65 protein-coding genes, 4 pseudogenes and 2 riboswitches (2 of these 71 running past the window's edge) are annotated in these 55,090 nt (G+C 38.4%); of the genes and pseudogenes, 28 read left to right on the top strand and 41 right to left on the bottom strand.

Going from position 1 to position 55,090, the window contains the following annotated elements; translation table 11 throughout:
• The 3 genes from MKZ18_RS02575 to MKZ18_RS02565 all read left to right on the top strand — a co-directional run.
• On the top strand, positions 1-145 hold the 3' end of the coding sequence (locus tag MKZ18_RS02575) for an amidohydrolase (RefSeq protein WP_061786520.1). It extends 983 nt beyond the left edge of the window; the window shows 145 of its 1,128 coding nt (coding positions 984-1,128); the start codon falls outside the window, past its left edge; the stop codon is at positions 143-145.
• Between the two features lie 252 nt (positions 146-397).
• Positions 398-958 (top strand): GNAT family N-acetyltransferase, encoded by a 561-nt coding sequence (locus MKZ18_RS02570; RefSeq protein WP_340842943.1) that lies wholly within the window; start codon positions 398-400, stop codon positions 956-958.
• A gap of 111 nt (positions 959-1,069) precedes the next feature.
• Positions 1,070-1,198, top strand: a complete 129-nt coding sequence (locus MKZ18_RS02565; RefSeq protein WP_076512909.1) for a YfhE family protein — start codon at positions 1,070-1,072, stop codon at positions 1,196-1,198.
• 711 nt (positions 1,199-1,909) lie between these two features.
• On the opposite strand, the gene MKZ18_RS02560 is transcribed toward MKZ18_RS02565, so the two are convergent.
• The 3 genes from MKZ18_RS02560 to MKZ18_RS02550 form a co-directional block, all read right to left on the bottom strand.
• The gene (locus MKZ18_RS02560) at positions 1,910-4,699 is read right to left on the bottom strand and encodes a dynamin family protein (RefSeq protein ID WP_076512908.1); all 2,790 of its coding nucleotides are present in this window, start codon (positions 4,697-4,699) and stop codon (positions 1,910-1,912) included.
• 196 nt (positions 4,700-4,895) lie between these two features.
• Positions 4,896-6,410: a glycine betaine uptake BCCT transporter gene (locus MKZ18_RS02555; RefSeq protein ID WP_076512907.1), complete on the bottom strand. Its 1,515-nt coding sequence runs from the start codon at positions 6,408-6,410 to the stop codon at positions 4,896-4,898.
• Between the two features lie 429 nt (positions 6,411-6,839).
• Positions 6,840-7,448 (bottom strand): methyltransferase, encoded by a 609-nt coding sequence (locus tag MKZ18_RS02550; RefSeq protein ID WP_076512906.1) that lies wholly within the window; start codon positions 7,446-7,448, stop codon positions 6,840-6,842.
• Between the two features lie 160 nt (positions 7,449-7,608).
• On the opposite strand from MKZ18_RS02550, the gene MKZ18_RS02545 reads away from it, so the two are divergent.
• Positions 7,609-7,764, top strand: coding sequence for a hypothetical protein (locus tag MKZ18_RS02545; protein ID WP_186317483.1), 156 nt, complete (start codon positions 7,609-7,611; stop codon positions 7,762-7,764).
• Complete coding sequence (locus MKZ18_RS02540) at positions 7,716-8,009, top strand: methyl-accepting chemotaxis protein (RefSeq protein ID WP_144594207.1); 294 nt, start codon at positions 7,716-7,718, stop codon at positions 8,007-8,009. The genes MKZ18_RS02545 and MKZ18_RS02540 overlap by 49 nt, the downstream gene beginning before the upstream one ends.
• A 50-nt stretch (positions 8,010-8,059) precedes the next feature.
• Here MKZ18_RS02540 and MKZ18_RS02535 read toward each other — a convergent pair whose 3' ends face one another.
• Entirely contained in the window at positions 8,060-8,689 is a 630-nt protein-coding gene (locus MKZ18_RS02535; RefSeq protein WP_076512905.1) for a nitroreductase family protein, read from the bottom strand.
• Between the two features lie 241 nt (positions 8,690-8,930).
• Between MKZ18_RS02535 and MKZ18_RS02530 the strand changes: the two genes are divergently transcribed.
• The gene (locus MKZ18_RS02530; protein WP_025909887.1) at positions 8,931-9,362 is read left to right on the top strand and encodes a YfmQ family protein; all 432 of its coding nucleotides are present in this window, start codon (positions 8,931-8,933) and stop codon (positions 9,360-9,362) included.
• Between the two features lie 123 nt (positions 9,363-9,485).
• On the opposite strand, the gene MKZ18_RS02525 is transcribed toward MKZ18_RS02530, so the two are convergent.
• Together MKZ18_RS02525 and MKZ18_RS02520 are read right to left on the bottom strand one after the other, a co-directional pair.
• Positions 9,486-10,109, bottom strand: coding sequence for a LysE family translocator (locus MKZ18_RS02525; RefSeq protein ID WP_144594209.1), 624 nt, complete (start codon positions 10,107-10,109; stop codon positions 9,486-9,488).
• Between the two features lie 317 nt (positions 10,110-10,426).
• Positions 10,427-11,098, bottom strand: a complete 672-nt coding sequence (locus MKZ18_RS02520; protein ID WP_025909885.1) for an NAD(P)H-dependent oxidoreductase — start codon at positions 11,096-11,098, stop codon at positions 10,427-10,429.
• 155 nt (positions 11,099-11,253) lie between these two features.
• Here MKZ18_RS02520 and MKZ18_RS02515 point away from each other — a divergent pair, with 155 nt between their 5' ends.
• The 6 genes from MKZ18_RS02515 to MKZ18_RS02490 all read left to right on the top strand — a co-directional run bounded on the left by MKZ18_RS02515 (position 11,254) and on the right by MKZ18_RS02490 (position 17,325).
• Positions 11,254-11,685 carry a hypothetical protein gene (locus MKZ18_RS02515; RefSeq protein ID WP_076512903.1) on the top strand — a complete coding sequence of 144 codons (432 nt, stop codon included), beginning with the start codon at positions 11,254-11,256 and terminating at the stop codon, positions 11,683-11,685.
• Between the two features lie 189 nt (positions 11,686-11,874).
• Positions 11,875-12,552, top strand: a complete 678-nt coding sequence (locus tag MKZ18_RS02510) for a response regulator transcription factor (protein WP_341344488.1) — start codon at positions 11,875-11,877, stop codon at positions 12,550-12,552.
• Positions 12,549-13,928, top strand: a complete 1,380-nt coding sequence (locus tag MKZ18_RS02505; RefSeq protein ID WP_144594211.1) for a sensor histidine kinase — start codon at positions 12,549-12,551, stop codon at positions 13,926-13,928. The genes MKZ18_RS02510 and MKZ18_RS02505 overlap by 4 nt, the downstream gene beginning before the upstream one ends.
• A 109-nt stretch (positions 13,929-14,037) precedes the next feature.
• Complete coding sequence (locus MKZ18_RS02500) at positions 14,038-15,072, top strand: ABC transporter permease (RefSeq protein ID WP_025909881.1); 1,035 nt, start codon at positions 14,038-14,040, stop codon at positions 15,070-15,072.
• Position 15,073: 1 nt separating this feature from the next.
• Positions 15,074-15,754, top strand: a complete 681-nt coding sequence (locus MKZ18_RS02495; RefSeq protein ID WP_025909880.1) for an ABC transporter ATP-binding protein — start codon at positions 15,074-15,076, stop codon at positions 15,752-15,754.
• A gap of 209 nt (positions 15,755-15,963) precedes the next feature.
• Entirely contained in the window at positions 15,964-17,325 is a 1,362-nt protein-coding gene (locus MKZ18_RS02490) for an amino acid permease (RefSeq protein ID WP_144594213.1), read from the top strand.
• A gap of 72 nt (positions 17,326-17,397) precedes the next feature.
• Here the strand turns inward: MKZ18_RS02490 and MKZ18_RS02485 are convergent, their stop codons facing one another.
• Both MKZ18_RS02485 and MKZ18_RS02480 read right to left on the bottom strand, forming a co-directional pair.
• Positions 17,398-18,069: a zinc-ribbon domain-containing protein gene (locus MKZ18_RS02485; RefSeq protein ID WP_025909878.1), complete on the bottom strand. Its 672-nt coding sequence runs from the start codon at positions 18,067-18,069 to the stop codon at positions 17,398-17,400.
• 168 nt (positions 18,070-18,237) lie between these two features.
• Positions 18,238-18,414: a hypothetical protein gene (locus MKZ18_RS02480; RefSeq protein WP_156413464.1), complete on the bottom strand. Its 177-nt coding sequence runs from the start codon at positions 18,412-18,414 to the stop codon at positions 18,238-18,240.
• Positions 18,415-18,596: 182 nt separating this feature from the next.
• Between MKZ18_RS02480 and MKZ18_RS02475 the strand changes: the two genes are divergently transcribed.
• The 6 genes from MKZ18_RS02475 (at position 18,597) to MKZ18_RS02450 (ending at position 21,016) form a co-directional block, all read left to right on the top strand.
• Positions 18,597-18,860, top strand: a complete 264-nt coding sequence (locus tag MKZ18_RS02475) for a YesK family protein (RefSeq protein ID WP_144594215.1) — start codon at positions 18,597-18,599, stop codon at positions 18,858-18,860.
• A 49-nt stretch (positions 18,861-18,909) separates the two neighbouring features.
• Positions 18,910-19,200 carry a hypothetical protein gene (locus MKZ18_RS02470; RefSeq protein WP_144594217.1) on the top strand — a complete coding sequence of 97 codons (291 nt, stop codon included), beginning with the start codon at positions 18,910-18,912 and terminating at the stop codon, positions 19,198-19,200.
• Positions 19,201-19,203: 3 nt separating this feature from the next.
• Positions 19,204-19,512, top strand: a complete 309-nt coding sequence (locus MKZ18_RS02465; protein ID WP_144594219.1) for a hypothetical protein — start codon at positions 19,204-19,206, stop codon at positions 19,510-19,512.
• A gap of 205 nt (positions 19,513-19,717) precedes the next feature.
• Positions 19,718-20,023 carry an ArsR/SmtB family transcription factor gene (locus MKZ18_RS02460; protein ID WP_341344487.1) on the top strand — a complete coding sequence of 102 codons (306 nt, stop codon included), beginning with the start codon at positions 19,718-19,720 and terminating at the stop codon, positions 20,021-20,023.
• A gap of 69 nt (positions 20,024-20,092) precedes the next feature.
• Positions 20,093-20,521 (top strand): DMT family transporter, encoded by a 429-nt coding sequence (locus MKZ18_RS02455; protein WP_025909874.1) that lies wholly within the window; start codon positions 20,093-20,095, stop codon positions 20,519-20,521.
• A gap of 21 nt (positions 20,522-20,542) precedes the next feature.
• A complete protein-coding gene (locus MKZ18_RS02450) occupies positions 20,543-21,016 on the top strand; it encodes a DMT family transporter (protein ID WP_144594221.1) in 474 nt (157 codons plus the stop codon).
• Between the two features lie 332 nt (positions 21,017-21,348).
• Here MKZ18_RS02450 and kynB read toward each other — a convergent pair.
• From kynB to MKZ18_RS02435, 3 pseudogenes are all read right to left on the bottom strand, one after another.
• Positions 21,349-21,972: pseudogene (kynB, locus tag MKZ18_RS02445) on the bottom strand (arylformamidase).
• Positions 21,973-21,997: 25 nt separating this feature from the next.
• Positions 21,998-22,243 (bottom strand): annotated as a pseudogene (locus MKZ18_RS02440) (tryptophan 2,3-dioxygenase family protein); the annotation flags it as partial.
• A gap of 53 nt (positions 22,244-22,296) precedes the next feature.
• Positions 22,297-22,707 (bottom strand): annotated as a pseudogene (locus MKZ18_RS02435) (kynureninase); the annotation flags it as partial.
• 175 nt (positions 22,708-22,882) lie between these two features.
• Between MKZ18_RS02435 and MKZ18_RS02430 the strand changes: the two are divergent.
• Entirely contained in the window at positions 22,883-23,497 is a 615-nt protein-coding gene (locus MKZ18_RS02430; protein WP_025909873.1) for a TetR/AcrR family transcriptional regulator, read from the top strand.
• Between the two features lie 24 nt (positions 23,498-23,521).
• On the opposite strand, the gene MKZ18_RS02425 is transcribed toward MKZ18_RS02430, so the two are convergent.
• The 10 genes from MKZ18_RS02425 to MKZ18_RS02380 form a co-directional block, all read right to left on the bottom strand.
• The gene (locus tag MKZ18_RS02425; RefSeq protein ID WP_025909872.1) at positions 23,522-24,262 is read right to left on the bottom strand and encodes an amino acid ABC transporter ATP-binding protein; all 741 of its coding nucleotides are present in this window, start codon (positions 24,260-24,262) and stop codon (positions 23,522-23,524) included.
• A 24-nt stretch (positions 24,263-24,286) separates the two neighbouring features.
• Complete coding sequence (locus MKZ18_RS02420) at positions 24,287-25,015, bottom strand: amino acid ABC transporter permease (RefSeq protein ID WP_144594149.1); 729 nt, start codon at positions 25,013-25,015, stop codon at positions 24,287-24,289.
• A 66-nt stretch (positions 25,016-25,081) separates the two neighbouring features.
• Entirely contained in the window at positions 25,082-25,918 is an 837-nt protein-coding gene (locus MKZ18_RS02415) for a transporter substrate-binding domain-containing protein (RefSeq protein ID WP_061786686.1), read from the bottom strand.
• A gap of 108 nt (positions 25,919-26,026) precedes the next feature.
• A riboswitch (Lysine riboswitch) is annotated at positions 26,027-26,211 on the bottom strand.
• A gap of 143 nt (positions 26,212-26,354) precedes the next feature.
• A complete protein-coding gene (locus tag MKZ18_RS02410; RefSeq protein WP_061786685.1) occupies positions 26,355-27,230 on the bottom strand; it encodes a YitT family protein in 876 nt (291 codons plus the stop codon).
• Between the two features lie 183 nt (positions 27,231-27,413).
• Positions 27,414-27,542, bottom strand: coding sequence for an AgrD family cyclic lactone autoinducer peptide (locus MKZ18_RS02405; RefSeq protein ID WP_139109175.1), 129 nt, complete (start codon positions 27,540-27,542; stop codon positions 27,414-27,416).
• 5 nt (positions 27,543-27,547) lie between these two features.
• A complete protein-coding gene (locus MKZ18_RS02400; protein WP_025909868.1) occupies positions 27,548-27,772 on the bottom strand; it encodes a hypothetical protein in 225 nt (74 codons plus the stop codon).
• 182 nt (positions 27,773-27,954) lie between these two features.
• On the bottom strand, positions 27,955-28,125 hold the full coding sequence (locus tag MKZ18_RS02395) for a hypothetical protein (RefSeq protein ID WP_153301208.1): 171 nt from the start codon (positions 28,123-28,125) through the stop codon (positions 27,955-27,957).
• Positions 28,118-28,423 (bottom strand): hypothetical protein, encoded by a 306-nt coding sequence (locus MKZ18_RS02390; RefSeq protein ID WP_062686688.1) that lies wholly within the window; start codon positions 28,421-28,423, stop codon positions 28,118-28,120. Before MKZ18_RS02390 ends, MKZ18_RS02395 begins: the two co-directional genes overlap by 8 nt.
• A 5-nt stretch (positions 28,424-28,428) precedes the next feature.
• A complete protein-coding gene (locus MKZ18_RS02385) occupies positions 28,429-28,842 on the bottom strand; it encodes an ATP-binding cassette domain-containing protein (RefSeq protein ID WP_341344486.1) in 414 nt (137 codons plus the stop codon).
• A gap of 14 nt (positions 28,843-28,856) precedes the next feature.
• Positions 28,857-30,644: a hypothetical protein gene (locus tag MKZ18_RS02380; RefSeq protein ID WP_061785740.1), complete on the bottom strand. Its 1,788-nt coding sequence runs from the start codon at positions 30,642-30,644 to the stop codon at positions 28,857-28,859.
• A gap of 286 nt (positions 30,645-30,930) precedes the next feature.
• On the opposite strand from MKZ18_RS02380, the gene MKZ18_RS02375 reads away from it, so the two are divergent.
• Together MKZ18_RS02375 and MKZ18_RS02370 are read left to right on the top strand one after the other, a co-directional pair.
• Entirely contained in the window at positions 30,931-32,268 is a 1,338-nt protein-coding gene (locus MKZ18_RS02375) for a sensor histidine kinase (RefSeq protein ID WP_061785739.1), read from the top strand.
• Between the two features lie 13 nt (positions 32,269-32,281).
• Positions 32,282-33,043 (top strand): LytR/AlgR family response regulator transcription factor, encoded by a 762-nt coding sequence (locus tag MKZ18_RS02370; RefSeq protein ID WP_061785738.1) that lies wholly within the window; start codon positions 32,282-32,284, stop codon positions 33,041-33,043.
• A gap of 75 nt (positions 33,044-33,118) precedes the next feature.
• Here the strand turns inward: MKZ18_RS02370 and lepB are convergent, their stop codons facing one another.
• From lepB to MKZ18_RS02345, 5 genes are all read right to left on the bottom strand, one after another.
• Positions 33,119-33,358: a signal peptidase I gene (lepB, locus tag MKZ18_RS02365; protein WP_373688702.1), complete on the bottom strand. Its 240-nt coding sequence runs from the start codon at positions 33,356-33,358 to the stop codon at positions 33,119-33,121.
• Positions 33,359-33,400: 42 nt separating this feature from the next.
• On the bottom strand, positions 33,401-34,315 hold the full coding sequence (prpB, locus tag MKZ18_RS02360; protein ID WP_061785737.1) for a methylisocitrate lyase: 915 nt from the start codon (positions 34,313-34,315) through the stop codon (positions 33,401-33,403).
• A gap of 16 nt (positions 34,316-34,331) precedes the next feature.
• Complete coding sequence (locus tag MKZ18_RS02355) at positions 34,332-35,768, bottom strand: bifunctional 2-methylcitrate dehydratase/aconitate hydratase (protein ID WP_025907301.1); 1,437 nt, start codon at positions 35,766-35,768, stop codon at positions 34,332-34,334.
• Between the two features lie 95 nt (positions 35,769-35,863).
• Entirely contained in the window at positions 35,864-36,973 is a 1,110-nt protein-coding gene (gene mmgD / locus MKZ18_RS02350) for a citrate synthase (protein WP_061785736.1), read from the bottom strand.
• On the bottom strand, positions 36,963-37,196 hold the full coding sequence (locus MKZ18_RS02345; RefSeq protein WP_061785735.1) for a hypothetical protein: 234 nt from the start codon (positions 37,194-37,196) through the stop codon (positions 36,963-36,965). The genes mmgD and MKZ18_RS02345 overlap by 11 nt, the downstream gene beginning before the upstream one ends.
• Before the next feature lie 164 nt (positions 37,197-37,360).
• A riboswitch (cobalamin riboswitch) is annotated at positions 37,361-37,559 on the bottom strand.
• A 252-nt stretch (positions 37,560-37,811) separates the two neighbouring features.
• Here MKZ18_RS02345 and MKZ18_RS02340 point away from each other — a divergent pair.
• Together MKZ18_RS02340 and MKZ18_RS02335 are read left to right on the top strand one after the other, a co-directional pair.
• A complete protein-coding gene (locus tag MKZ18_RS02340; RefSeq protein ID WP_061785734.1) occupies positions 37,812-38,033 on the top strand; it encodes a DUF3923 family protein in 222 nt (73 codons plus the stop codon).
• Positions 38,034-38,115: 82 nt separating this feature from the next.
• A complete protein-coding gene (locus MKZ18_RS02335) occupies positions 38,116-38,511 on the top strand; it encodes a (deoxy)nucleoside triphosphate pyrophosphohydrolase (protein ID WP_025907293.1) in 396 nt (131 codons plus the stop codon).
• 19 nt (positions 38,512-38,530) lie between these two features.
• Here MKZ18_RS02335 and MKZ18_RS02330 read toward each other — a convergent pair whose 3' ends face one another.
• The 3 genes and pseudogenes from MKZ18_RS02330 to MKZ18_RS02320 form a co-directional block, all read right to left on the bottom strand.
• Positions 38,531-41,335, bottom strand: a complete 2,805-nt coding sequence (locus MKZ18_RS02330; protein WP_340842945.1) for a DEAD/DEAH box helicase — start codon at positions 41,333-41,335, stop codon at positions 38,531-38,533.
• A gap of 213 nt (positions 41,336-41,548) precedes the next feature.
• Positions 41,549-41,806: pseudogene (locus MKZ18_RS02325) on the bottom strand (3'-5' exonuclease); the annotation flags it as partial.
• A 299-nt stretch (positions 41,807-42,105) separates the two neighbouring features.
• Positions 42,106-42,690, bottom strand: coding sequence for an SMI1/KNR4 family protein (locus MKZ18_RS02320; RefSeq protein ID WP_340842946.1), 585 nt, complete (start codon positions 42,688-42,690; stop codon positions 42,106-42,108).
• Between the two features lie 249 nt (positions 42,691-42,939).
• Here MKZ18_RS02320 and MKZ18_RS02315 point away from each other — a divergent pair, with 249 nt between their 5' ends.
• Positions 42,940-43,749, top strand: a complete 810-nt coding sequence (locus MKZ18_RS02315; protein ID WP_340842947.1) for a hypothetical protein — start codon at positions 42,940-42,942, stop codon at positions 43,747-43,749.
• Between the two features lie 218 nt (positions 43,750-43,967).
• A complete protein-coding gene (locus MKZ18_RS02310; RefSeq protein ID WP_025908309.1) occupies positions 43,968-44,966 on the top strand; it encodes a tRNA dihydrouridine synthase in 999 nt (332 codons plus the stop codon).
• A gap of 82 nt (positions 44,967-45,048) precedes the next feature.
• Here the strand turns inward: MKZ18_RS02310 and MKZ18_RS02305 are convergent, their stop codons facing one another.
• Positions 45,049-45,939 (bottom strand): hypothetical protein, encoded by an 891-nt coding sequence (locus MKZ18_RS02305; RefSeq protein ID WP_138117421.1) that lies wholly within the window; start codon positions 45,937-45,939, stop codon positions 45,049-45,051.
• Between the two features lie 216 nt (positions 45,940-46,155).
• Between MKZ18_RS02305 and MKZ18_RS02300 the strand changes: the two genes are divergently transcribed.
• Both MKZ18_RS02300 and MKZ18_RS02295 read left to right on the top strand, forming a co-directional pair.
• The gene (locus MKZ18_RS02300; RefSeq protein ID WP_225002133.1) at positions 46,156-46,365 is read left to right on the top strand and encodes a ferritin-like domain-containing protein; all 210 of its coding nucleotides are present in this window, start codon (positions 46,156-46,158) and stop codon (positions 46,363-46,365) included.
• Positions 46,325-46,795: a DUF2202 domain-containing protein gene (locus MKZ18_RS02295; RefSeq protein ID WP_340842948.1), complete on the top strand. Its 471-nt coding sequence runs from the start codon at positions 46,325-46,327 to the stop codon at positions 46,793-46,795. The genes MKZ18_RS02300 and MKZ18_RS02295 overlap by 41 nt, the downstream gene beginning before the upstream one ends.
• Before the next feature lie 88 nt (positions 46,796-46,883).
• On the opposite strand, the gene MKZ18_RS02290 is transcribed toward MKZ18_RS02295, so the two are convergent.
• The gene (locus MKZ18_RS02290; RefSeq protein ID WP_025908104.1) at positions 46,884-47,501 is read right to left on the bottom strand and encodes a TetR/AcrR family transcriptional regulator; all 618 of its coding nucleotides are present in this window, start codon (positions 47,499-47,501) and stop codon (positions 46,884-46,886) included.
• Between the two features lie 171 nt (positions 47,502-47,672).
• Here MKZ18_RS02290 and MKZ18_RS02285 point away from each other — a divergent pair, with 171 nt between their 5' ends.
• Positions 47,673-47,798 (top strand): hypothetical protein, encoded by a 126-nt coding sequence (locus MKZ18_RS02285; RefSeq protein ID WP_258954128.1) that lies wholly within the window; start codon positions 47,673-47,675, stop codon positions 47,796-47,798.
• 52 nt (positions 47,799-47,850) lie between these two features.
• On the opposite strand, the gene MKZ18_RS02280 is transcribed toward MKZ18_RS02285, so the two are convergent.
• The 10 genes from MKZ18_RS02280 to MKZ18_RS02235 form a co-directional block, all read right to left on the bottom strand.
• Positions 47,851-48,009 (bottom strand): tyrosine-protein phosphatase, encoded by a 159-nt coding sequence (locus MKZ18_RS02280; RefSeq protein ID WP_240046409.1) that lies wholly within the window; start codon positions 48,007-48,009, stop codon positions 47,851-47,853.
• A 191-nt stretch (positions 48,010-48,200) separates the two neighbouring features.
• The gene (locus tag MKZ18_RS02275; protein ID WP_340842949.1) at positions 48,201-48,326 is read right to left on the bottom strand and encodes a tyrosine-protein phosphatase; all 126 of its coding nucleotides are present in this window, start codon (positions 48,324-48,326) and stop codon (positions 48,201-48,203) included.
• Between the two features lie 157 nt (positions 48,327-48,483).
• Positions 48,484-48,732 carry a branched-chain amino acid transporter permease gene (locus tag MKZ18_RS02270; protein WP_260864998.1) on the bottom strand — a complete coding sequence of 83 codons (249 nt, stop codon included), beginning with the start codon at positions 48,730-48,732 and terminating at the stop codon, positions 48,484-48,486.
• Between the two features lie 289 nt (positions 48,733-49,021).
• On the bottom strand, positions 49,022-49,354 hold the full coding sequence (gene csaA / locus MKZ18_RS02265) for a chaperone CsaA (RefSeq protein WP_340842950.1): 333 nt from the start codon (positions 49,352-49,354) through the stop codon (positions 49,022-49,024).
• A 21-nt stretch (positions 49,355-49,375) separates the two neighbouring features.
• On the bottom strand, positions 49,376-50,266 hold the full coding sequence (locus MKZ18_RS02260; protein ID WP_061786040.1) for an EamA family transporter: 891 nt from the start codon (positions 50,264-50,266) through the stop codon (positions 49,376-49,378).
• A gap of 84 nt (positions 50,267-50,350) precedes the next feature.
• Positions 50,351-51,052 carry an AraC family transcriptional regulator gene (locus MKZ18_RS02255; protein WP_025908685.1) on the bottom strand — a complete coding sequence of 234 codons (702 nt, stop codon included), beginning with the start codon at positions 51,050-51,052 and terminating at the stop codon, positions 50,351-50,353.
• Positions 51,053-51,138: 86 nt separating this feature from the next.
• Positions 51,139-52,272, bottom strand: a complete 1,134-nt coding sequence (locus tag MKZ18_RS02250) for a glycerate kinase (RefSeq protein WP_061786039.1) — start codon at positions 52,270-52,272, stop codon at positions 51,139-51,141.
• Positions 52,273-52,297: 25 nt separating this feature from the next.
• Positions 52,298-53,476, bottom strand: coding sequence for a GntP family permease (locus tag MKZ18_RS02245; RefSeq protein WP_340843000.1), 1,179 nt, complete (start codon positions 53,474-53,476; stop codon positions 52,298-52,300).
• A gap of 29 nt (positions 53,477-53,505) precedes the next feature.
• Positions 53,506-54,069 carry a sugar diacid recognition domain-containing protein gene (locus MKZ18_RS02240; protein WP_340842951.1) on the bottom strand — a complete coding sequence of 188 codons (564 nt, stop codon included), beginning with the start codon at positions 54,067-54,069 and terminating at the stop codon, positions 53,506-53,508.
• Positions 54,070-54,187: 118 nt separating this feature from the next.
• Positions 54,188-55,090, bottom strand: the 3' end of a protein-coding gene (locus MKZ18_RS02235; RefSeq protein WP_340842952.1) for a glycoside hydrolase family 16 protein. It continues 1,038 nt past the right edge of the window; the window shows 903 of its 1,941 coding nt (coding positions 1,039-1,941); its start codon lies off the right edge, out of view; its stop codon occupies positions 54,188-54,190.

Genomic DNA, 55,090 nt, shown 5'->3' with positions numbered 1-55,090 from the left:
AAACCTGCGGGTTGATCACCGTGTTGGCAGCATTGAACGTAATAAAGACGCTGATTTAGTACTATGGAATTACCACCCTTTTCACTACCTGGCTAAACCTTTAGTAACAATGATTAATGGAAAGATATTATTTAAAAAAAATTAACAAAATAACTATTTTCAATTTCAAATTTTTTTAGTATGATACGTACAGAAACATATGAAAAAAACAAATCTATACACATCACTTGTTAACATTTGAAATCGTTGACTTGTAATGGGAAGGCAAATGGTGCGCCACCAGGTAACTGGTTCTAGTGGGTTCGATTCCCACCCCGAAATTTTTTTTACTACTAAAAAATTTCGAGGGTGGGGACTTGAAGGTCCTTTGTATGCCCTCATTCAGGAGGGAAAAGTTATGTTAAAAAAACGTGACCTACAAGACTGTCAATCTCTTTATGACCTAATGATGCATCCAGATGTCTTCCCTTTTGTTCGTCATAAAGCGTATTCTCAAGAAGAGTTTTTGTTCGTGACGAAGCAAACAATGGAAGCAGAAGAGCACGGGGAAGTCATCTCGCGTACAATTCTTGATGAATGGGGTAACCCAATCGGCACGATTAACTTATTTGATATTGAAGACCAAGCTGGCTTTTTGGGTACTTGGTTAGGCAAACCTTATCACGGCAAAGGATATAATCAGCTCGCGAAAGAAGCATTCTTTAACGAACTCTTTTTCGAACTAGAGATTGATCGCGTATTTATGCGAATCCGAAAAGTCAATATCCGTTCACTGAAAGCAGCTGAAAAGCTACCTTATGCAGTCCTTGCTAACGAAACGCGAAAAAGCTTATACGATGAAATCAATCGAAAAGAAGAAGTATACGATTTATATGAAATCCCCAAGGATTTATATACTCTTTACTACATGCGTCACGAGCAAGAAGTTCATGAAGACCACCAGTTAAAAGAAGCGTAGAGAGCAAATCCATCTCCATGGATAGCTCTTTTTTTATGTTTGCCTATTGGTTTAAAAAACGCCAAACTTGGTGAAACTTAGTACAGAAATGAACTACTTGGAGGGATTTTAATGGCTGATAAAAAGCGTCATGAAAAAACGAAAAGTACACTAAGAAGCGCACAAGAAGTAACGTATTCTCATGAATTTAAGTTAGCAGACCAAGCTGGCGGCTATACTAAAAAGCAATCTAGACATTAATCTCTTAGGAAATAGACTGAGACATAAGTAGTTCAGCCTCTACTGTACCTGAACGATTGAGAGTTCATAACTTTTAATCGTTCAGGTTTTTTTGGTTGATTGTGAAAACAATGTTGGAAACAGGGTGGAATGGAGCGTAGGACACTCGACTCCTGCGGGAAAGAGAGGGAAAACTGAGATCCCGCAGAGCGCAGCGAGGAAGCTCAGGTTCCTCCCCGCGGAAAGCGAGTGACCGTAGCGCAATGGAACGAACGTGTGGAGACAAATCAAAGAGATGGGAACAGCTAGTGTTCGTCTTTTAGAAGCAATCATTTTGTTATGTCCCAAACTCTTTTGTTATGCAGTTATTTTTTAACAATAATAAATAGTTAGGTCAGTAAGAAGGAATTCCTTAGCTCAACTCTCTTTCTAAACAATAAAAGATATACACATAACTTACTAACATGTATGTGGATAATGTGTATAAGTCGTTAATAACTGTATTTAACAATCGCTATGACCTGGTATAACAATGTGAATATTTTATAGGAATTTTCAGAATTATTGTTGATAATGTGTATAACTCTGTTAATATCCTTATTTTGTATGCACTTTCATTAAAAACTTGTTGTGGATAACTCTTCTGCTCCGCACCTTTCCTATCACTATTTTTTTACTTTTTTACAATACTATGAACTGCATAATAAAAAGACAGGTTTCCCTGCCTTTTTGTTATGAATATGACTCAGAGTGATCAACACTTGTTGACTTAATTTCTTCATACGTCACGCTTTCTTCTGCTTGTAGCATAATTTCATATTGGCGAAGGCGTAATTGGAATACAGAAAGTGGATCACTATATACCGTCAGGCTTTCCTTCATCTCATTAAGTGCATTCTTACTGCGCTCAATTGTTTCATGAGACTCTTCAACTGCTCCGTGCAGCTCTTGAATAGGTGGCTCAAAAAAGAGATGAATATCCACTTCTAGAGACTTCTCAAACAAATCAAATTGTAGAAAGAACTTATTTAGCACAGATGCCGTAACATCTTCATACTCTTCATTTTCAATATATTTTTTATATTGATTATAAAGCATCGTTTTATTTTGCGAGAACGAGCCAAAAATCTTTCCTGCGCTTTTTAAAAGAATTTGCGCTGGATTCACACGTAAAAAGATGTTTTCTTCTTCTAACTGCATGCGCGTTGTCATTCGGTTAATATCACGTTTCCAATCATCCAGTACTTTAAAATCACACTGGAGCATAAAACGCTCTTTTTCATACATTTCATTAAAGCTATTGCCCATATCTTCAATATAAGATTGCATGTCAGTAAAGTGGTCGTTGCACTGTTTCATCCAGTCATGCAGGGACGCTCGAAATTCTGGTAAAAGGTCTTTTTCAATATACTCTTGAATTTTCTCGTTCATCTTTTTGTTTAATTCCAGGTGGATTCGACGGAAATCACTCTCTTCATTTAGCATGCTAGAACATTCACGCAGAAGCTTAGGAAGATTTTTCGTTAACGCTTGCTTCATTTGATCTTTAATACCTTGATACACGTTTACAAGCTCATGAACCGCTTCGCTTTCTTTATCCTCTAGCGTATTAATAAAGCCATTCACACGCACAAGCATATCTTCATTCCAATGAATAGCTTGTACGTATCCACTCTCTTGCTCCGCACGCTGTTTTAATAAATCCGAAAGCGTTTTGCGAATAAACGTTAATAAACTGCTAATGCGACGTTCACGGTTATTTTGTAGACTAGTGAAGTGGAAGTTTTCTTTCATAAATCGAGCTATGCTACCTCTCTCATCCAGCTCATATACCGAAGCATATGGTAAAATGCTCGCTTCTGGAAAATCAGCGTGAATATAAGCTGACGTTTCTTCGATAAAACGTTCCATTTCCCGCTCATCTTCTAGCGCATTCACTTTATTTAAAACGAAGTGAATAGGAAGCTCTGGCGCTTGCTTCTTCACAAGCAGCAACATATTTCGCTCTTTTTCTGTAAACGGCTGATTTGCATCAAGTACAAATAGTAGTCCGTCTGCAATAGGAAGATACTCAAACATATACTCAGCTTCATCCATTTGTCCGTGAAAGCCTGGAATATCAATGAGACCGTAGTGTTGATCTTGTAAAAAACGATTTGGCACTCGAACTTCTAAGCACGTATCAGCTTCGCTTACTTCTTTTAATTTACTAAAAGAATGCCATTCTGTACTCGTATTCATTTCTTTTGACGAACGTTGATTCACTTTAAATTCTTCATCATGGAAGACTAGGATTGGTACGTTATTTCCACCTGCTATATGCTCGTTTAATACAGCATTAACAATTGAGGCTTTATCGCTTTGCATCGCACCCGCTACCATAACATATTTCGTTTTTAAATCTGCAAATGAACTAGCTAACCAGTTAAACTTATAGCCAACTTCAAGCCCATGGTGCCTTCCCCATTTTGTAATATTTTCACCAAGCTCAAGAAAATACGTTAAGCCATCTATATCACTTGATGACTCAAAAATGAGACGCTCTGCTTCTTGTAAGGCAGGTGAAGCAATCGAAGATGTAAACTGCTCATTCCATGCCAAAATAGCTGCTGAAGGAAATAACGAGCGGGCTTGGCTCGTAACTTTTAGCCAGTTAGCAAGCAAGTGTGGCACAACATCGTGAAGGTCACGCATTGTATACTGACCGTTAATGAGCTCTACGTACGTCTCTTCATATAAGCGAGAGATTTCTTGCCAGTATTCATATAGACCTACTTCTACATTTAAAAAGATATTATTAATGGTTTTAACCCACGCTAAGTGTGAATCTTGACCAACGTAACTCTTCCAAAGTGCACAGACAAGCTGCTTAAAGTGTAGCTGATCAACTTTATAGAAGGTAATAAGTACCTGATAAAAATAATCAGGTGCGAATGATTTTGTATAGCCTTTATCTACATATTTCTTTAATGTATCAAACCACTTTAATGACTCAGTGCGAATCGCTTCGTCCACAGCTAGCTCTACGGCACTTTTCCAGTCGCTCTGCTCTTCGTAAAACTCTCTTGCTAACAGCGTAACGTTCGGGTAGCTAGGCTGAAATGATACAAGGTTCTTAATCACTTCATAGGAGCGCTCGGAATTTTGCTGTTCTTTATATAATGAAAATAGCTTTAAGCCAACTTCCGCTGTGAGCGTGCTAGATTCCGAGTCTATAGCGGTATACATCTCCTCGGCAATTGATAGCAGTCCCAGCTCATAATAAGCATCTCCGATATTTTTCTTTGCCCAAAGCTCAAGCTCTCCATTTACGTTTTCCCACTTATAAATAGCTGCTTCAAAGTCTTTGTTATGGAAATAAATTTCCCCTTGTGAAAAACGAATAAATGATAGTTCATAAACCTCTTGCTTTTGTTCTTCCAAAAGCGCTTCACCTAACGCCATAATTGGATTAGATAAATTTTCTTCTGAAAGCAAGGTTTCATAGTACTCCTTTTGAATTAAATGCCTTTCAATTGTCATTCATCTATTCCTCCATCTATGTATAGAAATTCAACATTTTCAATGATCTCTTCCTATTATTTTAACAGAAATCTCCGGAAGAAAAATTTCATTTGCATGTCAATTGCTGAATCGCAACCTTTTCCCTAATTAATCTATCAACCTGACAATTTAAAAAAAAGCATAGTGATAATCATTCACTATGCTTTTTTACTAGTTATGATGTTTTTTTCTTTTTGATTTGACCAATACCAAGCGCTTTTGCTTCTTTGTTTAAATCTTTTAATAAACTAGCTGTCATTAATGCCATTACGACAGAGAACGGTAGCGCTGCTATAATCATGGTATTTTGTAACGCTTGAAGTCCGCCAGAGTATAAAAGCACTAGCGCAATAACTGTTAGCGTAATTCCCCAAACCAACTTAACGCTGTTTGCAGGGTTTTGTGAACCATTTGTTGTCATCATTCCAAGCACAAACGTACCTGAATCTGCTGATGTAATAAAGAATGTAGCAACAAGAATAATCGCTAAGATTGACATAAGAGTTGCTAGCGGATAATTTGCAAAAACGCCAAACAGAGACTCTTCTGTTGCCAGCTTTGAAAGTTGTGCAATACCATCACGCTCTAACGTTAACGCAGATCCTCCGAATACAGAGAACCAAAGGAAACCAATTAGAGAAGGTACCATTAACACAAAAATAACGAACTCACGAATTGTACGACCTTTTGATACGCGTGCGATAAAGATTCCAACAAACGGTGACCACGCAATCCACCAAGCCCAATAGAAAATTGTCCAGCCGTTAATCCACTGACGGTCTTCTTCATTTAATGGTGCAATACGGAAGCTCATGTTCACTAATGTTTGCAAATACTTCCCAATCGTATCTGTAAAGATATTTAACGTAAATAGCGTTGGGCCTAATATAAACATTAACGTAAATAAAGCAAAGGCTAAAATCATGTTTGCATTACTTAAAATCTTAATTCCTTTTCCTAATCCCGTTAAGGCTGAGACAATAAATAACACTGTTACAACAAGAATAATAATGAATTGCGTCACAATATTCGATGGCACATCAAAAAGATAAGACAAACCACCGTTAATTTGAACCGCACCAAACCCAAGCGTTGTGGCTACACCAATTACAGTGGCAATAACTGCAATAACGTCAATAATTTTACCAAGTACGCCATCTGCATATTTCCCTAAAATTGGCTTTAGTGTTGCGCTGATTAATCCACGCTCTCCTTTTCGGAACGTAAAGTATGCTAGACACATCGCAACAATACCATAGATAGCCCAAGCATGAATTCCCCAGTGGAAGAACGTAAAGCGCATTGCGTCTTGCAGACCTTGGTCTGTCCCTACTTCTCCTGTTGGAGAGCTGATCGCATAATGGCTAATAGGCTCAGCTGTGCCCCAAAACACAAGACCGATTCCCATTCCTGCACTAAAAAGCATGGCAAGCCAGGTTGGGCGTGAAAACTCAGGCTTGTCCTCCTGTTTCCCGAGTTTAATTCGACCAATCGGACTTACTAATAAATACAAACAAACTAATACAAACAAAGACACCACAATTAAATAATACCAACCAAATGAATCTGTAATAAAACCTTGGATTGCTCCCGTCACGCTCTCAAGCGTTTTGGGTGCACTCACACCAAAAATAACTAATAATGCCATGATGGCAATAGAAACATAAAAAACTGTTGAAACTTTTTTCATTTGAAATTAAAAACTCCCATCTTTGATAAATTCGCAGAGGGCTTTACTTCAATTGGAGAACACAAACAATATGCAAAACCAAATAGAAAACAATATTTTTTTATGAAGCAATAATAACTAACCCTTAAAGATTGCGTTAAGACGTACTTAAGCTACATCATTTTTACTTAGCTAATATTCCTCATGTAACACTAAGCAACCAAGACCTACCTGCGATCTACTTATGCAGGACGGTTTGTTGACTTGGAATTTATGGAACTGGTTGTATGGTGAAAAATTTGTTCTTGCTTCTTTCGTGGGCATGCTTTTTAGCATTACGTTCTTTAGGTAATAAGGGGGATTGGTGTATTGCCACAGTATATAGTAACATATCTCTACAAAATTGTCTGTTTTTTAGTGATATTCTTTTACACCTTACCTGTTCATCTCTTAATACTTCAGCTCGTACACTAAAAATCTTTCGAGTGAATTTCGTTGCGATAAACCTTGAATCTCGATTTCTTCCTTTAGCTGAAAAGGCGTGCGGCGCGTTAAGAAATCAGTATAGTCCTCTGAGCTATAGTAAAGAATAATTGTTACGGGTCGATATGCTTTTCCTACTGAATCTAAGATATTCCCAACGACTTTCATAAAAATTTGAATGGAAAACGGATTAAAAAAATAAAAGACAGTATCTCGAATATCAATCTCATACTCTTCTGCTAAGCAGCAGTGAAAGGACAATTCAGCTCGGCGATGGTGATATTTCTTTAAATAACTTCGCTTATTGAGAAGCGCTTCTTTGTAAAATTCTTCATTCATTTCAATCCCAACTACAGATGCTTGATAGCGGTAATGCAGGTAAAAATTTAATCGCCCTTTTCCACACCCAAAGTCGACAACTCGATCCGAAGAGCTCAGCGATACCTTCGCAAATAGCTCATCAAGGCCTTTGTATGGTGTAGGCTCATAGCGATGATAGTGCAGTGAATCGTAAAAACCTTGTTGATTTCCACTTGTTTGTATATTTAACAGCTCGTCATAAAAATGATCTGTCATGTTAAGACTCCTTTTTGTTTGCCCCATACATTAATACCTACTTTCCCATTCTTTCAAACCTATTTCTATTCACTTCAAATAATTTTATTTCAAATAGCTTGATTTTGGGTAAAAATAGTCGAAATAATAAAGAGAATTTGTTTAAAAGAAGCAAATAGTAATGATAAACAAAAATGCTAGCACACAGGTGTTAAACCAAGATTCAGTACTCGCTGCGTTAGAGAAATCTTTAGCGATGATTGAATTTGACTTAAATGGAGAGGTACTTTGGGTCAAGCAGCTCATGCTGGTGAACATGAAAAAGGCTTTGATGTAGTTGCAAAAGAAGTGCGAAACTTAGCTACCCGAGCAAACGAATCAACAAAAGAAGTTCACAGTAAAGTAGAAGAAATAACGTCTTTTGTACACACCATTTTAAACGCGACAAACACTTCTGAAAAAGCACTTACATCAAGTAGAGAGCAAATGGAGAAAGCAATCGCTAAATTTGCTTCAATTGATGAAGCTGCTAAGCACTTGGAAACACAAACTAAAGCGCTAACAAAACTGGTAGAGGCATAAGAACTTTTCACACTAAAAAAGCCTGAAAATTAACCTCAGGCTTTTCATTATTACTTCCACTCAGCTACGCGATTGATTGGTAAACGAACTGATGGATGACCTTCATCTACTGCTTTACCGATTGAAATAAGCATAACTGGTACGTGGCGCTCTTTGTCCATTCCAAATACTTCTGTTACTTTTTCTTTTTCATAGCCACCAATTGGGTTTGTATCATAGCCATACGCGCGTGCTGCTAGCATAATTTGCATAGATACAAGACCACCATCAATTAAGACAACATCCTTCATATCTTCGTTTGAAATTGTTTCAAAGTATGAAGAAAATGCTTGTTTAATATTGTCTTTTACGTCTTGTGGCATATAGCCTACTTCTACTGCTTTATCATAAATTTCATCGAAGTATTCAACGTTTTGAACATCTCCAAATACAGCAATAACGGCTGCAGATGTTTCAACTTGAGTACTATTGAACTTAGCTAGTTCTGCAAGCTGCGCTTTTGCTTCATCGCTTTCGATTACTAAAAAGCGCCATGGCTGCATGTTAACTGAAGATGGTGCAGTTGTTGCCACGGTTAGAATTTCTTCCATTTCCTCACGGCTGATTTTTACAGTTGGATCGTAACGTTTAATTGAGCGACGCTCTTTTAAAATTTTATTAAAGTCATTTGTTGTTTGCATGTTAAATCTCTCCTTTTATTGTTATTTTTATATAACTACTTACTTAAAGTTATCTACTTTTATTAATGCAATGTCTATTACCTTACTCTCATTTTCTTATTTTGTAAAATAATTAGCCTTTCGAAATAAATAAAAAATATTTTCTGATAAAAACCGTCACATAATAGACCAAACTTGTACATTCATTCCGTGTTAAAATAAAGAATGCATTCTTATTTTTAATTATTGGAGATGACCTAAGATGTTCTGGACAGTTATTGTTATTGTTGTTGTCAGCGCTCTTAAACTTTTAATTACGTGCCTACCTAACACAGTCGTAGAATGGCTTCACGGTAAGTTCAAGCTACACCCTACCTTATCCATTGATTCAGCTATTGTGAAAAGAAATGGAAGCACCATTGAAGGTGAAGAAAAAGCACAAATTATTGAAGCCTTTAACAAAGCGACGTTTCTAGATCAATACTATGTACACGATGGGAATCGTACTCACTACCTTAACCTTGAGCGAAACAAAACTCCCATTATTATTCACAGTGTAAACGGCAAACATACCTTTGAACTGCTTATATACGGCTACAGCGATCATGTAGATGTGGTGAAGAAATCCAAAAAGAAAGTACTCGCGTACCGCATGCTTTCAGACGAGTTTCAAACAAATATGCACGTATCATAAAAAAACAAGGTGAAAATTCACCTTGTTTTTTTATGATATTAAATTATGATAAAGCGTACATCTTGTTCTTCCAAAATGCGTGCAGTTAAACGTATCACGCTCTTTAAACACTTACTTTTCCTCTCACTTCTCACTCAGGGCAATTCTCAACCCAATCAGTGTAAACAAAGAGCCTTCAATCAAGTTTACTTTTTGTGAAATTGCTGGTCGTTTACGTAAGACGGTTCCCACTTTACCTGCAAATAAACTGATTACCGTAAAGACAAAGAGCGCCTGAACTAGAAATGTGATGCCATATACCAGCATTTGAAACGCTGCGCTTCCACCGCTAGCAGTAACAAACTGCGGTAAAAATGCTAGAAAAAACAAGGATACCTTCGGGTTTAAAATATTCATGATAATTCCTTTTTTATAGAGTGCATCATAACTCACTTGTTGAGTCTTCTGTACTTCTAAAGGAGAGCTTTTTGCTGTAAATGCTTTATAAGCTAAGTACATTAAATACGCAGCTCCCGCATATTTAATGATAGAAAAAGCTAAAGATGATTGATATAAAAGTGCGCTCACGCCTAAAACAGTAGCTAAAATATGAACAATCAGACCTGTACATAAACCAAATGCCGTGGCAATACCCGCATTTTTCCCATTAGAGATACTTTGAGCAAGCACAAATAGGTTATCTGGCCCTGGCATAATCGTAAGCAATAGAGCTGCTCCTAAAAATGACAACCAAATTAAGAAATCCATAATCAAAACTCCTATGTATTATTTGCATTCAAACGAAAGAACTTTATTGAGTGTTCCCACCTCAACAGCGGGCATTCCACCGCTATTAAAACACGAGTTCGTTAACGTATTCAGCTCTTTATTATTAAAATATGACTCTGAAAACACAAGTGATGCTCCTACAACAAGTATGAAAGAAGAAATAATAGATAGCCTTTGAATATTTGTTAATCTTTTAATGATCCATCACCCTCTGTTTTTCTATATTTTAACATATATTCATACAAAAAAAGCAGCATCTTATAATAGAAACTGCTTTTTACTATGATTTATTTCTTTTACTTTATCCACTGCACTACTTCGTCAAAGTCTCTTCTTGTTTTTTCACGCTTTGGATCTTCAACGCGATAACCAAATGCAACCATAACAGAGATATCGTATTGACCATCCTCAAGAAGTCCTTCTTCTTTTAAAAGCTCATGCGTTTTTTCATAATTAAAGCCTTCAATTGGACAAGAATCAACGCCGATTTGCGCTGCTGCTGTCATCATATTACCAAGTGCGATATACGTTTGCTTACTTGCCCAGTCAAACAGTGCACGGTCGCTTTCAAATAAGCGAGCATCTTCTTCTTGGAACGCTCTGAATCTTGGTAAAACAGACTCTAACACATCTTCTGGCATTTCTTTAACTGTTTTTTGATGATTCATTGCGTACTCTGAATCATAGCGTGCGTCTGTACGCGCTAGAATGATAACAAAATGACTTGCTGTTGGCAGTTGTCCTTGCGCTCCCCATGAAACTTCTTTCAAGCGACGTTTTAAGTCTTCGTTCTCAATCACCAAAAACTTCCATGCCTCATAACCTAATGAACTTGGAGATAAGCGTCCAGTTTCCATAATAAAACGGAAATCCGCTTCTGACACTTTCTTTGTTGGATCAAACTCTTTCGTTGCGTGACGGAAATGAAACGCATCTAGAATTTCTTGTTTTTTTGCTTCGTTGCTCATGACATATCCACCTTTCTTCTCTCATCAATTTCTATGTGTCATGGTAATGAATTTCATTGCAGAATACAACTATTTAGCTTTTTACAAAAAGATTAACTATTCCATATTTCCTTTGTATAATAAGGTAAAGCAGAATGAGAAGGAGATAAAGTAACATGAGAATAAAAGTGAAAGAATGGGTTTCTTCACTATGTAACAATACACCGTTATCAAAAAACAATGCTATTATAAAAAACCAAACTTTTTACTTAACACTAGAAGAATTTGCTGATCAACCTCAGGTCTATATGCGTACCATGAACGAAGGATTATCATTCGGATATGAAACTGTACAATGGGATGGGCCAATCCCTGCTTCTGAGCGAGCTATCCACCAAATTCATATTCTCTATTGGAAAGAAGTCGAACTTTTATCACATGTTCAACTCTGCGAAAAAATAACTAAGCTTTTGATTCAAACTATCGAAAAACGAAAAAGCGAATATGCAAGATGTCAATTTTGTAAAGACTTAGTGAGTCAAGAGCATCGATTTGATGAACAAACATGTCATAGTTGTGCATCTCGTCAATATGGAGTCGTTTATTAAGAGAAACTTAGCGATGAGCCAAAAAGGTATTTTCTTCTCTTTTTAACATTCAGCCTCCCTATTAACGTAGCAGCTCTCATGATTTGGGTCATAACAATTTAGGTTATGGCTTTTTTCATCATTTGAAAATTCTTTTCACCAGCGGTATGTTTAAAAGAAAAGATTTCTTAAAGAAAACGAGGAGCTTATATGAAAAAGATTCTACTTGTCGATGATGATTTACATATTCTCCAGCTTGTAACTATTCACCTATCACAAGCTGGCTATGATGTAATACAAACAAAGCACGGAAGCGAAGCGCTCGAAAGACTACAGGAAGAAGACATTGCTCTAGCCGTCGTTGATGTAATGATGCCTTTTATAGATGGCTACACTCTGACAAAAGAGATTCGTCGCTTATATGACCTTCCCGTTATTTTGCTCACTGCAAAGAGCCAAATTGAAGATAAAGAAGAAGGCTTTGCCGCCGGAACAGATGATTATCTTGTAAAGCCTTTTGAACCAAAAGAGCTGCTGTTTCGCGTTCAAGCACTTTTAAGAAGATATGCAAAAGAAGATGATGCGTCTGTTATTAAGCTGGGCCAAACGATCATTAATAAAAGAAGCTACGAAGTCAAAGTTGGAACGAAAACGCTTCTTCTACCGCTGAGAGAATTTGAGCTACTGGCCTTTCTCGCTTCTAATTCCATGCGTGTTTTTTCCAGAGAAAACCTGATTGAACACATATGGGGCCTTGACTATGAAGGTGATGCCAGAACGGTAGACGTTCACGTTAAACGGCTGCGCGAGCGTTTTACAAACCTAACAGAAGACTTTCATATTAAAACGGTTCGCGGAGTTGGCTACTCATTGGAGACGAAACGATGAAGTCTCTTTATAGCAAATTTGTTATCATTACCGCTAGTATCATGCTCCTTAGCAGCGTGTTGGCTTTTTTAGGTTCGAACCTGTACTATCAGCAAAAATTAAAGCCTTCAAACGACGCAAAGAATACGGAAATTGCTCTTGATATCGCTGAATTTATCAATGAAAACCCACACATTCAATTGAGTGATTACCTTGAGAATATCGCTGAAGTAGGGTATCAAATTTATCTCGTTGACGCTGGCGACACCGAACGTTTTTTTGGAGCAGCATTTCGAGATACAGCATTAAAAAATGAAGTCAAAGCACAGGTTTTAAACGGTGAGATCTATCATGGAATGCGCCAGTTCCCCAAGCAAACGTTTGTAACCGGATTTTTTGCAAATGAGCTTACCAATACAATCGGTGTTCCAATTACGCATAACAGCAAGTCATATGCCCTCTTTTTACGACCAGACATCAAGCTTTTGTTCAATGAAATGCACCTATTGCTAGCATGGCTACTTGCGCTCACTATTTTACTTAGCATCGTTCTTGTCTTATTTAGCACGAACTATTTGGTAAAGCCCATTTCGAGCCTAACGGCAGCAACAAAAGCATTAGCTGCTGGAAATTTCCATCCTAAGCTTCAAACGAAGCGAAACGATGAGCTTGGTGAACTGTCAAAAAGCTTTTTGCAAATGGCTCAAAAGTTAGAACAGCTAGATGATATGCGAAAAGAATTTATTTCGAACATCTCTCATGACATTCAATCTCCGCTGTCTAGTATTAAAGGATATACCGGCCTTTTAGAACAAGACAGTCTAACAAGCGAGGAAAAAGTTCAATATATTTCTGTCATTAACAGTGAGATTAATCGATTATCAATTTTAACCAAACAGCTGTTACTTCTCGCTTCTCTTGATCGAAACGAAGACATGATGAAGGCACAGCGTTTTCATGTCGGAAAACAGATTGAGAACCTAATTAAAACGCACCAGTGGGCAATTAGGGAACGGGACTTGATGATTACCTACTCCCTTCCAGATATTACAATCACGGGAGATCCCTCACTGCTGAGCACCGTCTGGGATAACCTGTTAACCAATGCGATGAAATACAATAAGCCTGGTGGAACGATTGATGTTTCAATAAAAGTTGCGCATGACTATTTAGTAGTCTCGTTCCAGGACACAGGAATCGGTCTAAGTACTTCACAGCAAAAGCGTATCTTTGATCGCTTTTATCGTGCTGATACCGCTCGTTCACAAACGGTCGAAGGAACGGGACTTGGTCTTTCAATCGTTTCAACAATCATAAAGCTTCATAACGGCGAAATTAAGGTAGACAGTCAAGAAGGTGAAGGCACATTATTTCAAATTAAACTTCCTATTTCCTAAAGCTACATCCTGATGGATGGGGCTTTTTTCATTTGTAACCTGCCGTTCATCGTCCATTCACAAACAACTTATACACTAAAAGTACGAAATCAAATTGGAGGAGATTTTGATGAACATCGCATGGAAAGAAATCAAAAAAAACAAAGCAAAATTCCTTATACTAGGCTCCATTATCTTTCTTGTAAGCTTTTTAACCTTTATTATTTCAGGCCTTGCAAACGGTCTGTCAAAGGATAATGCAGCACTCATTAAAAATTTGCCTGACGGACAATTCTACATGACGAAAGAAGCAGAAGAAACGTATAACCTCTCGTCAATTGACCGTTCTGTTCAAGAGAGTGTTCTAAACGAGTATAAAGACGCTGTCGCTTTTTCAATTGGAATGGGTTTTGTGAATGATGAACGAGATAAACAACGTAGCGTTTCCTTTGTCACATCAACGGATTCAAAGCTCTTTCCGAATCTAAATAAAGGTGAAGTTATCCTAGACTCCTCCTTGAAAAAAGAAGGAATCAAAGTTGGGGACACGCTTACTCATGACCAATATGATGGAACGTTTGTGGTGAAAGGCTTTGTCGATGAAGCCAAATATAGTCATACACCCGTTGCTTATATTAATGAGGTGGACTACCAAGGAATGTTTGCCACAGAAGACCTGCAGCTGATTTTCTTGCCGAACATAGATGAAGCTCCGTTTGTTAATGGACTTCAATCTTTTTCAAACAAAGAGTTTTTAGCTACCATCCCAAGCTACAATGCTGAACAAATGTCATTGAATATGATCATTTGGTTTTTAATTGTCATTAGCTGTATGCTGTTTGCCATTTTCTTTTATATGATGAACGTTCAAAAAATTGGACTGTACGGAATTCTAAAAGCAATTGGGATGAAAACGAGCAGATTGTTTACAATCATGTGGACGCAAATGCTGATTATAACCGCTGCTTCTATTCTATTGTCCATTGCATGTAGTCAGCTATTCAACCTAATAGCACCTGAAGGAATGCCTTTTAGCTTACCTGTTCTAACTACTCTTCAACTTGCTGGTGTGTTTCTCGTTATCGGCTTTACCGGCTCGACGCTATCGGGTATTCAAATTAAAAAGATTGAACCTTTAAAAGCAATTCAACAAGGAGAGATGTAAAATGACGACTTTTACAATAGAACATGTAAAGAAATCGTTTACTAACGGAGAACGAAGGGAAGATATTTTAAAAGGAATTGACCTTTCATTAAAAGAAGGTGAAATCACTGCTCTTGTTGGTGCATCAGGTTCTGGAAAAAGTACGCTCCTTACAATTGCAGCTGGACTGCAGTCCGCATCAAGTGGACACATTATATTTGAAGAAAAAGACTTAGTAACCATGAACCCTGAGCAAATGCGGAAATTGCGTGCAATCAAGTTTGGGTTTGTGTTTCAATTTGCTCACCTTGTGCCATTTTTGACGGTTGAAGAACAGCTTCTCTTAATGTTAGATATAGCGGAAGTATCGATGTCAAAACGTGAAAAGAAGCAAGAAGTACAGCATATCTTAAAACTTGTACAAATGGAACATCGAAAGAACGCATACCCTCCCTCTTTATCAGGAGGAGAAAAACAACGCGTCGCAATCGCTCGAGCCATCATTCATCAACCAAAAATACTGTTTGCTGATGAGCCAACAGCAAGCCTTGATTCAAAGCGTTCAAAAGACATCATGGCTCTTTTACAAAAGTTAACAAATTCACTGAAGATCACAACGCTTATCGTTACGCATGATGAAGAAATGCTTATCTATGCAAATCGTGTGATTCGTATGAGCGATGGCGTTATTATGCAGGATTAACTCAGCGACCTTTTCACATCTCCCATGGTGAAAAGGTTCTTTTTTACTTTCTATACCGTTTACCAATAAAAAATCTTTAAGATGCTAATCCTACATCATATAGTGTCATTTTTAATTTATCTTTTCAACGTACGATACATAATGAGCCATATTCAGTTACTAATTTACTACGTCACACCAACTAGAAAGAAATGAAAGAAGGAATACTTATGCAGGAACAAAAATTAGCAAGAGGTTTAAAAAATAGACATGTCCAATTAATTGCTATTGGAGGTGCTATTGGTACAGGGCTATTTCTCGGATCAGGAAAGTCCATTAACTTAGCGGGACCGTCCATTTTGTTTGCTTATATGATTACAGGACTAATTGGGTTCTTAATTATGCGCTCGCTGGGTGAATTACTCTTAACCAACCTTGATTATCATTCTTTTGTCGATTTTGTTCGTGATTATTTAGGAGACATGCTTGGGTTTATTACGGGTTGGACCTATTGGTTCTGCTGGGTCTGTATCGCTATGGCTGACTTAACAGCTATTGGGCTTTATACTCAGTATTGGTTTCCGTCCGTACCGCAATGGATACCAGGTCTCATTGCGCTTGTCATTTTACTCATGATGAACCTAGCAACGGTCAAGCTATTCGGTGAGATGGAGTTTTGGTTTGCATTAATTAAAATCATTGCCATATTAGCTTTAATTATTGCAGGTACTTTTATGATTATTAGGGGTGCGTCGACACCAAACGGAACTGCTAGCGTAGGGAATTTATGGAATCGAGGAGGCATGTTTCCAAATGGTTTGAACGGATTTATTCTCTCATTCCAAATGGTTGTATTTGCTTTTGTAGGAATCGAGCTTGTAGGATTAACGGCAGGAGAAACAGAAAATCCCGAACGCAATATTCCCCTTGCCATTAATAATATCCCTATTCGAATTTTACTTTTCTACATCGGTTCTCTTTTCGTCATCATGAGCATCTATCCTTGGAATGATGTAGATCCATCTCAGAGTCCCTTTGTTCAAGTATTCGCTGCAATCGGAATTATTTCAGCTGCGACAATTGTTAACTTTGTGGTCTTAACATCAGCTGCATCTGCGGGAAATAGTGCTGTATTTAGTACAAGCCGCATGATTTATTCCCTAGCTAAAGATCAGGATGCACCAAATTCTTTAGCAAAAATAAACGAGCGACAAGTTCCCGCAAACGGACTCTTTTTCTCAACTGTGGTCATTTTAATCGGAGTTGTCTTAAATTACACCATGCCAGAAGGTGTATTTACCTTAATCACGAGTATTTCAACCGTATCATTCATTTATATATGGGGGATTATCGTTATTTGTCATATGAAATACAAAAAAGATCGCCCTGATTTAGCAAAAGAAAATCCATTCAAAATGCCGCTTTACCCGTTTACTAACTATTTAGTTTTAGTCTTTTTAGCATTTATTTTAGTGGTATTAACACTCGCTCCGGATACGCGCGTTGCACTGTTTGTCACGCCGCTTTGGTTTATTTTGCTCGTTGTTCTCTATAAAGTTAAAAAAACAAGACAAGATTCTTTACATCATTGACAAAATGAACAAAAAGCATCTTCACTAAAAATCTAGAAAGTGAGGATGCTTTACTTTATAAAACTTATTGACTTATTCGATGCCTAGCTTCTCAATTCGCCTCATTAATCGTTCTTTATATATGCCAGAAGAGAAAGCTGTTTGATCTAAATAGTCTTCTGCTTGGTTTTCGTATTCGTCTACCTTTTCAAGCTCTTCTTCATTTCCTGTTTTAAAATACTCACCTGCTCCAATCATCAGCTCGCTGTGAGTATGAAACGCTTTTAATAGTAGTTCATGGTCATGTTCAAACATTTCTGGTGGCTTTACGCCCTTTAATTCTTTATAAATGTCTTCAAACTCCCCTTGTGCTCTTTCAGCAGGCTTTGTTAATTGTTTAAACTCTGAATCCCATTCCATGTTGACATCAACGGAGCTATTTTCAATTGAACTAGAAAACTGTTCTTGCACCGCTACATCCTTTACTAATAAATCGAGAGCGAGCTGTTCATATTCTGCTTCCGTGAGCTTTTTTGGAATCATTATGTAAATGATGACACCGATAATTAAAATAAGGCCAGCAATAGTGATTTTTTTATTGTTCTTTCCTGTACCTATCACTTCTTCTACACGCGATGCTGACGCGTTCTGCTTTTTTTGTACAGGTTCACTTATCTTTTTACTTCGATTAATTACTGCACCACATCCGCTACAAAATTGATCTTCCCCTCCCAATGAATTTCCACAGTTCGTGCAAAACTTCATCTGCGCCCCCTCCTGTCTATTTTTTATACACAACTAGTAAAATTATACTACAAACAAACTGAGAGAGATAGACCAATTAACCTATTACATACTATGTTTGTACAGTAGTGTTTTTAAACGGTTTACATACTAAAAGGTTGAGGAATCCCCTCAACCTTTTTCATGCTCTTACCCTGCAAAAAAGCTAATAACTCCCAGCAGTACTAAAAGAATTAAAATAATCGAAATAACCTGCACAAATCTAAAAACAAATCGCAAACTAGAGTTATTGTTTCTTTGATCTAGCTTATTATTTAAGTCATCTAACTTTCTTTCTATTTCACTTAGACGGTCTTCTGTATTCATTTGACAACCCCTTCTATCTATTAAAAGTTGTTTATCATTATAGTACATGATAGAAATTTTTGTAAATACCTCTATGATGTTTATCCACAAAGACACCCTTTTAATAAATCCCATATTATGTTAAATTGGAATTAATATCCTTATTCATACTTAGAGCTTTATTAACGGAAAAGGAGGACATTATGCTAAATTCATATACGTTTATCATTATGATTACTTTAGTGATTCTTATTTTTTCTTATCTTATTGGACGAAAGAAAGAATCGTTGAGATATGTAATCCCCCTTGCTGTAGCAGTACTTAGCCTAGCAGGGTTTATAATTAGCTTACTAGTTGGAGGATGGGAAGGGCTTGGTTATGGGGCATTGAGCATCATGGTTTTTGTAGCTGCCGTGCTGTCTTTACTCATTGTGACAATTTCTCAAATGGTGAAGCGTAGAAGATAGTTGTTCCACATGGAACTATTTTACTTTCTCTAAGGAGGAATACTGTGCTATGGATATCGTTTTGGATTTTATTCTTGGAAATCTCTTTATTTTTATCATGATTTTATTTCTAGTATTCTTCATTAGTATTCTGATTAAGAAAAGAGTGCTGATTCTCACTTTTTCTATCTTCACGCTTATAAGTGGCTTACTTTTACTCATTTATGCTTTTAACACTATAACAGGGCTTGATTTAGTCGATGCACAAATGAAAAGTGTGATTGTAATTGGAATAGGACTATTACTCATTCTATTATCAAGTATTTTTATTATTAACCAAGAATTAAAAAGGAGACTGTAACAAATGGGATTTGATTTTTTATTAATTGCGATTGTTGTTATTGGGATTACGTTCTTTTTCTCTAAGAGATACAAGAAAACAGAAAAGGTTGATAAAGACTTTACAGTTAGCTACTACAAGCTGTCTTATCGCCGAAAAATGATTCGTACGCTTACAAGTATTCCGTTCATCATCGTTGCTTGCGGAGTTCTGTACTACCTTTCAGATTGGCCTCTTCCCATATACTTTGGGTTTGTCGGTTTAATTAGCGTGATCTTTCTTGTTCAAGTTCTTTATAATTATAAAATGTGGAAAAAAGAAGAACAGGGCTAACTTTTAAAATAGATTATTTAGGCAACACTAGAGATACCCTTACGTAAAGAGATGTCTCAACATGAACTCATGGATGCAAAACGTAGATTTTTCAGTTATTTTATCTTTTATTGTGTTTGCCTTTGTATTACCTTGGCATATGCGGTTTATAAAAAAGGTAAACTAAAAACTTTATATATCGAGAAATATCGATTAATATAGGATCATGGAAAATAAACTTGTAGATATTTTTAAGGTTTTGGGCAATGAAACTCGTTTAGAAATGTTGAAGTGGTTAAAAGATCCAATGGAGCATTTTGATAAGCCTACTGCGCACCTGTCAAAAACTATTAGTGACAAAGGTGGTATTTGTGTGGGAGATATTCAAGAACGCGCAAACTTATCACAATCCACTACTTCGCATTATCTATCAATGCTTCAGCGCATTGGATTATTAGAATCAGAAAGACATGGAAAATGGACGTATTACCGCAGAAACGAAAAAAAATTGCGGAGATTGCTGAAATCATAAAAAAAGAGCTGTAAGTTCTTTTTTTTTGCTTTAACATATCTATAAATCTCGATATAAGGATGTGAAAGTATGAAATTTTGGATTTATATTGTGGCTGTGTTAGCTGGAATGTCCCTCAGTATTGAAGGGGCTATTTACGGTGTGCTAGGTCAATCCGTCGGAAAACTAGAAAGCAGCTTTTATAACTTCGCGGTTGGTTCTGTTATTTTAGGAATCGTTGTGCTTTTTTTAGGAAAAGGTTCGCTTTCCTACGCGGCAAAAGCACCAAAATGGCAGCTTACAGGAGGAGTATTTGGCGTCATTTATTTAACGATTTTAGTTATTGGCGTTCCGCTTCTAGGCGTTGGCTTAACAATGATTAGCGTAATTGTCGGACAAATGGCGATGAGCATGGTTATTGAGCATAAAGGGTGGTTAGGTAGTAGCAAAACACCCATTACAAAAGAAAAAGTAATGGCCGTTGCGTTGATGGCAATTGCTTTACTACTCGTTTTTTAATTAATTAAAGGAGGTTTTACGATGAGTTTTATCTTGCTCATTGCAGCTGTTATCGGTGGCGTTTTACTTAGCGCTCAATCTTCCGTAAACGGCGCGCTCAGCAGAAAAGCCGGTACGTATGAAAGCGCGTTTCTTACCTTTGCAACAGGTACACTTGTTTTATTTTTACTTATTTTATTCTTTGGCAAAGGTGACGTATTAGCTCTTTTAGATGCGCCAAAATGGCAGCTAAGTGCGGTTTGGTTTGGGGTTAGCTATTTATTTTTAACTGTTTTAGCCGTTCCGCAAATCGGCGTCATTGCAGCCAACATTTCAACAGTTATCGGTCAGCTAAGCGCAGGTATTATTATTGATCACTTTGGATTCTTTGGCGGTGCACAAATTTCATTGGATTGGAAGCGTGGACTCGCTATTGTACTGATGTTAATTGCCCTAAGACTGATCTATGTTGGAAACAAAAAGTCTGTTGAAAAATCAACTTCAAAAGCTGCATAGACGATAAAGAGGCTGGGACATAAGTAATTCAGCCAATGATAAACCTGAACGATTGAGAGTTTCTCACTTTTAATCGTTCAGGTTTTTTGTTGATTGTGAAAACAATGTTGGAAACAGGGTGGAATGGAGCTTAGGACACTCGACTCCTGCGGGAAAGAGAGGGAAAACTGAAATCCCGCAGCGCAGCGAGGAAGCTCAGGTTCCTCCCCGCGGAAAGCGAGTGGCCGTAGCGCAATGGAACGAACATGTTGAGACATATCAAAGAGATGGGAACAGCCAGTGTTCGTTTTTTAGAAGCCATCATTTTGTTATGTCCCAAACTCTTTTTTGGATTATCTCTTTCTCAACACCGCGCGTACTGGACTTCCGTCCGCTTCCGTTAGTGAAAGTGGCAAAGCAGCTAGCTCATAGTCTCCTTCCTCAATAGCATCAAGAACAAGTCCTTCTAAAATATGAACGTTATGTGCCGCCAGCTCATGGTGCGCAGCTAGCTCTTTGCTATCAAGCGAGTCCACTGAAGGTAAGTCGAGACCGAGTAAACGAACACCTTGATTTGAAAGATAAGCGGCTACTCCTAGATCGACAGGTGGAATAGACGTTGGAAAAGTCTCGCGATTTGTCCACGCACCGGTCTTGATAAGCAGTCGCGTTACCCCAGCTAAGTCGATTTTCTTTAGCTCTTCAACGCTTATACTGGAAGGATTGTGAAGATGCACAACTTTTGCTTCTCCAATATAAAGATTCACGTCTAAGTCCTTTACTTTTTTCCCTTCACTATCAAAATGAAACGGCGCGTCAATATGAGTACCCGTATGTACACTCATTGTAATTTCACCTACATTTACTGAGCCAGACTCCTCTTTACTCCAGCTCACTCTGTAGGAAAACGGCGTATCACCTGGTCAACATGCCACCTTGTTGCTGAGCAGCTGTGAAACATCAATCCATTTATTCATTATCTAGCACCCTTTCTATTTATCCTTATAGCTTAGTACGCAGACTCCATAATTCCGGGAAGAAGTGCTTATCGAGCGCACGCTTTAAATAGTTTACCCCCGAAGAACCTCCTGTTCCCGGCTTATTGCTGATAATTCGTTCAACGGTACTCATATGGCTAAAACGCCATGTTTGCTGCTGGTTACCAATATCAACAAGCTTTTCAGCTAACTCATAAAGATCCCAGTACTGATCAACGTTTCGATAAACTGTTAGCCATGCTTCATCCACAGCTCGCTTGCTTGGTGAATAACAATAAACAGCATTTCATCATGGTGATTCGAGAGGCGCTGCTGGCTTTGAAGCGCATAGATATCAGATGGAAATGTCAGCTCATCCGCTAAAATTTTGGTGCGTGTTCCGCTTGGTTCGTAAAACGTTGAAATGAGTTGATGAAGGTTCACAGTTGTTGAACCTGTTACAATAACCTCTTCAGGAAAGCCTCCTACAAGTGGTGCCATCATTTCACCGAGCTTTTCAGATAGTGACAACCAAGGATGCTTACCCTGTGTCCAACCATCAATCCCCTTCTCTTTCCAATCTGTGATGACTTCCATCAGCGTTGTTTCCGCTGGCTTTGATAGAAGACCTAGCGAGTTTCCGTCCATATAAATAGCGTCTTGTTTGAGGTGAAATTCTTCTCGAAAAACCACTAATTCATTCTGCGCATTCTTTTGTTGAATCAAACATCGCAGCCTCCTCCTTTTAGCATTTGTAATCGCTATCTTAACCAAAGATTATCAAAAAAATATGATATGATGTCAATATTATATTTCCGAAAATTATAAACATTTTAACAACTATCTCTTTTCCTTTTATGAGATTTTCTATATGCTAGAAACTAAAGAAAGATGGAAGGGAGCATACATCATGACAGAGCATAACGTAGAAGATAAACGACATTTGCGTTCGATTAAAACGCGCCAAAAACTATTACAAGCAGCCAAAGAAGTATTTATGGAAGAAGGCTTTCAAAAAACAACCATTAAACAAGTTATTGAAAAAGCAGAAGTTGGCTATGGAACAGCATACGTTCATTTTAAAGGAAAAGAAGAACTGTTAATCGTACTCATGGACAGCGTCATGGCAGAATTCTATAAGATTGCAGAAACCTCCTTTTTTCCACAAACAAAAGAGGAAGCAACGAACATCATCCACAGGCAAACGAATGCTTTTTTACATATGGCTGAGCATGAGCGCGGTATGATGCAGGTATTCGAACAAGCAATCGGCATCTCTCCTGTCGTGTCGGAAAGCTGGAAGAATATTCGAAGGAAATTTATTCAGCGCATCTCACAAGATATCGCTTATGCCCAAGAGAAGGGACTTGCTAGAGATGAATTAAATCATGAACTAGTGGCAAGAGGCTGGTTTTTCACCAATGAAATGTACCTCTGGGATATCGTTCGGCATGAATACGAAAGCTCCATTGAAGAAATTGCGCGGAACATCGCATCTGTTTACATTCGAGGGCTATATAAATAAGAAAATGCCCACAGGGGCTTTTTCTTATTTGTCTTTTAACGTACGTTTTAAGAACTCACGCGTACGTTCGTGCGTTGGATGATTAAAGATTTGCTCAGGAGTACCCTCTTCTGCAATAACGCCTTTATCCATAAAGACAATGCGATCCGATACCTCTTTAGCAAATTCCATTTCATGCGTTACGATAAGCATTGTTAGACCTGACTCTGCAAGCTCCTTCATAACCTTTAATACTTCTCCCACCATCTCAGGGTCTAAAGCCGATGTTGGTTCATCAAATAAAAGGACATCCGGCTGCATGGACAAAGCGCGAGCAATGGCCACGCGCTGCTTTTGACCACCTGAAAGCTGTCTTGGCTTCGCATTGATGTACTGATCCATCCCAACGACCTTCAAATAGCCTAACGCTACCTTTTCAGCTTCTTCTTTTGAACGCTTTAACACTTTGACTTGTCCTACCACACAGTTATTTAAAACATTATGGTTATCAAATAAATTAAACTGTTGAAAGACCATTCCTAAATTTTTACGATACTCAAATAGATTATGCTGATCATCCAGAACATTTTCCCCGTTATAAATAATTTGGCCACCGTTCGGCTGCTCTAATAAATTGATACAACGAAGGAGCGTTGATTTCCCCGAGCCCGAAGAACCAATAATGGTCACAACTTCTCCTTTGTTAACAGAGAAATTAATATCTTTTAATACTTCATGACTTCCATACGCTTTGTTTAAATGTTGAATATCAATTACTTGTTCCATTTTCTTATACCTCCTTACCCTTCATTATCGATTTTGGTCCGTTTTAATCATCGTGTAGCTGTCGGGTCCGTCTAATTTACGCTCAAAGTAGCGCAGAATTTGCGATACCATAAACGTCATGACAAAGTAAATCATACAAGCAACAAAGAATGACTCAAAATATCTAAAGTTGTTTCCTGCTACTGATTTCGTGACAAAGTATAGCTCGGAAACGGAAATAACGTTTAATACCGACGTATCTTTAATGTTAATCACAAACTGGTTACCCGTTGCTGGTAAGATATTACGAATGACTTGAGGTAAAACAACGTTCATCATTGTTTGATAATGATTCATGCCAATGGCTTTGGCTGCCTCAAACTGTCCTTTATCAACGGAAATAATCCCGCCACGTACAATTTCAGCCATATATGCTCCTGTATTAATTGATACAACAATAACCGCTGCCAACATCACGTTCATATCAAAGCCAAATGCAATCGCTGAACCATAGTAAATAACCATTGCTTGCACAATCATTGGCGTACCTCGGAAAAATTCAATGTATACAGATAAAACGAAATTCGTTACCTTCAATCCTGCTTTTTTCAGCCCGCTCGTTGGCGTTGGAACAGTTCGGATAATACCAGCAACTAACCCAATGACCGCCCCAATAATGGTACCTGTCAGCGCAATTAATAGCGTCATCCCAGCTCCGCGTAAAAACATTGGCCAGTTTTCTGAGATGATTGTAATAACCCATTCAAAACTCATCGTTCTTCCTCCCTTACCTCATTACAAAACCGACTGTATGTAGATACAGCCGGTGTTATGTCATCATTATTTTGCTGCAGGTTGGTTTTTGATTGCCGCATCCATAATGCTTGTGCGTTCTTCTTCTGAAATACCTTTTAAGATTTTGTTGATTTCTTCTTTTAGCTCACTGTCTTTTTTAAGACCCACGGCTACAGCTGTATCGTCAGCTGATGTTTTGAAGCCATCCTTGAATTCAACCATTGCAAAATTATCATTTGCTGCTGAAGCACTTACTGCTTCAGGTCGCTCTGATACATAACCATCAATAACTCCTGATTCTAGCGCTACGCGCATTGCTGGGAAATTATCCATTGCTGTTTCTTTTGATACACCTTTAATTTGATCAATGACGGAGTAGTGAAACGTGTTTAATTGAGCCGTAATTTTTGCGCCTTTGAAATCTGCAATCTTCGTAGCACCTTCATACTTACTACCTTTTTTCACAACCATTACTAGGTTTGAATTATAGTAGTTATCAGAGAAATCAATTGTTTCTTTTCGCTCTGCAGTCGGTGACATTCCTGCCACAATCGCATCAATTTTACCTGATGTTAAGGCTGGTACAAGACCATCCCACTCAGTTTTTACAATCACTAGCTCTTTGCCTAATCCATCAGCAATTTTCTTAGCCATCTCAACATCATAGCCGCCTGCATACTGTGAGCCGCCCTTAATTTTAACCGCTCCGTTTGAATCGTCATTTTGAGTCCAGTTAAATGGTGGATAGCCTGCTTCCAAGCCTACCGTAAACGTATCAGCGTCTCCTGAACCCGATGCTGACTCACTGCTTTGACCACAGCCTGCTAATAAAACGACTGCTGAAAGCAATAATGTTAAGAAAAATCCTGCTTTTCTTTTCATAGTTTGTTTCCCCCTTATATCTTTTTAAGCTTTGAAGACAATAAAAAAACGACCCGAGATTTACTCAGGTCGTTTCATTCATCGTTCCCTAAAGTCCTCTCTTTTAAAAGATGAGATAGCACAACTCAATAAGCTGGTAAACTTATTGAGACAGTCCTGCAGTTCTTCACTACAGACCCAGCAAGCAATTGTTGAGAACAATTTACTCACTTCGGCGATATTTCCTTCTCTCTAGCTTCAACGTCTCTCAAACTCTGCTAAAGACTGTTAAATACCGCGCCTCTACCTCACTTGACTAAAAGTGAGGTCTTATTAAATTTGTTTCAAGTCTACATCTTTCTTCCTAATCTGTCAATATGGTTTTTATGGGTTTATTTTCCAACTAATTCTTTCAGCTCTAAAAAAAAACAATTTTATACAGAATAAAAAGGATGATTTAATGAATGTTGGTTTTTCTAAAGTTTCCACCCTTTACTTCGGCAACGTCATACACGCGCACAAAAGCATCCGGATCGATTTCGCTGATAATTTCCTTCATTTTACTTTCTTCTAAACGGTTAATAACACACGTAATCTCTTTGAACTTTTCGTGAGAATATCCGCCGTATACTTCTTTATATGTAGCGCTTCGACCTAGTCGATCACGAATTGTTTTAACCATTAAAACAGGCTCATTTGTAATGATTTCAAACGCTTTTGAACCGCTTAACCCAACTTCAACGACATGAATAACCTTTGAAGCGATGAAGTAAGCAATGGCAGAAAGAATGGCTCCTTGCAAGCCAAACACAAAAGAAACCACGATAAATACAAACATATTTAGAAATAAAATAAGATCACTTGTTCCAAACGGTGACTTTCGTGAAAGGAGTACAGCAAGCATATCAATACCGTCCAATGCTCCTCCATTACGCAGTGCTAGACCCATTCCAAAACCAAGGATTACACCACCTACAACGGTTACTAAAAGCGTATCTCCTTCAATAATAGCTGGAGTGTGATGCATAAGAGTTGTACTAACTGCTAGAGAAGCAATACCGATGGTTGAAAAAATAGCGAAGCTTTTTCCAATTTGCTGATAACCTAACCAGATGAAGGGAAGATTGATGATGGCGATTAAAACGCCTAGTGGAATTCCAAAGAGCTGTGAACCAACGATGCTAAGTCCCGTCACCCCCCCGTCAGATACGCTATTTGGAATTAATACTGTTTCTAACCCATAACCTGCGATAATGCCACCAATGATGACTAAAAGGCCCCGAAACAATAGTTTTTGTTTACTCGATTTTCGATGCTGTTTTAACGCATTCATGTAATTCCTCACTTCTAATATTTTTTGACACAAATAATTTTATCATAAAATCATCTTCATTTATAAAATTAAGGTATCTCTAAAAGGTACTAAGCATAAAAAACGTAAATAGCCAGTCATCGGTTCAACACCGACAACTGGCTATTTAACTACTTTAAAAATAGAAATAATTACAAAAACTTATTATAGCTCTTCGTCTTCATCTTCAGGCAATTCAGGTTCATACAGTCCTAGAAAACAACTTGTTGTAAAGGTAGCTTGTGTCATAAATAAACCTGTAGCAGCAACAAAATTATAAAGATACTTTTTCATTTAAATCAATCTCCTTTTTTATTATTCGTTAATAAGTGTTGAGAAAGTAAGTACGTAATAATTCCATATAGAACTAAAATAATGAAGATATTGACCCCCAGTTTTCTTTGCACTTTTAGTTGACTAAAGAATTTAACTGGACTAAATAGTGCGCTAACTAGACTAATGGGATTGGTAGTCGAGAGTGATACAGATTGTTTATTTTCCATTACTTCAGATTGATTCATCATGGTACTTTCTCATCCTCCTGTTTGTTCGTTGCTTCCTGAATAAATAGTACAATAAAAACCCAAGGGATAAACATTTTTTGGATATTGTGGTCGTTTTTTGTATTTTCAGGGGTTATTTTGCTAATATTAGTGACGAAAATAAAAAGACTAAATCCTTAATTTTTTAAGGACTTAGTCTTTTCTTACTTTTTTCTTCTAACAAATTCATATGTTGTAATCGAAAAAACAATAATTATAATCAAAGAGATGACCATAATATCCTTTACCTCTCCTTGATAAATAGCTAATATAAGTGGCGGTGAAGCGAATAGTAAAAACACGATAGTAGCCAGTATAAAGAATTTTTTAGTCATGCTGAGTGCCTCCTGACATATTTAACATTGAAATAAAGTAGTCTTCTAAGCTTTCATTTTTTGTAAAAACACTTGATATATCGCTTTCTATTTTCAAGATTTTTCCTTCATTAATAAAGACTAAAGAGTCACAAAATGTTTGTGCTACTTCTAGCTGATGAGTAGAGAGCAAAATAGAATTACCTGCTGATACATAATCTTTTAAAATTGATTTTATTTTTTTCATATTAATCGGATCAATACCCGATATGAACTCATCTAACAATAAGACGCTAGGCTTATTCAGTAAGCTGCCCATCAAAGCTAATTTTTTTTATTACCTAAAGATAAATTTTTAATTTTCTTATCGATTTCTTTCTCTAAATGATAGTAAACAACTTGTTTCTCTACTTCCTCTTTAGATAGATTCAAATCAGTTAATTCCATGATGAACTTTATATATTCTCGACCCGTTAACTCGTCGTATAAATACGGATGGTCAGGTATAAAGGTGACTTCTTTCTTCATTTTCTCTATGCTTTCATTATGCAAAAGCACCTTTCCCTCATCCGGTGTAAGGAGTCCCATTGCAATTTTCAACGTTGTGGTTTTACCCGCTCCATTCTGACCAAGAAATGCCGTGATTTTCCCTTTTTCAATATCAAATGAGATATGGTCTAATATGCGTTTGGTTTCAAACGATTTACTGACGTTTTGAAAGCTTAAAGAGTAGTTCATACAATCCCTTCTCTCTATAGGTTTATTTGTTCAAAGCTTGATTTTTTAACTAACAGTTTGGAAACGAGCGGCAGCGCTATTCCAACGAATAAAAGAAGAATCATTCCAGCCATGCCCCACTGAATGACGATATAACTTGAAACCCCAATACTATCCACTAAAAACAAAGCCGTAGGAAGCATCAATAGTGGAACCATTAACCCAACAGTCGCAAAACGGATCACATCTGCGACAATTTTTTTATCTGGATAATCATCTAGCTGTTCGATATTTTCATAATTAAAATGTGGTCTAAGTACCCCTGGCAAGAACATTAATAAAGCAAAGAAGAAAAAGCTAATAATATGCAATAACAGAGTCATGATACTTAACATGAGTGGCATTTGATTAACGAAAAAGAATAGGATATCTGCGACAATAAACAAAGGTAAACTTGTCAAAGCGAATAGATGAAATCGATATTTAAACACATCCCATAATGATTTTCCATTTAATAAATAAGTAATTACTTGCTTCCCTTCCCCGTCCACAGAAAACATGCCATTTAACTCGGTGAAAATTGAATATACATAGAAATAAGTTAGGAAAAATAAATAAAATGACATGATTAAAAAATAAATCTCTTCACTTTGATCAAGACTTTGCAGAAGACCTGTAATTACTCCCCAAATTACCCAAAATAAAAATGACCCTAGAACAACTGGAAACCGATAGCGTAAGTAATCCGTTCGATAATGATGCTTCGCTAAAATGGTTGTATACGATGTGCCAGGAATAACTTTAGATAAAAGAGTATTGAAAGCCTCTATTCTCTTAAAAGGATAATACGGAGTTCTTCTATGATGATTCATTTTTGATAAAATGGATAAAAGAACGATTACTCCTATAAAGAACATCGCTAGCTTCAGCAAGGCATGGAGTTGAAGGCCATTAAACAAAATGTCTGAAAACACGTTATACGGCATATAGGGATGTAAAAAGATGTTTGATAGTGGTGCTAAAATAGAAGAGATGACGTCCACTCCCTCATTGATCAACTCATTGTAATGTTCATAATTGACATTATTGCTCGTTAGAGGAAATTCCTTAATCCACGGAGAACTCATTTTTCCAACAAAAAACGCTGTATACACAATTAAAAGGCGAAGAATTAGGTTCGTTAACAATCTCAAAAAGAAATTCCATTTATAATGCTGTAGCTTCATATAATTGTTATGCAATATTGAAACAAGTAAAGTTAGCAGCAGGTAGCTTCCTAACGTTAAAATTAGTAAGCTAGCAAGATAAACTTTATTTACACCTGTAACAACGCCTAAAGCTAATAGAATTGGGATGTAGTTAAAGATAAAATCCTTCGTGTCCCACACAATCGATTCTAAATAGAGAAAGATGTTTGCTTTTCTTTGCTTGATCTTTAACGTAATCATTAACCATTCTTGGTCTTTGGATTGTATTTGCCATTTAGAAGAACTTACCCCCGAAATAAAGGCAAAAATCATAATCAAACAAAATAAAATGGACCAAAGAATCTCCCCATTTTGTTGTATGGAAGACAACGTCTTTAGAATTAGATTAATCACTAGACTTTGCTTCGCTTCACCATTTGTTAAATGTTCGTTAAGAACTACGTATTTTAAAAGGAAATACGTTCCGAAAAAAATCAAACATGAATTAATTATATTTTGAATAAAAAATAAGACCCAGAGGCTTCTTCCGACTGATAAATCTCTAAAGATTTTAATATAGTTCCATTGATTTTTCCATCGAATAAAAAGCTTCCATTTCAGCCATTTGCTTAGCATTTTTTCACCCCTCCACTATATTGCATTACAATATAGTAACTCAGAAAACTTCTTACAATAATTTAAAATAAACATACATATATGTCTATATATTCTGCTTATCTAGGAGATTTTTTGTCTTATCAGGGTCAAAATACCATCTGTTCAACTCGTTATATTAACCAAGTATTGTTATTTTTAGAAATAATTATCTTAATTAACATATTAAAAAAATTCAATATATGCTATTTTATATATCGTAAAGGGTTGTTAGCATAATTAAAAATAGGAGGTAAAAAGAATTAAAATGAACTTCTTCGTTGAAGTAATAGGCACCTTTTTAGAGGTTTTTTCATTAATATTTTTCTTGATTGCCTTTTTAGGTATTAAATTTTCGAAAGTAAAAGCACAGTTCATAGCAGTCAACTCAATCGGAGTAGCATCGATTATGCTATTAAAGTTAACGACCAATTTTTCACACGCCATTACTTTTTTATGCAGCTTTCTCATTTTATTCATCTTAGGAAGCTTAATTTTTAAGATTAGCTTTTCTGCTGCCTTTATTTCAGTAGTACTCGGTTTATGTATTTTATTATTAGGAGAATTGATAGCGCTCCTTTTTTTAGGCAATATCTTTGATGTCATAAGCTTTTTGGAAGCTTATTCCTTTAAGAAAATGTTCATTGCGTTACCTCATATTCTATTAATTAATTTCATTAGCTTTCTATTTATTAAATACAAACTATCTTTCATTCCGCTAACTATTATTTACAAAGATCAAGATGATTTCTTTTATAAGAAATATGGGCCTAAATATATCATCTTAACTTGCGTTACTATGGTACTTATCATTGTTGTAGCATTTACGATTTCGTATAATTTATTTTATTTACAACAAACAAATTCATCCATTTTATTCATTACAGTTGTATCTATCATTTATCTACTATTCTTTTCACAAATTGTGCTCAAGCATGAATCTGAACGATTAGAGAAACTGTTAGAAAAACAGCATGAAGTGGAAATTAAGCGGTACTTTCAAGTTATCAAATCTCAGCGGCATGATTTTATTCATCACCTTCATACACTATACGGATTAATCGCCCAGCAAAAGTTTCAGGATACTGAAGAATATATAGAGGAAGTCATTGAAGATGTGAGAAAAATAAATGAAGTCATTCCTATTCATCATCCAGCCGTTTCGGCTTTACTGTTAACTTTAAAACAGCAAGCATATACCAAAAATATTCAGATGTCCGTAATTGCAAAAGATAATTTAGCCCACATTCCTTGCAAAGTAACCGATATTAATCGCGTACTAGGGAATTTAATTTCAAATGCGATGGATGCTCTAACGCACGATAAAACACAAGATAGCTGGATTGAAGTCTTAATTGAGCTTGAGCATTTATCCAACGAATACATATTTACAGTAACAAATAGTGGAGAAATAGACTCTCACATTGCTTCAAAACTATTTAATAATCAGTTTACAACTAAATCAAATAATCATGAAGGTATTGGTTTAATTGCTACTAAGCGGATTATCGAGAAGTATGAAGGCATGATTTACTTAGAAACAACTAGTAACACTACGGCTTTTATTGCTAGGCTTCCAGCCATGAAAAAGAACAAAGCGATTTAAAGGAGAGAGACGGATGGATAAATATGATGTTTTAACCGTAGATGATCAGGTCCATTGCACGGATATGTTAAAAAATTTATTAACGCAATATCCATTTATTGAAAACATTTATAGTTATTCAGATCCCAGAGACGCACTAGCATTTCTACAAACATCAGCGATTGATTTGGTTTTCTTAGATATAGACATGCCTCACATCAATGGTTTAAAGTTGGCCGAGACCATTAAACAGCAATTTCCTGATATTTTATTGATTTTTGTAACGGGTCACTCTGACTATGCTCTACATGGGTATGAATTATATCCTATCGACTTTTTATTAAAGCCTGTAAGCCCCTTACGACTTGAAAAAGCGTTGGTTCAGTTTCGTAACCAGCGCTCAAACAGAACCGTTTCTCAAGAACTTAATTTTGATCACACACAAGAACAAGCGACAAAGAAAATTACGGTAAGAGACAAAAGCTCCATTCACTTTATTACAATCAATGAAATTAATTTCGTTGAAAAACGAGGCCGAAAATGTATTATTAGCGTAAAGGATAACAAAGAAATTGAATGCAGCAATACACTGAACGAGCTAGAAAAAATGCTAAGCAAACATCATTTTTTCAGACCGCACCAATCATTCTTAATTCCTTTATCAAAAGTAGCTGAAATTAAGCCTGATGAATATATGCGCTCCTATTTAATCGAGCTTGAAAATGTGAATGCTGAAATTCGAGTTAGCAAAAATAAATATAGTGAATTGCGAAATGCTATCAATTCGCACTTATAAGCAAGCTGCATACCTTAGAGAAATGAAAAGACCCCTCTTTATGAGGGATCTTTTCATTAGTTAAACAATTGTTATCTACTCTTTCAGATCAGAACCGATAACCTCCAGCTTCTCTAAAGGCCAGTATGCAAGCTCTGCTTTTCCAACCACTTGATTGTATGGAACGGTGCCAAGCATCGGGGACCTGCTGTCTAGGCTGTTGCGACGGTTATCACCCATGACAAACAGCTGACCTTTTGGTACAACTGTTTCACCCGTATAATCTTCAAGCTTAAAATCTTCTGTAAGAGGTTGTCCCAACAAACCTTTCTTAATTACAGACCCTGATATCTGTAAGAACTTACTACCTTCATGTACCTATGACTTATGCTTTTCCATAAGAATGGTTTGAGCCAAGTTCTTGTCCAAATGCTCAAAATCATAGTACGAAATGAGGTCGTATAGCTCACTTCTTGTCTGCATATCTCTTATTGCTTCTTTTTGGGTACCTGTCGCCTTGATTAAATCAAATATCCTTTCGTACGCTTTTGCTGCTACGCGAAGCGAAGAGACGGGATAAATGACCATCTGAAAGCCCATATTGCTAAATTCTGTTGCTGTATAGTACGGTGTTTTTCCAAACTCCGTCATGTTAGCTAAAAGAGGCGCTTGAATTTGACTTTTGAATGTCCGAAACTCTTCTTCAGAGCCGAGCGCTTCAGGGAAAATAGCATCTGCTCCTGCTTCTACATATGCAGCTGCTCGTTTGACAGCTTCCTCCAGGCCTTCGCTACTGCGAGCATCCGTCCGAGCCACAACAACTAAAGAAGGAGCGACTTCTTTAATTACTCTGATCTTTTGTGCCATTTCTTCTATTGTTACAAGCTGTTTTCCATTGAGATGACCGCATTTTTTTGGAAGCTGCTGATCTTCAATCTGAACGGCTGCTACGCTGGCTTCAACCATTTCTCTAGCAGTACGAGCAGCGTTTAACACGCCACCAAAACCAGTATCAATATCAACCAGCACAGGTAAGTTTGTAGCTCGTATCACGTCTTTCGCCCGATCGGCTAGCTCTGTAGATGTTACAATTCCTAAATCTGGTAGTCCCCGACTTGCCGTATAAGCAGCACCTGATAGGTAAAGTGCTGAAAAGCCAGCTTGCTTAGCCACCAGTGCGGCCATAGCATCATGTGCACCTGGAAGTTGAAGGATTTCTTGCGCATCCATAAGCCGTTGAAATTTAGCAGCTAGCTCCTGTTGAGATAACGGCTGATTGACAATCCACGTCATGTAAGACCCTCCTTATTTAGATCAAAAACAATTGAACAAACTCGTTTACGCTCATGCTTTCAAGCTCCTCTTGGTTATAACAAACTGCTTCAATTTGCTTTTGCTGTTTGAGAGGAAAACGCGTTTTGATATTAGTTGAGAATTTTTCTTTAACCTTTGGAATGGCTTCATCTCTTCTAAAACGGTGCCCTAACGGATATTCACACTCTACTTCCTCTGTTTGTGTACCATCTTTAAAATGAATCTGCACGGCATTTGCAATCGATCTCTTTTTCGGATCCAGGTAGTCTTCGCTATACTGCTTATTTTCAACAACCTTCATCTTGCTGCGCAGCTCGTCAATTCGAGAATCAGATGCGACTTCGTTTTCATAATGATCGGCAACAATTGTTCCTTTAAGGAGACCAATCGCCGTAATATACTGCAAACAATGATCTCGATCGGCCGGATTATGAAGTGGCCCCTCTTTATCAATAATGCGAATCGCAGACTCATGCGTTGTAATTGTAATCGAAGCAATATCGTCTAATCGATTCACGACTTCTCGATGCAGTTTAACCGCACACTCCGCGGCCGTTTGAGCATGAAACTCCGCTGGATAAGACACTTTAAATAGCACATGCTCCATAACATAGGAATCAAGCGGACGACCAAGCGTTACCTGTTTTTTGTTAAATAATACGTCCTGGAACCCCCAATTAGGTGCAGACAACGCAGTGGGATAGCCCATTTCTCCTTTTACTGCCATCATAGCAAGCTGTACGCCTCTGCTTGTCGCATCGCCGGCAGCCCAAGACTTTCTAGAACCGGTATTCGGCGCATGTCTGTAGGTACGTAAGCTTACCGTATCAATCCACGCATTGGACAAAGCGTTAATAATTTCTTCACGCGTTCCTCCAAGCATTTTGGTAACAACTGCAGTCGTGGCAATCTTCACAAACATCACGTGATCTAATCCAACTCGGTTTAAGCTGTTCTCTAACGCCAGCACGCCTTGAATTTCGTGCGCTTTAATCATCATTTCAAGCACATCACGAACGGCCAGCGGCTCTTTCCCTTCTGCTACGCGTACGCGGCTAATGTAGTCAGCTGTCGCTAAAATACCTCCAAGATTATCAGAAGGATGTCCCCATTCTGCCGCTAGCCACGTATCGTTGTAATCCAGCCAGCGGATGATGCAACCAATGTTGAACGCAGCTCGAATTGGATCTAACTCAAATGACGTTCCCGGCACCCGACTGCCATTTGGTACAACTGTTCCTGGAACAATGGGGCCGAGGAGCTTTGTGCACTCTGGATAACTAAGCGCCAGCATCCCGCATCCAATCGTATCAAGCAGGACATAACGAGCGGTTTGGAACGCTTCTAAACTCTTAATCTCTTTATGAAGAACGTAATCTGCGATTTCCTCTAATAAAACATCCGTTTTGACTTGCTCATTCGTTTTCAACATGTGCATCTTTCCTTTCTCCTCAAATTTATTTATGATAGAAATGGGTATTCGCCAAAATATCCATTCGGTGAGTGGCCGTGAACAACCCCAAATTGTTAAAAGCGGCGCTCGCCTACATAATGTACGCGCGGTCTAAAAAGTCGATTATGTTCATGTTGCTCAATAACATGCGCACACAACCCTACCGTTCTAGCACTGAAAAAGATCGGTGTATAAAGTGAAATAGGAATACCAAGCATCCAATAGACAGGTGCTGCGTAGTAATCCAAGTTCGGATAAAGACCTTTTTCACGCTTCATAAGCTCTTCGCCCGCTTCGCACATGCGATAAAGACGATTATCTCCTTGCAGGGCGCATAGCTGTTTGAGCGACTCTTTCATCATTAAAGCCCGCGGATCAATTTTGTTCATATACACGCGATGGCCAAATCCCATGATACGCTCTTTTTTATAAAGCTTAGCGATCAGCAGCTCTTCAAATTTATCTACAGTACCAGCTTCTAAAAGCAGTTCCATTACCGCTTCGTTAGCTCCTCCATGCAGGTTTCCTTTTAAAGAAGCAACCGCTCCTGTCAATGCACCGTATAAATCAGACTGAGTAGAAGAAATGACTCTCGCTGTAAACGTGGAGTTTGGCATCTCATGCTCACTATATAAAACAAGTGAACGATCAAAGATTTGCTCTTCCAGAGATGATGGCTTCTTCCCCGTAATCATGTAAAAGAAATTTGCGCTATACGATAACTCTTTAAGCGGACGAATCGGCTCTTTCTTTTCGATTAAACGGTAGCTGTTCGCCACAATCGCAGGCACTTTGCCTAACAGCTTGTAAGCACGGCTTTTATTTGCCGATAGAGAACGATTATCAAGCCCTTTATCAAAGCCTGAAAGAAATGAAATTCCTGTTCGCAAGCCATCCATTGGATGCGTGCCATTAGGGAGTAAGCAGAAGACATCCAACAGTTCATCTGGAATCTCGTACTCCCCTTTTAACATTTCTTCAACTAGTTCCTTCTCGTTAATATTCGGCAGCCTTTCTTCTAGTAAAAGGTAGATCATATCGAGGTAGCTCTTTGATTTTGATAGCTCAATCAGGTCATACCCTTGAATAATAATTTTCCCCTGTTGGGTATCAAGAAATGAAATCTTTGTTTCAGCAGCCACAACGCCTTCAAGTCCCGGAAAAAACCTCGCTTCAGTCTCCATCTCTCTTTTCCTCCATTCCAAATATCTCTTCACCTACTGTTTTGTAAGCCTTTTCAATATTGTGTAAAAAAAGAGCCTTCTTTTCAGCATCCCCCCTCTTGTCTACCACAAAATCTCTTAACTCCTGATAATAGTCTGAAAGTGTACAAGGGTTCTCTGCCACTACGTTATTCATAATGCTCGCTTTGAAGTAATTCACAAAATACTCAACTGATCCGTCCACAGCTGCTCACCTCCATCACGCGTACCCGCTAAAAAAGCAATAAAAAAACAACTTCCCAAAGAAGTTGTTAAGCCGCGAGACAATACTCAAATAAACATGTTTTTAAATCATTTTTAAAACATGTTTGTCACTTCGCACTTAACACCCCCTATCCGCGTAGGTATTGATGCATGCTAAAACAGGCAGGTCTCCTGGCTTATGATCATCGCTCTTCGAACCTTCCCATCTTCATTTCCATGAAAACAGTGGCTTTTTCGAATCGCTCCCAAATACAGTTGCGGGACAGCGTCGGATTCCAACCGAACTTCCCTTTTAAGCAGATGAAAGACACCTTTCACCTACACCTGTTTCTACATCGATATTATTTTCACTTTAAACATATCAAATTTTATAAATTTTTACAATTTTTATTTTCATTTCACTTAGCTAACACTGTACAACACTTCATTTTTCAAAGCACTTATCTTATAAATCCATTTATAACCTCTCTAGCAAAATCATAAATAAAATATAGAAAAACTGTTTTTTGTTAATTATTGGATAACAATTCCTGTATAATAAAGGAAAAACTTAAAAGTAAATTTGCTTTATGCCAAAGATGAAAGGAGCGATTTCATGAAAAAACGATGGATTTCCTGGTGGATTACGAACTGTTTTTGGGCCATGCTATTTGTTTTAGGCACTATTATGGTATGGACGCGAAAAGTGGACGGAGCGGGTGCCATTCAAACCCCTGAAATTAAACTATTATCCTTTATTGTGTTAGTGCTTGCCTTTGTCATTCCGCTTGTGATTCAAAGTGTATGGCTTGTTATTAATGTAAGAACGAGTAAATGAAACCCACCTCTCAATTCCGATCTTATAATCTCCCACTCTCCTATGTTATGATGAAACAAAACAGCTGTAAGGAGAATGAACCGTGAAGAAAAAAATAAAGGTCGTTGCCGCCGTTATTGAAAATGATCAAAACGAAGTCCTCTGTGCCCTCCGTTCAAACGACATGTCTCTACCGAACATGTGGGAATTTCCTGGTGGGAAAGTAGAAGAAGGCGAAGATATTTACTCTGCGATTGTGAGAGAAATCGAAGAAGAGCTTCACTGTAAAATCAAAGCAACGGAGCTACATAACGAACACACCCATGAATACGATACGTTTATTATTGAGCTCATTGCGATTAAAGCTGAAATTGTTGAAGGTACACCGCAGCCCACTGAGCATGCCAAGCTTGTTTGGTTAAACAAAGAAAATCTAGATTCACTTGTCTGGGCACCGGCGGACGTTCCGGCGGTTGAACTATTAGTAGAAAAGAAATAGCCTTCTCGCGATGAGAAGGCTATACTCTTTCCGTAAACTCCGTATACAGAAACGCTGGAATTTCATTTTCTAATTCTAAGATTACCGTAATCGGCTTTTCCCCGTGGTACTCAACCGTATTTCCTTTACCGATATAAATAAACGGTTCAGTCTTACCATCCATCTCACGATATTTTCGTACAAATAGATGCAGGTGAATACCTCTGTCTTTGTTAAAAATAATATTCTTTCCTCGCTCAGACTTTTGGGTCGTACTGTTTGGCGTTTGCCAGTGGAACGTGCGCTTATCGATGAACTTATCCTGATAGTTAATGCTTTCTTTAATATCTTCTTCCTTATGAAGATCAATAAATAAGAAAAACTCTTTATCATTTGTCAATAAGCCAGAACCACGAAACGAGCTGTGCGTTTTCCGGTAGTTAGATAGTAGCGCTGGGTCCATCATTGTGTACTGCTCATACAGCTTTAAGTGCGGTACGCCGTAATCTCGTTTACCGAACTCTTTCTCGTAGCGGAAAATGCCGTAATCAATCGCATCTTTAATAAACGGCTTAAACTGGTCGTTATGTAAAACATTCGCAAAGCGCTCCGTTTTCACCGCTTCTTCTCCGTTAAAATCAATTAGCTTTAACTTAGAACGAAGCTGTCCACTATCATAGTACGCTTGATTTAATACTTCAAACGCGTGCCTTACCGTATCTTCTTCCACATCCTCTACGTATTTCAAGATTTCTTGATTGGCTTGCTTCAGTGAAACTTTGTCATGACTTAGTAAATATTTTAAAATCACAAACTCGTACACGCGCTTGATTGGTAGCTTACTAGACAACTCCTTAAAGGCACTTTCAAAGTCTTCATGAAGTAACAGAGTTTTCAGCTGGTCGTCTTTTTCGGTTTTCGCTACAAACTGAAGATATGACTTTTCTTTATTGATAAACTTCACTGGGTCAGGCGCTCCATCAAACTTTAAATAGTCCATCAGGTAATACGGAATTATGCCTTGATTTAATTTTTTAAATTCGTTGTACTCTTCTCTCAGGTACTTCAGCGAATTGAAGTTTTCACGGTCAATTTGCGCTAAAATTCGGTCGCGTGATATCTCATCCATTTGAATATGTGTAGCACCTGGAATGCTTGGGAATCCCTTTGCGATGCCTACCTTTAAGCTTTCCTTATCGTAATAGCGGCTGCCGTTTAGAGCGAGCGCAATTAAAAAGACCTTGCTGTGATTTCCGATAAAATCAAGTACTGTTAAGAATGATTTGCTGGCGTGCTTGCGCAAACCGCGCCCCAACTGCTGGATGAATACAATTGGTGAATTCGTTGGACGAAGCATTAATACAGAATTCACCGACGGAATGTCCACACCTTCATTGAAAATATCCACTGAAAAAATGACTTCTAATTCATCTCTATCATCTTCTAATCGCTTAATACACTCTTGACGCTGGGGAATGGAATGGCCGCCATGTAACACTTCACTTTTGTAGCCGCGCTTATTAAACTCTTCTGCCATATACTCAGCGTGTTCAATGCTAGCGCAAAAGCCAAGCGTTTTACGCGTTAAGCCATCGTGACCATAAAACTCCATCTTTTCAATAATAAAGTCGACGCGCTCATTTACTTTTAACCGTTTGGTTACCTCAGCTATATCATCAATGTCAATACCGCTTAAATCAACATCTTCAATATCAGTAATACCAAAGTAGTGAAACGGTACGACTAACTGATCTTCTAGCGCTTCGTGAAGACGAACTTCAATGCCTATGTTGTTATCAAACAAATCAAATACATTCATGCTGTCGCTTCGCTCCGGTGTTGCCGTCATGCCTAGGGTAAATGCTGGCGTGAAATATTCCATCACTCGCTGATAAGAAGGACTTGTCGCATGGTGAGCTTCATCATAAATAATATAGTCAAACGAATCTCGCTCGAACTCACTATAGTACTTTGTTAACATTTGAATCGTCGCAAACAAGTAGTCTGCTTCTTGATCTTTTGAACTTCCCGTCAACAAGCCAAACGTCACTCCCTCGTTCACAAACAGTGTTTCAAACGTTTCTTTTGCTTTTTGAAGGATCTCTTCTCGGTGCACAATAAATAAAAGGCGCTTTGGTTTCACTTTTTGCACGTCAAATGCCGACATATATGTCTTACCTGTACCCGTTGCCGCAATAACTAGAGCTTTCGTTTCACCAAAACTGCGCAGGCGTTCTAGATTTTCCATTGCGCGCTGCTGCATCTTATTTGGCTTGATGTACTCACCCTTTTCAAAAATCATTTGAGGTTTGTAAGCTGATTCCTTTAACGCAGCCAAAAACTTCCCGTACTCCTCTAGAAATTCGCTTGTTGCGTCGTTACTAATGTCCCACAAGTGCTCGTATTCCTTTAGAACATCCTGAATGAAAGGCATCTCGCTCTTTGACACAACCTCTACATTCCACTCAATATTACTTTTCAACGCGCTTTGCGTCATATTCGCAGAACCAATAATTACTTTATAGTCGTTCTCATATTCAAAGATATAAACCTTCGTATGAAAACCTTTTTCTTCTACCGCGCTGAATACCTTAAGATCAATATTATCAAAGCTTTTAATCTTCTCTAATGCCTTCACTTCCGTAAAATTCAGATACGTCGATGTAATAATACGCCCTTCCACACCGCGACTAGCCGCTTCCTTCAAAGGGTCTAAAAGCAGCTGCAGCCCGCTAAAATTAATAAAGGCCACGCTAAAATAAAAGCTCTTGCACTCCTTCAAAGAAGTCACAAGCTCATGTAGAAGATTCGTGTTTTTCGAGTTTACTAGTAATCGATTTCCCATATAATCTACCACTCCACCTTTTTCCATTAAACTGTTACTTTTAGTTTAGGTGTTTAGATGGGGTGGATCAAGGGGTTTTTGGTAAATAAACAAGAGTTAAAGTAAGGCTTTAGAAGCCCTACTTAACTCTTTTGATTTGTGATACGGTTCACCCTATCATAAATAAGTAAGATTACAACAACACATCCATTCCAATTAACTTCACTAACAGCCTCATCCTTTCTTTTCCCTCAACCACTCCACACTCGCACCACTACGCTCCTCCAAAACCCCATCAAACCACTTCACAAACTCCGACTCCCCAGAATAAGATAAGCACAAATACTGCTTCGCTCTCGTCATTCCGATATATAGCAGGGACACTTCCCGCTCCTTATCTTCTTCTAGTGGAAACGGCATGGAGTTAACGTTGACGATGAAGACCGCTTGGTAGTCGAGACCTTTGCTGCTGTCGATGGTGCTGATTTTCACTTATTTGAACATCAAGAGAAGCTGAGCAAAAAGGGGGAAAATTAGACTTGGTGTCTACACGCCCATTATGTATCAGTCTATAAGGCGGGCTTAGCTGTATGTATGCTATATATTCGTAAATGATCGACATCATGTTACTTACCATAAAACCTTCTATTTTCATCTGTTATCTCCACGTAATCTTTATCGTACGCATACATATTTACATTATTTTTATTTATATAAATCTCATAAATGCGTTTATTATATTCCTTAAATTCACTTAAAACTAAACATTCTCTTTAGGCTATTCGAAATAACTAAAATAACTCATCTTCCTCCCAAAAAACAAACCCACTATCAATAACCCCCTGCAAATACTCATCAAAACTGTCAGCAATCACTTTGTATTCGTCCGGGTCATGCACAAAGCGAATGATTTGACCACTTACCCCCTCTGGAGAAGGATTAAAGTCAATATAGAGCCTTGATGTTCCGCCATTATTCATACAGTCTGCAAAATGAATATAGGTTTCAAGGTGAAGTCCGTCTGGATTGATTCTAGGATCAACGTCTTCCTCGTATTCCAACAGGTACGAAACGTCCTCTTCTTCTTTTGAACTATCGAGCATTTGCTGCGTAGATAGTAAATAGTACGGATATCTCCCTTCTTCAACATCTGAACCTAGCATATAAACGGCAATTTCATTTTCACCGTATTTACGCCAATATGTACCATCAATCTTTTCAAGTAGTGTGATTAATGATTGGGGACAATTTGGATACGTTGATTTTAGTAAGTCTATATCCTTTTTTGTAGCACCACACGCTGTATTTAGTTCTGCAAGATCACCTGTTGGTAACGCTGCTTTTAATCTCGTTACAAAATTATTTACTAAGTCCATTACCTTATCCTCCTATAACGATAGCCGCTCTTATCATGAGCAAGTTGATTTCATTTTGAGCACTTTCTTCTCTCTTATAACGTACGCTTAGATTACTGCACGCTCCATACTTCTAAACCATCATCAATTCCTTTATCCTTGAACACTTTTCCACAATTTGTTAAAAACATGTTAAAATTATTCTATATGTTTGAAAAAACCTAAACAAACTCTTTCAAAGCAATCCATACATAGAAACGAGGAAACAAAATGACGAAAGCGAAATGGCTACTGATTTTTCTGTGCGTAATGGACTTGGGACTAGTAGCTATGCATCTATCAGGCTATTTCTTTCTCTCTTTGAAACCAACGGGTTATGTCATTCCTTTAGTCATCAATATGATCTTGCTGTTTTTCATTAATAAAAAGCTGTGGGTCCGTTTAGGACTAGTCGTTGGCGTTCCGGCCTTATTTATACATGGGTTTATGGTCTTGTTCATGGATTATGACTATACAAAGATTGATTCTCCCAGTCACAAACAATCTCTTGTAATTGAGTATCGTCACGTCACTCTAGGTGAGACAACGTATTTTTATCACTTTTATAAAACACGATTTGGAATAATTGGTAAATTTCTCGACGATCAATCGGTGGAATTTATGGTTCGAGGGCCAGAATATCCTGTTGAAGAAGGAGCTGAGGCAGCATTAGGAGCCCATAACCCAACTTGGATTTCAAAAGATATTGTCCGGTTTAACTCATGGAAGGGAGCAAAAGATGTGTATTTAGCCTCTTCTTCATCAGCGGTAAGCACAAAGGAAATAGACAATTTCATACTGAAAGCAAAAAGCAACAGTGACGGAGAGACCATTACCATTAACGGGATGGATTTCATCACCCGGTATGATAAAAAAGCCGGTCAGCGTTGGATTGATGTGCTAAGCGATGGTGACGAGGGGCCAATCCCGAGACAGCAGTGCTCCCGGATTGTACGCAACGAGGAGCGCGGATATTATATGTTAGAGGAATGTACGCATCAGTGGGAGTATGAGCTATATCCTCTTACGGACGGACAGTAATATTTCAATCATTTTCCTTTTCATCAGAAACCACAAGACCATTTAAATAACAATTTCCAGCACAACAAGATGCCTCGTTCCCTTGCACTTTTTATTTAATACGATTAAAGTATATAGTGGTTGAATTTCTTCTATAGTAGAAATCAGCTCTCTAACAATCATTTCACTTTTTAATTTCGGGAACGCGTTTCCCTTTAAGGAAAGGGTTTAGATATACAATGAAAGATAATTTTTGGCATGAGTTGCCTCGTCCGTTCTTTATTTTAGCTCCAATGGAAGCCGTAACGGATGTTGTGTTCCGTCACGTGGTGACAGAAGCAGCTCGACCTGATGTGTTTTTTACAGAGTTTACGAATACGGAAAGCTACTGCCATCCGAAAGGAAAAGATAGCGTAAAAGGACGCCTAACGTTCACTGAAGACGAGCAGCCAATCGTTGCGCATATTTGGGGAGACAAGCCTGAATACTTCCGTCAAATGAGTATTGGTATGGCTGAAATGGGCTTCCGAGGCATTGATATTAACATGGGCTGTCCTGTACAAAACGTTGCAGGAAACGGAAAAGGATCTGGCTTGATTCGTCGTCCAGACGTTGCGGCAGAGATTATCCAAGCGGCTAAAGCTGGGGGACTTCCTGTCAGCGTGAAAACGCGCCTTGGCTATACAAAAGTCGACGAGTGGTACGACTGGTTAAAGCATATTTTAGAACAAGATATCGTTAACCTATCTATCCACCTTCGTACGAAAAAAGAAATGAGCGACGTGGACGCACACTGGGAGCTAATCCCAGAAATCAAAAAGCTTCGTGATGAAATTGCGCCTCATACGCTTCTTACGATTAACGGCGACATTCCTGACCGTCAAAAAGGCTTGGAGCTTGCGGAAAAGTACGGTGTTGATGGAATCATGATTGGACGCGGAATTTTCCACAATCCATTTGCTTTCGAAAAAGAAAAGAAAGAGCACACAAGTGAAGAGCTATTAGATCTTCTTCGCCTGCAGCTAGATCTTCACGATAAATATTCGAAAGAATTAGAGCCACGCCCATTCAAACCGCTTCGTCGCTTCTTCAAAATCTACGTTCGTGGATTCCGAGGCGCAAGTGAGCTACGAAACTTACTTATGAGCACAGAAACGACTGATGAAGTACGTGATTTGCTTGATGAGTTCAAGGATCGAACTGGTATGAAGGAAGACGAAGGTTTCTCAATTAAGTAACGCTTGTTTCACTTAAAAATAGCAACACAAAAAGCTGAGCCTACACGAGGTTCAGCTTTTGTTTTTGATAAATCAAATTTGCTTATTCACTAAAGCCGTCTTCCGTTAACGCATAGTTAATGCGCGCGAATAAATTGTTGGTTTCTTGTCTCGCTTGGGCATATACCTTTTCAAATTCCGCTTTATTTTCAGCAGGATTCTCAAATTTACCTACCTGTCCCCACATCGCTTGAACCATTTTCATGTTTTCAAAAAGCTCATAGTCTAACGGAGTTTGCGGAGCCGGTGCAAAAACAAGGGGTGCGCCTAGTTTTTCTAGCTCTTCTTGTCCTACTACAAATGCCGGGTGATCATATAAGTCACGGTCCATTGCAGTTTTAATATCATTCATTGTCGGTCCGACTAAATAAAGCATCTGCATCATGCCTCGCTCTAAGTTCGTCGCTTGTTCCCATGTTCTATACTCAGAAGGATCCGTGCTTTGGAGCTGCGTTGGCTGATTGGCTAAAATCAATTTATAGATTTGATCCCTTTCGGCTTGATTTTGAAGCTGATATGCTTGTTGGCTTTCTGGATTAATAAATACATCACTGTAGTTTGTGATGTTTGAAACCTTTGAAGATGACGTACTGCTGACAATTGTTCGGATTGGCTCTTCCGTTAAGCTAAAGTAAATTCTTCCCGTCTCGTCCATATAGTTTTCAACTAGTTCTTGTTCTGTAAGATCTTTTTCGTAATATGGTGAATCAATTGAAACCGTTGGGATTCGAAGCTGGTCCATCTCTTCTTGGGATAGTTCCACTTTTGAGGTTTCTTCTTTTGAACTTTCCTTTTCAGTTTCTTTTTCTATTTTTTCTTCATTCTTTTGCTCTTCCGCAGCCGCTGTTTCTTTCGCTTGTTCTGCACTCTCGTCTTTACCGCAAGCTGCTAGTAGTAAGCTTGCAGCTGTTACAAGTAACCATTTTTTCATCATGTTCGCCTCACTCGTCCGTTTTTTTCTCAACTTAAAAAGTATATCACTCATAAATTGAAAATTATGGATGATTTGTAAAAACAGGAAAATGGCATTAAGGACTAGAGCGAATATCATACGAATTAACTAATCATTAAGTCTTAGAAAATAGTCATGCACGATAGCCCGCTTTACATACATAAACTGTATGAATTGCAAATGCAGGGAGGACAATCTATGTATTCATATTTTCATGATTTTTATCGAAACACCTCAGATACAAAGCTTTTAAGCGCTATTCAAAAAGCTATTAACGCAGAGTATAGTGCTGTTTCGTGCTACGAGAAGTTAGCTAAACTAGCACAGACAAAAGAAGAGCGCAACAAAATACGTGAAATTCAAAAAGATGAAAAACCCAAAGCCTTCTTCGTCTCAAAGACAGCTTGATGATTACGGTGCTAAAGGAGCATTAAACGCACCATCACTATCGTTATCAGAAATGCTGACGTATGCACTTCAAGACGAATACCTAGCTCAGGCTAGATATAATAACGTTATTACAACGTTTGGTCCAGTACGGATGTTTGTCCAAATCAAAGAAGCAGAACTACGCCATATTGATGCATTACTGCCACTATTTGATCGCTACCAAGTACCGATTCCTGATGATACCTCTCAAAACCTTGTCAAAACTCCAGCAAACCTCAAAGCTGCATATTCAGCAGGTGTTCAAGCAGAAATCGATAACATCGTGATGTATGAACGCTTTTTGACATTCGATATTCCAAGTGATGTACGAATGGTCTTTTCGCAGCTACGAAACGCATCTGTAAATCATTTGGCTGCTTTCGAAAGAGGAGTTGCATCCTTCGGCTAGAAGCTTATTTATCTAACAAAAGGCTAGACTGACAACAGTTTAGCCTTTTTGATATGAACATCATTCTTACACAGGCTTTCTGGCCACTTTATTTTTTCAAACCAGCAGCAAAAAAAGGACCGTTAAAAGTAATAATTGAAAAGATTTTAGCCATTTCTTCTGGAGATTCTTTTCGCCCACTATTAAGCCACTGTTGGATTACTCCTATGTGTGCAGAAGCTATGTAAGAAGCTAAATAGTCTCCTGGAACAAGGAAATTTTCTTTCCGAACAAAGTCAAAGGCTTCATTCTCAAAGATTTCTTTCCACATAAACTTTTTTAATCTCGTCTGAAAAGTTAAATCTCCGTTTGGACCTAATAACGCTCTCATAAAACTACTGTTTTCGTTTAGATATTCAAAGATTACGATTGCAATGGAAGACGGGACGGCTATCGGTGAATCCTCCTCTAGAGAAGCAACAACGCTTGGGAAATTTTCTTTTACAATAGTAGAAAGCTCTAGCATCACTTCATCTTCACATTTCTTCATTAAATCAAACTTATCCTCATAATGCGCATAAAAGGTGCCTCGATTGATGTTGGCTCTCGTTGTAATATCTTTCACTGAAATAGCGTCGAACCCTTTTTCTTCAATTAATTCAATGAATGCATTTTGAATGGATTCTCTTGTCCTAACAATTCGTAAATCCAAATGTTGATTTTTCATGGTATGTCCCCCTTTATTTTATCCAACAGATTGCTAAGCAGTGTTCCATAACCGACACATCCTTGAATTCTGATTATTGAACACTTATTACATGAGGTATAGAATTTGAACAGAACTAAAATAAACAACAGGTTGTTCATTATTCTATCAAAAGTATAAGGAGGACGAAACATGTTTAAAAACAAACTACTCTTACTTTCACCTATTATTGTATTTGGCATCATCAGTGGAATTATGATCCTACTTTCTACGTTTAAGCCACAAGCTGTTAACGAAAAAGTGGAGCTTGAACAGTAATAGGAATATAAACAAGCGGAATTCAGTTTGAATCCGGCTTGTTTATGCTTTGTTATTGACCTTCATTTGATGAAAGAAACATTTCGTTTAGCTGCTCTAAACAACCTCTTGGAATATTACACCCTTTTTCTAAATATGTCCCAATATCTCCGTACTGCTTCATTATTTTTTGATAAACATCTTCAAAGTACTCACGCCGCACTTCTAACACGGGCCTAATTTGCTCACAAGAAATTTTAAAAACTCAAAATGGGTAAACTCCTGGCTTTTATCATGAATTGATACAGATAATAGCTCTATATCAGGTCCCGGCTGCACTCGACTAACCCTTGATTTTTGTTCAGACGGCATTCTTAAATCACAGATTGCTTTAATATTCAGCTGACGAAAGGTCTCAATATCTTATTTCGTTAGCTTTGATAGATCTTCTGAGCGAAACAAAACTCCTTCTTTCAGCTTTTCCCCATTCTCTGTCACCACTCCGCCAACATCTCGAAAGTTAAATAGCTTTTTAAAGTTATAGTTCATATCGTTTCTCCATTGTTTGTGATATTTGCTTTTCTTTATTCTACGATAGAGTACAAAAATGCTGAACTATTAATTAATTTATCTTTTTATTTATCTCTACCATAATGAACAAAAAATGCAGCCTCATATCAAAAAAATGACAAAAAACTGGCGCCCTTCAAAACACCAGCTGAACCAATCCCATATATACAACTGTTCCTCCCCCAATCGAAAGCAACATGCTTCCCCTCCATGCATGAAGCAATACCACAAAGCCAACTGCTAGCATTTCAGGTAACCCATGACTTCCTGAAACAAAGCTGATATCCTTTAACGAATACACTACCAACAGTCCGATAACCGCTGCCGGTAGAACAACTCCGATTAGTGCGCTTTGGTACTGCTTGCCTTTTTTCCATTGCTCCATAAAAATGACGACAAACAGCGCGGTCATTACGAACTCAATCCCTTCCGTACTGAACGTAATAAACGAGCCAAAAATACTGCCAAGCGCTGATCCGAGCACCCAGTAGCAGTGGTTCAGTAGCGTAATAAAACGGAATTAAATTTTGCTTTGCAGACGCTGATTATCAAGACTTCGTCGGCTTTGACGTAATTGATTCAAATCTATATGAGCGACAGCTATTGATGCAGCTCGTTAAGCCATAAAAGAAAGCTGTAAAAAGACAAGCTACCTTCAGCTTGTCTTTTCTTATTCATGAAATCTTCGTTCCATTTGGCAACTTTTCATCCGGCTGTAGCAGCACTAAATCTCCTTCTCCTGGAACGCCACCTAAAACGAGCACTTCTGATTTAAATCCTGCAATTCGCATTGGCGGAAAGTTTACAACCGCGACGACTTGACGATTCAGAAGCTCGGTTGGCTCATAGCGATGCGTAATTTGCGCAGATGACTGCTTTACTCCGATCTCTTCTCCAAAATCAACTTCAAGCTTAATCGCCGGCTTTTTGGCCTCTGGAAACGGTTTGGCGTCAAGAATTGTACCAACGCGTAAATCTAATTTTAAAAAGTCTTCAATGTTTGCCATTTAGCTTGAACCACCTTTTTATTATTTTTCGATTGTGACCATTTCAGATTTTCTGCTTACATCACGTGTTGACCAAATCAGGATCCCAATTCCTATTAACAACAAGCTAATTCCGCTCCAAGACGTCATCGTCAGCTTTTCTCCTACAACTAAAACGCCAAGCATCGTTGCGGTTAGCGGCTCTGCTAACGCTAGAGTAACTGCGGTTGAAGATGAAACGTGTGCAAGCCCTTTGGCAAATAGAAAATAAGCAAGCCCTGTGGCCATAACGCCAAGCTGAAGGCTTACACCAATACCTCTCAAGCTTGTAAACCATGACATATCAAATAAAAATAGGAGTGGTGATAAAAAAAGCGCGCTTAAAATAAAGACAACCGCAACGGCTGATAGTGACGAATACTTTTCCACTAACCCTCTGCTTGCAAGGGTGTAGCAAGCAAAGGATAGGCCTGCTCCAAGCGCCATGAAAATTCCCATTATATTTAGGCTTGCCGATTCTTTGTTCAGAAATAACAGCACGCAGCCTAAAATAGATAAAAACGTAGAGCACCACCAGATGATGCTTGGCCGCTTGTTTGAATAAAACCATTCAATAAGCCCAGATAAAACAGGTGCACTCCCGATGGCCACAACTGTGCCAACCGCAACGCCTGTAATGGAAACTGCTGAAAAGAACAGCGGCTGATAGCATGCCATACTAAGAGCTGCGACAAGAGTGGCTTTTAGCGGCCATCCTTTTAGACGTAAATCTTTTCTAATCAGTAGAAGCAGTAATAGAAACACACCGCCTACTGCAAGCCTTGTTGCGCCAATAGCAATTGGGTGTGCGGAGTCCGGTGCTAGCGCCTGGGTAGTACCTGTTGTGCCCCATAGAATCCCTGCTAGTAAAATGAAAAAAGGAGCTGCTTTCACAATGATTCACCTCAATAAAAAGAACGATTACCCTTATGATAAAGAATTCCCTATTCATTTTCTTTACCAAGTTTAATCTTCTTTTTATCTATTATTAAGAATTCGATATTTTTGTGGTGACACGCTTTCATGGCTGACAAACCATCTTGTAAAGGAAGAGGAGTTAGCAAAACCAATCTCTTCACTAATCCTGGACATCGACCATCCTGTTGATAGCAATAAACGCTTCGCTTCATCTAAACGAAGTTTCGATAAATACTCCTTCACGCTTTTTCCCGTTTGCTTTTTAAACCATGTCGAATAGTAAACGGGATGATAATGCTCAATTGCTGCGAGGGTTTCCAGGTTGAGTGGCTCCTTAAAGTGCTGATGAATGTAATCAATTGAAGGAGGATTGGACGTTTGGAGCTTTTTAGTCACATACCTCGTTAAATCAACTAAAGCAGAATAATCAGCAGGGTTTTTCGCTTCTTCTAACAATAAATACCGAATAGCTGACCACTGACTATCAAGCGTCATATACATGCTGTTTGTACCCTTTGGCAGGTACTGCGTTGGAATATCTAAGATTAAAAATTCATTTCGGTCTCTGGAGCGATAGTTATGATTCAGTCCCGGAGGCAGGTAAAAGCATTGATCCGGGCTAAGCGTTACTTCTTGAAACGCCATTTCCATATCAAGAGAGCCTTGCAGTGGAAAAAGAAACTGTCCAAATTCGTGCTGGTGCAGCGTGAATTCTTTCGAGTAGGATCTCTTTTCACACGTTAACTCGTTCACTTTATCCATTTGGCTCTCTCCTTTACGTTAAGTTGAATCTATTATAAATGCAAAATCCGCTTAAAAAAAGCCTAACATGTCGCTAGGCTCTCGGTTTATTTGTTCATTTTCCAAACGGCCGCAACGTTCATCGCCGTTTTTTCCACATAGTCGCTGGCATTCGCAAAAGCATTTTCTAACGTCGTCACTCCTGGCACAATACTAAATAACGCATCGATACCATGCTCATAAACGACGTGGCTGTCAGCTCCGGTGTTCCCAGCAATTCCAATGACCGGAATGCCATGCTTTTTGGCTGTTTTTGCTACGCCAATGGGAGTTTTACCATAAATGGTTTGCCCGTCAATTTTTCCTTCTCCTGTGATGACTACGTCCGCATCACGAACGGCTTCTAATAGATTTGTTGCTTCAATGACGATGTCGACGCCCCTTTTCAATTCCGCTTGTAAGAAAGCAAGCAGCCCTGCACCTAATCCCCCTGCTGCACCAGCTCCTGGCACGTCATCAATCTTTTGACCAAGGTCTCGTTCAAGAACGGCTGCGTAGTGTCGTAAATTTCGATCCAAAAGCGCAACCATCTCTGGCGTTGCTCCTTTTTGTGGACCGAAGATGGCAGATGCTCCTCGCTCTCCGGTAAGAGGATTATCAACATCACACGCTACTTCAATTTTGACGTGCTGAAGACGCGAATCTAGCGTTGATAGATTAATAAAAGCTAAGTTTCCGAGTGCTCCGCCACCATCTAGAATTTCGTTTCCTTCCGCATCTAGTAACTGTGCACCAAGCGCTTTGGCCATTCCAGCGCCTCCATCGTTTGTGGCACTTCCACCAATCCCGATAATAATATGGTTTACGCCGTAATCTAGCGCTGCTGAAATGAGCTCACCTGTACCTTTGGTTGTTGTCATAAGCGGATTTCGCTTAGCAGGGGGTACGAGATGCAATCCAGACGCGGCTGCCATTTCAATGACGGCTGTTCTCTTCGTTCCCAGAATGCCAAAGAAAGCTTCAACCGGCTCACCTAAAGGACCCGTAACCGTTTTTGAGATAATCTCTCCATCCGTTGCGTCAACCAGGGACTGAACCGTCCCTTCTCCTCCGTCAGCCATCGGTACTTTTACATAGTTTGCTTGTGGCAGTACTTGCTTAAAGCCTTTTTCAACTGCTTCAGCTACCTCTAAAGCTGATAAGCTTTCTTTAAATGAATCCGGAGCAATGACAATCTTCATTACGTTCTCTCCCTACACTTTAATATTAGCTAAATAGCTTGAACACACCGTAAATGAGCGTCGATAAAATCGCTAGCGTTAAACCAACTGCTGACTCATATGGAATAAGCTTAAGTCGTTCTTTAATTTCCATATGAACGCTTCCCCCCGTTGCGTGGAAAAAGCTACCGTGCGGTAAATGATCTAAAACCGTCGCACCTGCGTGTACCATAGCCGCTCCGGCAAGCGCTGAAACGCCCATCTCTAAAATCGTGGAGCTAAACACCTGACTGGCAACCGCTGTTCCTGCAGTTGTTGAAGCAGTCGCAGCAGACATGAAGATTCCTGATGCTGGCGCTAGTACATAGCCTGGTAAGCCGAGCGCACTTAGTCCTTCAATCAATACATCTTTTAAGCCTGAATTGGCGATAATTCCAGCCAGCGTACCCGTTCCTAGGAGCATAATGGCCACACCCGTCATTTTTCCTAACCCTGAAACAGCATAGTCATTCAGCTTTTTGCCTCTTCCCATGACAATTGCACCGACAATTCCTCCAATTGGCAAAGCAATCATTGGATCAATATTAATGTTAAACAGCGGTCGCAGTGATAGTAAAACAATCGTCACAAGCGGCGCAATAATAGCTGGTAAAAATGCCGGTAGCTTATCTGCATTATTTACTTCTATTTCGGCAAGCTGTACAGGAGCCCCTTTTTTCACAAGCTTTTTGGCAATAAGATACGTCACAACAATTCCAAAAGCTGCTGGGATTATACCCGCTGCCATAATGGATGTGAGCGGAATATTAAAAGCATCTGAAGCTGCGATAGCATTGGGGTTTGGCGACATAATGTTCCCAGCTTTCCCGCCTCCAATCATTGCTAATAAAATTGCCGGTTTTGACAGATTGGCTTTTTGAGCAATTGCAAGCGCAATTGGTGCCACTGTAATAACCGCTACGTCAACAAATACACCAACTGTGGTTAAAATCATTGTTGCAAGCGCCAGCGCAAGCAGTGCTCTCGCTTCTCCTAGTTTTTTTACAATTGTTTCTGCAATAACAGCAGCTGCTCCTGATTCGATGAGCACACCTGCTAATATACCTGCAGCTAATATTCTTAGTACGGCAGGTATAATCCCTTGCGCTCCTTCCATCATAAGCGCCACGGTATTCGTTATATCCACTCCTCCTACTAGACCACCAATTAAAGCACCGGCAATCATTCCATAGGCAGGAGATACTTTCTTTAAGATCAATACAATTGCAACAACAAGCGCAACCACTTATAGCCGTTTGAATGATTCTCCATTTTTAAAATTACCGCTATGCGCGGGAGGTCCAACTGAATGCCAAGACGTTCTACTCGTTCAAAGTAAAAGGAATCTAACGTTTCCGTGCCGTGAAGCAATTGACTCGTTAATTCCTCTTTCAGTCGCTCGTCCCATTGAATTTCATCTATTAATACTGCCTGCTGTAGAATCATTTCAGCAGCCATTTTCACAAGCTCACCGTAGTTCCTCACTTCCTCTGGTTCACCTGTAATACCAATCACACCAACAACCCTATCATGAAAGGTAATGGGCAAATTAATTCCTGCTTTTACTCCTTGAAAATGCGTTAAATCAGAACTCGTAATTTCAAAGCCTTTTTGTGTTTCGATTACTCGCACAGCACCTTCATGAATAGAATCAATTCGATGATGATCCCCTGAGCCGATAATTACGCCTTTTTCATTCATCACGTTGATGTTGCGATGAATAATATTCTTCGTTCGATTTACAATTTCTTGAGCTAAAGAATGATTTAAAAACCTCATGCACTCCACCTCTTCATTCTCATGAATGCCTTTTCAATCTATCGTTAACTATAGCATCATTAAATAAAAAAAAGAAAGCCTGCTTATACCTAGCCTTTCTTTTAATTGAAGAGTCCTCTTAACGTAAATGAATGTTGTCAATTGTTATACTCTTTTTTACATCTCCTAAGTAAAAGACAAGCTGAGCATTTTTATCGTCATGAGGTAGCTGTAAATTTTTAAAAGCGAAGTGATATTTCTGTATTCTGGAAGATACTTTTACTTTCTGCTTCTCATACACGTTTCCATCTTCGTCTGTCAGCGCAACAAACATATCACCTTTTGGTTGAATACTTGCATCAAAGCTTAATTCATACCCTTGTCCTGCATTCAGGAAGATACCTTTTTGAAGTAACTTCAAATCATCTGCATATTTGCTGCTTGTTTTCACATCAATATGAAGCTGGCGTTCATTAGGGTCAACGGTTGCTAAAGCGTTTATTTTTCTCGCTTGTACAACGTGCCAATAGCTCATTCCATCTGCTTCTCCCACGCTAAATGTACCGTTGTATACTCGATTTCCATCACTTAAAGGAACCTTTGAAATATCGTCATTAAACGGAATTCCTTCAACCTCTACAAGCTTTGCGTTTCCAATCCATACAGGCTGGTCGTTTGTTCCAAGATTAAACTCAACGCGCGCTGCATTATCGGATTCTTTTTTCATTTGGAACAAAACTTCATAGCTTTGTACTTGGTTTGTCAGCTGAGCATTTAAAGCTGGTGAATATCCTGCGTATCCAACTGATGCTCCTCCTGTTACTTGTACCTTCATGCTTCTAGCTACTTCCGTTTTAGCATCAAACGTTAGCTTATAAAAGCGGACTTTCGCTAGTGACACAATAGACTGAGGCTGCACCGAGTAAAGCTGACCTCCAGGACGAAGTATATTTACCTTTAAAAAGCGGCTATTGTTTAATTCTTCTACTGATAAAACTGCATCTCCATCCGGCTCTTTATGAAGGGACCAGTTAGCAGTACC

The organism is Priestia sp. FSL W8-0001, from assembly GCF_038050335.1.
In the GTDB taxonomy this organism is placed as follows: Bacteria; Bacillota; Bacilli; order Bacillales; family Bacillaceae_H; genus Priestia; species Priestia flexa.
The sequence above is the reverse complement of the archived record's forward strand: the minus strand, read 5'-3'. Positions and strand labels throughout refer to the sequence as shown.

What these genes read in the sequence shown, in the direction of transcription:
- MKZ18_RS02415 (WP_061786686.1), bottom strand. Translation starts at nt 25,918, where the DNA reads ATGAAAAGAAAAGCAGGATTTTTCTTAACATTATTGCTTTCAGCAGTC.
- MKZ18_RS02375 (WP_061785739.1), top strand. Translation starts at nt 30,931, where the DNA reads ATGAACTTCTTCGTTGAAGTAATAGGCACCTTTTTAGAGGTTTTTTCA.
- MKZ18_RS02420 (WP_144594149.1), bottom strand. Translation starts at nt 25,015, where the DNA reads ATGAGTTTTGAATGGGTTATTACAATCATCTCAGAAAACTGGCCAATG.
- MKZ18_RS02550 (WP_076512906.1), bottom strand. Translation starts at nt 7,448, where the DNA reads ATGACAGATCATTTTTATGACGAGCTGTTAAATATACAAACAAGTGGA.
- MKZ18_RS02460 (WP_341344487.1), top strand. Translation starts at nt 19,718, where the DNA reads ATGGAAAATAAACTTGTAGATATTTTTAAGGTTTTGGGCAATGAAACT.
- MKZ18_RS02565 (WP_076512909.1), top strand. Translation starts at nt 1,070, where the DNA reads ATGGCTGATAAAAAGCGTCATGAAAAAACGAAAAGTACACTAAGAAGC.
- MKZ18_RS02530 (WP_025909887.1), top strand. Translation starts at nt 8,931, where the DNA reads ATGTTCTGGACAGTTATTGTTATTGTTGTTGTCAGCGCTCTTAAACTT.
- MKZ18_RS02410 (WP_061786685.1), bottom strand. Translation starts at nt 27,230, where the DNA reads ATGAATGCGTTAAAACAGCATCGAAAATCGAGTAAACAAAAACTATTG.
- MKZ18_RS02270 (WP_260864998.1), bottom strand. Translation starts at nt 48,732, where the DNA reads ATGGAGCAATGGAAAAAAGGCAAGCAGTACCAAAGCGCACTAATCGGA.
- MKZ18_RS02470 (WP_144594217.1), top strand. Translation starts at nt 18,910, where the DNA reads ATGGATATCGTTTTGGATTTTATTCTTGGAAATCTCTTTATTTTTATC.
- MKZ18_RS02250 (WP_061786039.1), bottom strand. Translation starts at nt 52,272, where the DNA reads ATGAAGATTGTCATTGCTCCGGATTCATTTAAAGAAAGCTTATCAGCT.
- MKZ18_RS02430 (WP_025909873.1), top strand. Translation starts at nt 22,883, where the DNA reads ATGACAGAGCATAACGTAGAAGATAAACGACATTTGCGTTCGATTAAA.
- MKZ18_RS02480 (WP_156413464.1), bottom strand. Translation starts at nt 18,414, where the DNA reads ATGAATACAGAAGACCGTCTAAGTGAAATAGAAAGAAAGTTAGATGAC.
- MKZ18_RS02500 (WP_025909881.1), top strand. Translation starts at nt 14,038, where the DNA reads ATGAACATCGCATGGAAAGAAATCAAAAAAAACAAAGCAAAATTCCTT.
- MKZ18_RS02560 (WP_076512908.1), bottom strand. Translation starts at nt 4,699, where the DNA reads ATGACAATTGAAAGGCATTTAATTCAAAAGGAGTACTATGAAACCTTG.
- MKZ18_RS02240 (WP_340842951.1), bottom strand. Translation starts at nt 54,069, where the DNA reads ATGAGGTTTTTAAATCATTCTTTAGCTCAAGAAATTGTAAATCGAACG.
- MKZ18_RS02340 (WP_061785734.1), top strand. Translation starts at nt 37,812, where the DNA reads ATGAAAAAACGATGGATTTCCTGGTGGATTACGAACTGTTTTTGGGCC.
- MKZ18_RS02330 (WP_340842945.1), bottom strand. Translation starts at nt 41,335, where the DNA reads ATGGGAAATCGATTACTAGTAAACTCGAAAAACACGAATCTTCTACAT.
- MKZ18_RS02400 (WP_025909868.1), bottom strand. Translation starts at nt 27,772, where the DNA reads ATGATGAATCAATCTGAAGTAATGGAAAATAAACAATCTGTATCACTC.
- MKZ18_RS02535 (WP_076512905.1), bottom strand. Translation starts at nt 8,689, where the DNA reads ATGCAAACAACAAATGACTTTAATAAAATTTTAAAAGAGCGTCGCTCA.
- MKZ18_RS02520 (WP_025909885.1), bottom strand. Translation starts at nt 11,098, where the DNA reads ATGAGCAACGAAGCAAAAAAACAAGAAATTCTAGATGCGTTTCATTTC.
- MKZ18_RS02405 (WP_139109175.1), bottom strand. Translation starts at nt 27,542, where the DNA reads ATGAAAAAGTATCTTTATAATTTTGTTGCTGCTACAGGTTTATTTATG.
- MKZ18_RS02505 (WP_144594211.1), top strand. Translation starts at nt 12,549, where the DNA reads ATGAAGTCTCTTTATAGCAAATTTGTTATCATTACCGCTAGTATCATG.
- MKZ18_RS02390 (WP_062686688.1), bottom strand. Translation starts at nt 28,423, where the DNA reads ATGGGCAGCTTACTGAATAAGCCTAGCGTCTTATTGTTAGATGAGTTC.
- MKZ18_RS02490 (WP_144594213.1), top strand. Translation starts at nt 15,964, where the DNA reads ATGCAGGAACAAAAATTAGCAAGAGGTTTAAAAAATAGACATGTCCAA.
- MKZ18_RS02310 (WP_025908309.1), top strand. Translation starts at nt 43,968, where the DNA reads ATGAAAGATAATTTTTGGCATGAGTTGCCTCGTCCGTTCTTTATTTTA.
- MKZ18_RS02385 (WP_341344486.1), bottom strand. Translation starts at nt 28,842, where the DNA reads ATGAACTACTCTTTAAGCTTTCAAAACGTCAGTAAATCGTTTGAAACC.
- MKZ18_RS02355 (WP_025907301.1), bottom strand. Translation starts at nt 35,768, where the DNA reads ATGTTGAAAACGAATGAGCAAGTCAAAACGGATGTTTTATTAGAGGAA.
- MKZ18_RS02450 (WP_144594221.1), top strand. Translation starts at nt 20,543, where the DNA reads ATGAGTTTTATCTTGCTCATTGCAGCTGTTATCGGTGGCGTTTTACTT.
- MKZ18_RS02570 (WP_340842943.1), top strand. Translation starts at nt 398, where the DNA reads ATGTTAAAAAAACGTGACCTACAAGACTGTCAATCTCTTTATGACCTA.
- MKZ18_RS02285 (WP_258954128.1), top strand. Translation starts at nt 47,673, where the DNA reads ATGTTTAAAAACAAACTACTCTTACTTTCACCTATTATTGTATTTGGC.
- MKZ18_RS02425 (WP_025909872.1), bottom strand. Translation starts at nt 24,262, where the DNA reads ATGGAACAAGTAATTGATATTCAACATTTAAACAAAGCGTATGGAAGT.
- MKZ18_RS02295 (WP_340842948.1), top strand. Translation starts at nt 46,325, where the DNA reads ATGAAAAACCCAAAGCCTTCTTCGTCTCAAAGACAGCTTGATGATTAC.
- MKZ18_RS02255 (WP_025908685.1), bottom strand. Translation starts at nt 51,052, where the DNA reads ATGGATAAAGTGAACGAGTTAACGTGTGAAAAGAGATCCTACTCGAAA.
- MKZ18_RS02465 (WP_144594219.1), top strand. Translation starts at nt 19,204, where the DNA reads ATGGGATTTGATTTTTTATTAATTGCGATTGTTGTTATTGGGATTACG.
- MKZ18_RS02380 (WP_061785740.1), bottom strand. Translation starts at nt 30,644, where the DNA reads ATGCTAAGCAAATGGCTGAAATGGAAGCTTTTTATTCGATGGAAAAAT.
- MKZ18_RS02395 (WP_153301208.1), bottom strand. Translation starts at nt 28,125, where the DNA reads ATGACTAAAAAATTCTTTATACTGGCTACTATCGTGTTTTTACTATTC.
- MKZ18_RS02275 (WP_340842949.1), bottom strand. Translation starts at nt 48,326, where the DNA reads ATGAACTATAACTTTAAAAAGCTATTTAACTTTCGAGATGTTGGCGGA.
- csaA (WP_340842950.1), bottom strand. Translation starts at nt 49,354, where the DNA reads ATGGCAAACATTGAAGACTTTTTAAAATTAGATTTACGCGTTGGTACA.
- MKZ18_RS02525 (WP_144594209.1), bottom strand. Translation starts at nt 10,109, where the DNA reads ATGGATTTCTTAATTTGGTTGTCATTTTTAGGAGCAGCTCTATTGCTT.
- MKZ18_RS02305 (WP_138117421.1), bottom strand. Translation starts at nt 45,939, where the DNA reads ATGATGAAAAAATGGTTACTTGTAACAGCTGCAAGCTTACTACTAGCA.
- prpB (WP_061785737.1), bottom strand. Translation starts at nt 34,315, where the DNA reads ATGACGTGGATTGTCAATCAGCCGTTATCTCAACAGGAGCTAGCTGCT.
- MKZ18_RS02510 (WP_341344488.1), top strand. Translation starts at nt 11,875, where the DNA reads ATGAAAAAGATTCTACTTGTCGATGATGATTTACATATTCTCCAGCTT.
- mmgD (WP_061785736.1), bottom strand. Translation starts at nt 36,973, where the DNA reads ATGGAGACTGAAGCGAGGTTTTTTCCGGGACTTGAAGGCGTTGTGGCT.
- MKZ18_RS02475 (WP_144594215.1), top strand. Translation starts at nt 18,597, where the DNA reads ATGCTAAATTCATATACGTTTATCATTATGATTACTTTAGTGATTCTT.
- MKZ18_RS02555 (WP_076512907.1), bottom strand. Translation starts at nt 6,410, where the DNA reads ATGAAAAAAGTTTCAACAGTTTTTTATGTTTCTATTGCCATCATGGCA.
- MKZ18_RS02290 (WP_025908104.1), bottom strand. Translation starts at nt 47,501, where the DNA reads ATGAAAAATCAACATTTGGATTTACGAATTGTTAGGACAAGAGAATCC.
- MKZ18_RS02515 (WP_076512903.1), top strand. Translation starts at nt 11,254, where the DNA reads ATGAGAATAAAAGTGAAAGAATGGGTTTCTTCACTATGTAACAATACA.
- MKZ18_RS02245 (WP_340843000.1), bottom strand. Translation starts at nt 53,476, where the DNA reads ATGATTGCCGGTGCTTTAATTGGTGGTCTAGTAGGAGGAGTGGATATA.
- MKZ18_RS02485 (WP_025909878.1), bottom strand. Translation starts at nt 18,069, where the DNA reads ATGAAGTTTTGCACGAACTGTGGAAATTCATTGGGAGGGGAAGATCAA.
- MKZ18_RS02545 (WP_186317483.1), top strand. Translation starts at nt 7,609, where the DNA reads ATGATAAACAAAAATGCTAGCACACAGGTGTTAAACCAAGATTCAGTA.
- MKZ18_RS02370 (WP_061785738.1), top strand. Translation starts at nt 32,282, where the DNA reads ATGGATAAATATGATGTTTTAACCGTAGATGATCAGGTCCATTGCACG.
- MKZ18_RS02320 (WP_340842946.1), bottom strand. Translation starts at nt 42,690, where the DNA reads ATGGACTTAGTAAATAATTTTGTAACGAGATTAAAAGCAGCGTTACCA.
- MKZ18_RS02455 (WP_025909874.1), top strand. Translation starts at nt 20,093, where the DNA reads ATGAAATTTTGGATTTATATTGTGGCTGTGTTAGCTGGAATGTCCCTC.
- MKZ18_RS02315 (WP_340842947.1), top strand. Translation starts at nt 42,940, where the DNA reads ATGACGAAAGCGAAATGGCTACTGATTTTTCTGTGCGTAATGGACTTG.
- MKZ18_RS02495 (WP_025909880.1), top strand. Translation starts at nt 15,074, where the DNA reads ATGACGACTTTTACAATAGAACATGTAAAGAAATCGTTTACTAACGGA.
- MKZ18_RS02300 (WP_225002133.1), top strand. Translation starts at nt 46,156, where the DNA reads ATGTATTCATATTTTCATGATTTTTATCGAAACACCTCAGATACAAAG.